The sequence below is a fragment of the Proteus sp. HMSC14B05 genome (assembly GCF_001808035.1).
In the GTDB taxonomy this organism is placed as follows: Bacteria; Pseudomonadota; Gammaproteobacteria; order Enterobacterales; family Enterobacteriaceae; genus Proteus; species Proteus mirabilis.
The window spans coordinates 79,758-137,428 of the sequence record NZ_KV791986.1 but is presented as its reverse complement, the minus strand read 5'-3'; the positions used below and the strand labels follow the sequence as shown (position 1 = coordinate 137,428).

The window sequence follows — 57,671 nt, the reverse complement described above, 5'->3', positions numbered from 1 at the left end:
CCTTTCAGGGATTTCGAAGTGCGATTACACGTAATACACAAATGGCTTATTGTGTGTTTCGACAAAAAATCCACCTTAAAGGCGGGCGCTATTGGTCTTTGCCGACAATATTATCGCATTTAGATAAGTGTGTTGTGTTTTATCATACCACCAACTCTCAAGCGGAAGTGAGCTATTTAGCGCATAAAAAGCAATTATACAGCTCAGCCCAAACAGACATTTATGTGTGTGTATTCGTTTCAGGAATGGTTTTGACCCCGAAGAAACGTTGGGGGGTTATCACTGTACAGTGAAGATGGAGCACGGGTCTTTAATACGGACTATTTGCCTTTTACCCGAGGAAAATCAATGGCATTGTTATTACGGGAGGGGAGTGTAGAGACTCCATATAGCTTGCCTTTAGTCTGTGCAACCAGTCAGTTTGTGAATGCGTCTTATCAGGATGACCCTATTGATTGGGCCAAGTGCAATACGGGGATACGTTTTCGGGGGAAAACAGATTTTTGTGAGCGAATGGATACGTGATGTTCATCGGCAACATCATGTAGAGCAACGTATTCCCTTTTATATCCTTAATGGTTCACATTATTTTTAATAAAATAAATACCTGTCTATATTTATGTGGGATACATGTCGCTTTTCTTTATTGGCATAATGCTTTCTGCTGATAATGATTGTTTTGCTTTAATCATTTCTTTTTCATTTGAAAATTTATAATTAGGCAATAGTTCTTTAGGTTTGACACCTAAAATAAACGCGATAGAGAATAAATGTTCTACTGTTATTTTGGTATGTCCATTCTCTATACGTGAATAGTGCTGTTGACTTATTTCCAATGAATGGGCTATTTCCCTCCCTGTCATCCCTAATTCTTTTCTTTTTTGCTTTATTCTATAAGCAATAATGGAATTAATTGTACTCATGAACTTCATTCTCCAACAATAAACAGGTTTTTAAGTTTAACAGAGTAAAAAGCATTTGTTATAAAAGCATTTTACTCTACTTATAAAACTCAATTAATTTTTATTGATATGAAAAAGTAATCGTTGCTACTGCTTTTACACTTCCTGGCGTAATAGTATTTTCTGTTTTTATATAATTAGCTTTTAATTTTATACGTGGATTTATCTCTCCTCTATAATTTGAAAAATGCCATTGATTTTGATTTCCTTTGTTAGGAGTGTCTGAACCATAACTAATCGCAGTTACTTCATTATTTTTATATAATCTTAGCCCAACGCCTTTTGCCGTAGAATCCGTTGCTAATGTTAATATATCAGAACGATTCCCATGTTGGGTCGCATCATTTAATGTAGCATAAACATCAATACCGTCTTGGCATTGAAGTTGTATATTAACTTCCCCTCCTTGCACTTCTTTATACAAAGACGTGAACTGGGATTGATAGACAGTATTTAATGGAACAACATAATTCTTTTGATTCATCGAGCATGTTTGGCTTTGCACTTGGATGCGCCCTCCATTTAACATAACAGGAGCTGTTAATCTTTTATTATTCAAACTTGCCCGATTAGATTCCAATAAAATATGGCCCAGTTGTTTGGTTGGTATCGTTACATACCCATTAGGTAATCGTCCTGTTGCGACAAAAGCAACATATAAACGAGCACCAAAACTTCCAGTTGCACCATTATAAGCATTTGGATTTGTATTGGCGGCAACAGGATCAATATATATACTTGAGCTGTTTATGGGAACCAATGGCCTTGCAGGCCAATAGCCCGCCATACCAATAATGATACCTAGCCCTGGAACTCCAGTATCAAATATATCGAAATCGGAAGATTGAGTGTTATTTCCTTGGCGAAAGTTATATGTGATTTTGCCTATTTTAGGTAATGTAGGAGTAAATTTTCCACGCATTAATGCTATTAAACTACCGCCGTTAAATATATATTGATTACTTGTTCCGGTGAGTTCCCCTATCACTCGTGGGTAAGTATGGGCATCAGCAGGACCAATAACAACAACAGGGAGGGTAGATGTGTTGATTGTTATTGGAGACGGTACGTAGTCATCTGCACCAGCAACAGCTAGACTAGGGAATAGAGTTAAAAGAAATAATATGACAAAGATTCTTTTCATGGTTTGTTCCTAATTAGAGTGCGGTATACACTGAACAGGAATGGTTTGAGGTCGCATGTCAGTTTCATTGCGTGTCGCATGATATGTAAATGAGCATTTATCATCATGATTTGGTCCCCATATCACATCAAGTTGACCTTGTTTAGGAAGACCGCGGGTAAATAAGCGTCCAGCTTGAGCCACATATCCGACTAACTGCTTATGCTCATCCAAAACCTCGGAAGCCATTGGAGGAGTACTACCATCTGGCATTCGAATATCAAATAGTAGGCTTCTCCCTGTTTGAGTATTAAATGTCACTAACGTGGCACTATTAGCGCGAGGAATGATTTCTTGTTCTGTTGCTGATAACTCAACATTCAAATCCAAATTAGTGGGGTCGATGCTAATTTGATTTTTTTCATAAGGCGTGACATAAGGCACAATACCATTTCCCCAAAAATCTAATCGGCTACCTGGTGCATTATTAATGACCGCACCTTGTGCTCCTTTTGCATGGATAATGGTAAAAGTATCACTTAAATCATTACTTAACGTCACTCCATAAGGATGTACGACAACGGCCCCCGACGCACCCAATGACATTTGACGATTATGTTGAGTATCTTGCCCGACGGTTGCGGTTACATTTACATAAGGTGAACGATAGCCTCCATTCATCGCATAGCCGGAAGGTCCACTTTCCTGACTATTACCTGAAATACCATAAGAGAATTGATTATCTTCCCCAGCGATACCGCTGATGGATGTTTGAATGCTGTTTTTCTCGCCTTTATTATAATTTAAGACAGTAGAAAAAATGGGGCTTTGAACACGCTCTCCCAAAGGAAGCGTAAAGTTCACATAAAATCTGTCATCTCGGCGTTGTTGCTCATTATCTCGTGATTGAGAAAAGCCAATCTGATAACCAAGTTTTTTCCAAAAATGGCTATATCCCATTTGATACTCATTACGACTTCCTTTATGTTCCCAGTAATTATAAGTGGTACCAGTTAAAAATATATTTCCCCATTTTTCACCTAATTCTTGATTAATTGAAACTTGGAATTGATTTTTAGGGCGATAAAATGCGGCACTTTTTATGGAAACATCATCAATAAATTCACTGTGATTAGCCAATAGCGCATCTTTCAAATGGTAAAAATCTTTAGATGAATAACGATAGGCTGCTAACGTGATATTTGTACTCGTGGTCGGAATATTGACGCTATAGCTAGTATGTAAACTGTAGCCTTTACGCGTTACGTTAGAGTGATTAAATGTTGTTCTGGACAATGTAATGTCAGATGCAATTGCCCCAATCGGCGTGTTAAAAGCAACACCAGCCAATCCTGCGGTATATTTTGAGCTTGTGGTCAGTCCACTATTTAAAGTGATATCATTTGTCAAACCATATTGATATGTGCCTTGTGCAATTAAATCATGATATGTCTCATTTGCATAACGATAGCGTCCCACTGACATTTGCCAACGGCTAAATCCGGGACGAATAAGTTGGGCAACAGAAGCAAAAGGAACCGTAAATGTTCTTGTTTGTCCATTAGATTCGGTTATTTGCACAAGAAGGTCGCCAGCATATCCACTGGGATACAAATCATTAATGACAAAGGGGCCAGCAGGCACAGTTGTTTCATAAAGGATGTGAGCATTTTGATAAATCGTAACTTTAGCATTACTATTAGCAATGCCTCGCACGATCGGAGCGTAGCCACGTAAAGAGTTGGGTAACATTCGTTCATCCGATGCTAATCGAATTCCCCGTAAGCTAAGGCTATCCATTAACTCGCCATTCGTATAAAAATCACCTAATGTGAATTGTGCCCGTAACTGAGCAATATCATGCGTCACATTTGTTTCGATATTCTGATACCCAGTAGAATGACCATTATTCCAGCTTTCACCACCACGGTGACGAAAAGCCCATCCCCATAAATTGAGTCCCGCTTTTAACCCAAGGTAAGTCTGCTCATTATTTATATCCGGAGTATTGTATTGATAATAGTTAACATCATAGTTGACAAATGCGGCAGGGACTCCACTTTGCCACTGTGCAGGGGCAATATATCCTCGAGGTCGAGTATTCACTTGTGCCTGAGGAATTTCTATATTCAGCTTTAAAGTGGATAAATCAAAATGAAATTTTGCTGAGGGGAGTCCTTCTGAGGCGGGATAACAAGTGGCTTTATAACTGTTTTCAGGAACAGTGCCTTTGACGACATCAATTAATGAAAGTAATTCCGGCGTTAGACATAACGTCGACGTATTCGCATTGTCAGTATATAAATACTGTACATTAGCTTTTCCTTTCCATTCATTATTGAGATAGATATCAGCGTAATACTTGCCCTCAGGAATAGGGTTGCCATAATTAAAGCGACGTATATCAATCGCATTCTTTCCTTGCACTGAATGCAAAAAGCTAGGATCAAATTCAGCTTCTTCAGCAGCGAATGAAGAAGTTGTTATCACCCCAATCCCTAAAGCGACACAAAACGGAAGAGAATAACGATAGGAAATGAGGTGTAATTGGTTATTAAAATTCATTATATTACCTTATTCCAAAGTAGATTCACCTTGTTGGTATCCACCATAATCATTAACAACAACCCAAGTGACTTTATTTGTTAATATTGGCTTCTCTTTAAGTGAAAATATTTTTGAAGAAAAAGGAGCTATCATCCCACTTTGTTCAACAGGCGTTAGCTGTTTATCCTGACCCACTGAGATTTTGTTGTAAGTGATGTAATAAGGTGTTGGGTTAATCGCTTTAATGCGTAGTGCTCCTTCCTGATGCCAAGTCACTTTTTGGTAAGCATCATCAGGCGTTACGTTGAGATTATCAGGGCGAAAGAAAAACTTAATGCGACTACGAACGGCTAATTGTAAGTAATTGTTATTTCCCTCTGAGTTTTCCGAATTTTCTTCCACTTTAGGTTTTGCTGGAATGTCTAAGACATTTAGATAGAAAAGAGACTCTCTATCTTGTGGTAATGATTCACCGGTATAGACAATCCGGATGGTTTGCCCTGATTTCGGCTCCATACGAAATATGGGAGGAGTAATGATAAAAGGAACGTGAATTGAATCTGGTGCTGCAGCTGCGTTTCCGGTATCTAACCAAGACTGAATTAATGCGGGGGATTCATCGTTATTATTTAATTGAACATTAATGCTTTTTTGCGTTGCGGGATAAACAACGCGGGTCCCCATAATAACCACACTGGCTTGAGCCACTGTGGATACAAACAGAGTCAAGAAAATAAGAATGAACTTTAACATAATACCTCTAGAAGGAAATGGGGCAGTTTTTTCTGCCCCGTAAAATAAAAGCAATCCAATAAACCTTACTCATAGGCAATGGTGTAATGAACGGTTGCTTTTACATCCCCAGCGGTAGATTGTCCGGTTGCATAATATTGAGCAAAATATGGGAGGTTTACATTAGCATTGTCGATTTGTACTGGATGGACATCTTGTGTTGCAGAATCAGTACCTAACTGGATTGTTGTTGCTGCATCTGAGTTAAGTAATTGAACTTGAACATTATCAGCTTTAGTTTGTGCAGTATTTTTTAAGTTGTGTGTGGTTACATCAATGTCACTTGAAGGTTCAAAATATGTTTTGACACTTTGTGCACCATCCATACCAACAGCGCAACCAGTTAAATGAATAGTAAATGGAGTAAGACCTGCAGTAGCCGCATTTTCATTTAATGTAGTGGTGGATACTGTAGGTAATGTTACCGCTAAATTCTTATCATTTGTATTGACAGAGCAGGTTTGCGCAACAACTTTACCTGTAAATGTAATTGTTCCGTCATACGCCATAGATGAGCCAGCAAATGCAGCAGAAAGAATAGTAGCTAGTGCTATAACTTTTCTTTTCATATATTTATGATTCCTATTTTAAATTAAAGTTAAGTTATTTTTTGTTTTTCAAAAAAATGAAAAGTATTATTGAATAATAAAATATATATAATCCTATTAAATAGAGTTTATAGTGAGGTTTATATTTGTAGATTATATAAATAATAAAGATATTAAGTTTTTTAATGGTGATGTAGCAAATATAAAAATAAATAATTGAAATTATTATTTCAAATATCACTTAAGTAAAGATGGTTTTTTCGATCGATGGCGTTGATTTTGATAGTTACGACCTATTAATGGTTGGTGAAATGATCGTTAAAATCGATCTTGTTATTGTTGTTCAATGTGTTATATCAATGATTGATGATATATATATGAGAAGGTTATTAGTCAAAACTTGAGTTTTAATATAAATCAAATTGCTTAGCTCTTTCAGATATGGTGCAGAATTCCCATGTAGCAACTTTTTATTTTTTTCACTATAAAACACTAACCCTTTATTAAAATACATTCATAAATGTGCTGGTTGTTGTCGTTCAACTTTGGACGCAACAATTGGCATGTTGAGCCGTTCTTTATATGCGACACCTGAAGTAGCCAAATCGACATTGATTTTGTCTTTTTCTTCTTGAGATAAGTTTGCGAGGTTCATAACGGATCCGGTTAGTTTTTGGAGAGTATAGCAGGGTGGGAGAATTTAACAGAAAACACACTCACTAAAACTTGTAATATATTGATTTATTTGTCTGGTATTGTCATGTTTTGTCGTGTTTTTTCTTATTAATTATATCATGGTTAAATTGTAAATAATTGATTTTAAAACAATAGCTTGATTTAAGTCTGCTTATTGGATTATAGTAGGTCAATATGCGTTTTGCTTTGAGGAAAAAATGACCATGAATGAGGCAGATGCCCGCCCAACGAACTTTATTCGTCAAATTATTGACGAAGATCTGGCTACCGGGAAACATAATAGTGTCCATACCCGTTTCCCTCCTGAGCCTAATGGCTATCTTCATATTGGCCATGCAAAATCAATTTGCTTAAATTTTGGTATTGCACAAGATTATCAAGGTAAATGTAATTTACGTTTTGATGATACGAATCCAGTAAAAGAAGATGTTGAATATATCAACTCGATTCAAAAAGACGTTCAGTGGTTAGGTTTCCAATGGGATGGTAACATTCATTACTCCTCTGACTATTTTGATCAACTGTATCAATATGCGATTGAGCTGATTAACAAAGGCTTGGCTTATGTTGATGAGTTGAGTGCTGAAGAAATTCGTGAATATCGTGGCACACTCAAAGAGCCAGGAAAAAATAGCCCTTATCGCTCTCGTAGTGTAGAAGAAAACTTAGCGCTATTTGAAAAAATGCGTGCGGGTGGCTTTGAAGAGGGGAAAGCGTGCCTACGTGCGAAAATTGACATGGCATCACCATTTATTGTCATGCGTGATCCTGTTCTTTACCGGATCAAATTCGCTGAACACCATCAAACAGGTAACAAATGGTGCATTTATCCAATGTATGATTTTACCCATTGTATTTCTGATGCATTGGAAAATATCACACATTCTTTATGTACTTTGGAATTCCAAGATAACCGTCGTTTATATGATTGGGTGTTGGATAATATCACTATTCCTTGCCACCCTCGTCAATATGAGTTCTCACGTCTTAATCTTGAATATACCGTCATGTCTAAGCGCAAGCTAAATCAGCTTGTGACAGAAAATATTGTTGATGGTTGGGATGATCCGCGTATGCCGACAATTTCTGGCTTACGTCGTCGTGGTTATACGGCTGAGTCAATCCGCGAATTCTGTCAACGTATTGGTGTGACCAAACAAGATAACAACGTGGAAATGGCATCATTAGAAGCTTGTATTCGTGATGATTTAAACGAAAACGCACCTCGTGCAATGGCTGTTATCGATCCGGTACGTTTAGTGATTGAAAATATGCCAGAAGGTGAAGAGATTTTAACTGCGCCAAATCACCCAAATAAACCAGAAATGGGAACTCGTGAAGTACCATTTAGCCGTGAAATTTATATTGATCGTGCAGATTTTAAAGAAGAAGCCAATCGTCAATATAAACGTCTGGTATTAGGTAAAGAAGTCCGTTTGCGTAATGCTTATGTCATTAAAGCAGAACGAGTTGAAAAAGATGAACAAGGTGAAATAACCACCATTTATTGTACTTACGATCCACAGACGTTAAATAAAGATCCGGCTGATGGTCGTAAAGTAAAAGGGGTGATCCACTGGGTCAGCATTCCACATGCTATTCCAGCAGAAATTCGTCTTTATGATCGTTTATTTAGCGTACCTAATCCTGGTGCTGAAGAGGATTTCTTATCAACCATTAACCCTGAGTCATTAGTGATCCGTCAAGGTTTTGTGGAAGCAAGCTTAAAAGATGCGGCTATTGAAAAAGCGTATCAATTTGAGCGTGAAGGTTACTTCTGTGCTGATAAGCTTTCGACTGCGGATAAACTGGTCTTTAACCGTACTGTTGGTTTACGTGATACTTGGGCGAAGATTTCGAAACAAGGTTAATATGCTCTGTTTTAGTGGCGTGTAATATCACTAAACTCACATCTTAATAAAATGCTCGATAATAATTTATCGAGCATTTTTTATTTATCAAATAAGTTTGTTTTTATTGACCAATAATTATTATTTTTTATTTTGTAATGTGAGTTTCTATAGCTATTATTTGTATCAATTCTTATTTACGTTGTGTTAAATTATTAACTTTTGTCATCATCTTCTTCTTTTATTTCATATGATTATATTGAATTTGTCTATAATAATAAAAATGTGAACCATGACACATATTTTTCTTTTCTAAAAAAGTTTATTAATTAATACGACTAATAATTCTTTTCTATAAAAACGAAACATTATCATATTAGGTGTGATAATTTTCTTTTTTAATATCAATATATTAAAAAATATTTACGTTCTACTTGTCCCTCATTGACTAAAGAAAAAATATGAAACTGTAATTAAGTAATGTGCCCTTGGTCATATTTTGATAAAAATTCTTTTTTTTAGGTTGATAATTCGCGTCGCGAAAAATAAGCTGTTGTTAACCTAATTTTAGGTTTTTTCCCCATTTGGGGTTTTATATTTGGAAATAGGCGTTGGTGCTTATTTCTTTTTTAGTCAAAGTCAAAGAGGAAACAATGCTATGGTTATGCAACATGCTAAACCAGGCAGGGTGGCACTTGCCGTTATGGGCGCATTGCTTGTAACTGCACTACCTGCGAAAATGTCTTATGCTGAAGGATTTATTGATGACTCAACCCTGACAGGGGGGATCTATTACTGGCAACGTGACCGTGATAGAAAAGAGTTAACACCAAACAGTCCTGATTACGGCAAATATAAAGCAAATTTACACCACTCTACCTTTAACGCTAATCTTGATTTTTCTTCTGGTTATCTGGGTGATTTTTTTGGTATTGATTTAGCTGCTTTTGGTGCTGTTGAACTTAACAACAGTGGACCAGCTGCACCTAATGAAATAGGATTTAGTGATGCAAAAAGTCGCTGGGATGAAAAATGGACAGGTGATCGCAGTGGCGTGAGTATTTATAAAGCTGCTGCTAAATTTAAATTAGGCCATTTCTGGGCTCAAGGTGGATATATTCAACCTAAAGGGCAAACATTATTACGTCCTCATTGGAGTTTCTTACCTGGTACTTATCGCGGTGCAGAAGCGGGCGCTGTATTTGATTTCGATAAAAATGGTGAACTCTCTTTCTCATATATGTGGACTGATGAATATAAAGCGCCGTGGTATCGGAATATGTACAATTTCCGTAAGGCAGACTTAGAGACAAATATCAGTTATTTACACTCTTTTGGTGCCAAATATGATTTTAAAAATAGCTTAGTATTAGAAGCCGCATTTGGCCAAGCTGATGGTTATATTGATCAATATTTTGGCAAAGTTTCTTACGATTTCCCTATCGCAAATAATACATTAAAAACCTCTTATCAATTCTACGGTGCAAAAGATAAAGTCACCGGAGGGGGAATTAACGATGTTTATGATGGTTTGGCATGGTTACAAGCATTCACTTTAGGCTATACCTACAATGTATTTGATTTTAAAGTTGAAGGTACTTGGGTTAAAGCAGAAGGTAACCAAGGTTACTTTTTACAACGTATGACGCCGGGATGGGCAACCTCGAATGGTCGTTTAGATATCTGGTGGGATGGTCGTTCTGATTTTAACGCCAATGGTGAAAAAGCATTATACGCGGGAGTGATGTATGATCTAAAAAATTGGGATCTACCGGGCTGGGCGATTGGTACTTCCTATGTGTATGCTTGGAATGCAAAACCGAGTAGTAACCCTATTTATGACCAAAGTAAACGTATTAGAGAAAGCGCATGGAATGCCGACATCATGTATACCGTTCAAGAGGGGAGAGCGAAAGGTACGTTATTTAAACTCCACTACACTCGTTATGATAACCATTCCGATATACCAAGCTATGAAGGTGGTTTTGGTAATATCTTCCAAGATGAAAAAGACGTTAAATTCAATGTGATCATGCCATTTACGATTTTCTAAATAACAATAAGGATAAAGTGTATTTATTACGCTTTATCCTTAATAGTTTGAGAGTGTGATAGGAGTAAAACATGATTAAAAGCACAAATATCATGATAATAAATGGTCACCCTGCATCTGTTGTTTATGGATCAGAAATAAGTGCATTCCGAGGACAATTTTTAGATGTCAATGGGTATTGTGATTTTGTTGCTGATAGTATTGAAGGGTTGCAAAAAGAAGGCGCAATTTCCTTAGCTGAATTTATTGAGACTTGTGCTGAAGAGGAGATAGCACCTTTTAAAAGTAGAAGATAAGCTGAAAGTATTTACACTACGCTATCCTGCTTGGTTAGAGGCGAGATTGAATGCTACGGTTGCTGCCCATGATATTTCAAAATGTAGTAAATCTTTACCAATAAAAAAGGAACTGCAGGCAGTTCCTTTTTTTACTGAGATATTATCCAGAATGATTACTTCTCATCATGTGCGTGGCTATCTTCTTTACAATTACCTGCGGCGCAGTGACCATATAAATACAGGCTATGATTGGAAAGTTTGATGCCATGGCGTTCAGCGATATTTCTTTGACGAACTTCGATAGCATCGTCAGTAAACTCGATAACTTTACCACAATCAAGGCAAATTAAGTGATCATGGTGATGTTGTTGAGTTAATTCAAATACTGATTTACCACCTTCAAAATTATGTCGGGTAACAATACCAGCATCATCAAATTGGTTTAAGACGCGATAGACTGTTGCCAGACCAATCTCTTCGCCGATATCGATCAGTTTTTTATAGAGATCTTCAGCACTGACATGATGGCACTCAGGATCCTGGAGCACTTCCAAGATCTTTAAGCGAGGAAGTGTAACTTTTAACCCAGCATTTTTTAACGCTTTATTATTGTCGGTCATGCGGATTTAATCCTGTTGCTAATGGTGAATTTAATATGTGCTCACAAAATACTGTATATATTCATTAATACATAGGGTATTTAATAACCTTAATGATTATAGGCATGATATTAAAAAATAAACACCCCACCTATCACACTATCTTAGCACACCATTGAATAATTATCATTCTCAATATTAAGAATTTATATTATCCCAGAATTTCGTCAAGGCTCATCTCTTCTTTGATCTGAGCAACCCAAGCGTCAACACGCTCTTCAGTTAATTCTGGTTGGCGATCTTCATCAATCGCAAGGCCGATAAAGTGATTATCATCAGCAAGACCTTTAGATGCTTCAAAATGATAACCTTCAGTAGGCCAATGACCCACAATGACTGCGCCACGAGGTTCAATGATATCACGAATAGTTCCCATTGCGTCACAGAAGTATTCTGCATAGTCTTCTTGGTCACCACAACCAAATAGAGCAACAAGTTTACCGTTGAAATCAATATCTTCTAATGTTGGGAAAAAGTCATCCCAATCGCATTGTGCTTCACCATAATACCAGGTAGGAATACCTAGTAATAGAATATCAAATGCTTCGATGTCTTCTTGACTGGATTTTGCGATATCATGAACTTCGGCATTATCCGCGCCTAATCTTTCTTGAAGCATTTTGGCAATATTTTCAGTGTTGCCGGTATCACTGCCGAAGAATATTCCTATGATTGCCATAAAGTGAGATAACCTCTTTTATTCTCTTTGTCTGTATTTTTGAACAATTACCAGTAAAAGATAAACATCATGTTTTCATAATTGAAAACTAAAGCACTATTTTGACGAAAAGAGCAGGGTAATTCTGTCGAATTTGTGTGATTTTCCTGCTGATTTTTTTAGCTTTGATGTTTTTTTAACGCATAAGTTTGTGCGAGTTGTTCTAGTAATATTTCTTCAATAAGCTCACTACGACTGACATTTTTTGCGCTCGCAAGCTCATTAAGCGCATTGACAGCATCCTCATTTAATTTCAACTCAACCCGACGTAATCCATTGACGCGATCGCGTCGTAATTGGTTTCGTTTATTAATTCTAAGCTGTTCATCCCGAGAAAGCGGGTTTGTTTTAGGTCGCCCAGGTCTGCGTTCATTTGCGAACAAATCCAGTGTGGTGCGATCAGTTTGTTCTTTTGCCATAAATTTTGCTGTGAAAGGGCGTATACCAATGACTCAATATGAAGCGCCCAATAATACCCCACATATCGGCGTATCGCTACTGCTTCCTGTGTTTAACCTATTGTCATTTGGTCTTTTTATCAACAATGACAGATTTAAGAGCAATAATTGTACGCTATAAAATAGTATTGCTGGTGATTTATAACCAACAAAGGAACGTTATACTGTTTTGGCTAAGAAGCGACGAATGGCCTTAATTACTGTTCCTGGCTTTTCAGAATGCACCCAATGTCCTGTATTGGCGACAACAAAGGCGGTTGCTTGTGGAAATTGGCGAGCAATATTATCGCGATATTCATCTAAAATATATGGGGATAGTCCACCACGTATAAATAAAACGGGATGATGCCAAGCAGGCACTTCTTGCCAACCAATAATATCGGGGTAAGCCTGTTTGATTGCGGGTAAATTAAATAACCATTCACCTTTTTTAAATGATTTAAGCAGAAATTGGATAACGCCGTCTTCCTCAATAAAAGGGCGCATAATAGCAATAGCTTCTGTACGTTGTGTGACGTGAGCTTTAGTGACAGCTTCAAGGGCTGCAAAAATTTTATCATGACGACGAACATTATAAGCAACAGGAGACATATCAATAACTACGATACGTTCAAGGCGAAGAGGTGCGAGAGCGGTCATTGCCATTGCAATTTTCCCTCCCATTGAGTGACCTATAACGATTGCTTTTGCGATATTTAAGCTATCAAGCAGGGCTAATACATCTTGTGCCATATCGTGATAGTGCATACTTTCACTATGAGGAGAATGCCCATGGTTGCGCACATCAATTTGTATCACGGTATGGTCTTGACGTAGATCGCGACCTAGTACGCCTAGATTATTGAGATCACCAAAAAGCCCATGGATCAACACAATAGGTAAATTGTTTATCGTTGCTGTTTCTGGTTGATGTATTTGATAGTTTAATAATGCATTGAGTTTCATATTGATGACCAAAATTAAGTCTATTTTTTCCTTATGATGACATGTGCAATCATATTAGCCAACTTGTTGTCTTTTTCGGAATATGAGATAAAGTTAATCTAACAAGAGATAGTGTAATTTATTATATTCTGAGAAAATAGAATAATATAGATTATTATTCCAAATGTAATGGTAAAAATAAAATTTTGATATAGCTCAATAAGGATAAGTCAGAGTTTTATATTATTTTAATTGCTGATGTGAAAGGGCATTGAAGAAGATGTCAACTCTATTCTATGGCAATAAATTCAAAGAATAGAAGATGATACAGATAGAAACAATAGGATAAATACCCAGCTTAAAGTTTAAAAAGATTAATTCTTTAATGAATACGCTTTAAGTTATTGAAATTTTACCTATTTTGTTTTTAAAGATTATATCTTATAATCCTAGTCACTTTTTTTTGAAAATAGTACTGGGTAGCAATGAAAAAGATAGAAATTGATGACGAACTTTACCGCTATATCGCTAGCGAAACTAGACATATCGGTGAAAGCGCTTCAGATATTTTAAGGCGTCTATTGAAGCTTGATGCCAAACAGCCCGTACAGCCAGTCGTTGTCACTGAGTCAGTACAAGCGCCTGTCGTTAAACAGGATGCTGATCTTAAGCCTGTCGCACCAGCAAAAAATCCGGTCCGTGAAATGCGTGAACTGCTGTTATCTGATAGTTATGCAGAGAAAACAAAATCAGTTGATCGTTTTTTACAGATCCTGTCTACATTATATAGCTTAGATAGTGCTACTTTTACTCAATCTGCTGAAACAGTACATGGACGCACGCGAATTTATTTTGCCGGTGATGAAAAAACATTGCTCGACAGTGGACGTCATACAAAACCTCGCCATATTCCCGGTACGCCATTTTGGGTTATTACCAACTCAAATACTGAGCGTAAAAGAACTATGGTACAAAGCATCATGCAGGATATGCAATTCCCTGCCAATGAGATTGATAAAGTGTGTGGAACTATCTAAACACTATTGTTAATTGATGCATTGCAAAGGCTTTCGTTTAAAGCATGATTGTGATGTAAAATAGGAGAAGATTTGTGGCAATCCATTCAAGAGCTGGGCAACATACTCGTCAAAGCGATCTGATTAATGTAGCGCAATTAACCGCACAATATTATTCACTAAAACCGCAAGCAAATCAGAATGCTCATCGTGTGAAATTTGGTACATCGGGTCACCGAGGCAGTGCCAAACGTCATAGCTTTAATGAAGCACATATTCTAGCAATTGCTCAAGCTATTGCTGAAGTCCGAGCTAATAATGGTGTAACGGGGCCTTGCTATGTAGGTAAAGATACCCATGCATTATCTGAGCCTGCTTTTATTTCGGTTTTAGAAGTGCTTGCTGCAAATAAAGTTAACGTGATTATTCAAGAGAATAATGGTTATACCCCAACGCCTAGCGTTTCCTTCTCTATTTTAACTTACAATCAAGGGCACCAAGACATTGCTGATGGTATCGTCATTACACCATCACATAATCCTCCTGAAGATGGGGGGATAAAATACAATCCATCAAATGGTGGGCCTGCTGATACTGATTTAACCTCTGTGATTGAAAAACGCGCCAATGAATTATTGGAAAATAATTTATTGGGGGTTAAACGTCTTTCTTATGATGATGCATTAGCGAGTGGTTATATTCACGAGCAAGATTTAATTATGCCTTATGTTAAAGCGTTAGGTGACGTTGTTGATATGAAGGCAATTAAAAAAGCGGGTTTAAAATTAGGTGTCGATCCACTGGGTGGTTCAGGAATTGAATACTGGAAACGCATAGGTGAATATTACGAACTTGATCTTGAGTTGGTAAACGATCAGGTGGATCAAACTTTCCGCTTTATGACATTAGATCATGATGGTGTGATCCGTATGGATTGCTCATCACCTTGGGCAATGGAAGGTTTATTGCAACTGCGTGATAAATTTGACTTAGCTTTCGCCAATGACCCTGATTACGATCGCCATGGTATTGTCACTCCTTCGGGCTTGATGAATCCTAACCACTATTTAGCGGCAGCGATTAATTATCTTTTTCGCCATCGTCCTCAGTGGTCAAATGAGGTAAAAGTGGGTAAAACACTCGTCTCTAGCGCGATGATTGACCGAGTCGTGGCTGATTTAGGTCGTGAACTTGTTGAAGTACCTGTCGGCTTTAAATGGTTTGTGCAAGGTCTATTCAGTGGCGAGTTTGGTTTTGGTGGTGAAGAGAGTGCGGGGGCATCATTCTTACGTTTTAATGGTAAACCGTGGTCAACAGATAAAGATGGTATTATCTTATGTTTACTGGCTGCTGAAATAAAAGCGGTAACAGGTAAAGATCCACAACAACATTATAACGAGTTAGCGCAGCGTTTTGGCTCTCCAAGCTATAATCGTATACAAGCATCTGCAACTCATGAGCAAAAAGCGTTGTTGTCACGATTATCACCAGAAATGGTCACCGCAAATACCTTAGCAGGTGATCCTATTACTGCGCGTTTAACTCACGCATCTGGTAATGGTGCTGCTATTGGTGGTTTAAAAGTGATGACCGATTATGGTTGGTTTGCCGCTCGTCCTTCAGGGACAGAAGAAGCGTACAAAATTTATTGTGAAAGCTTCCGTGGCTCTGAGCATCGTGAATTAATTGAAAAAGAAGCCATTGAAATTGTTAATAATGTTTTTGCCAGTAAACAATAAACTAAATAACTTAGTCGTATAATTTATTTATCACCAAATAGAATACACTCTACCTATAGGTGGAGTGTATTTTTTAATCATAATAACTTTTAGATCACAACATTGATATCCATCATTGATGATTGATTTAGAATTGAATAAAGAGCGGATAATCAATGCAAAATAATTATGTGTTACGCAGTGTGCGTTATATGTTAGATCTTAGCGATGGTCATATTGTTGATATAATGAAACTGGCGGATTTCACAGCGACTAAACAGCAAGTCAATCAGTGGTTAAAAAAAGACGATGATCCTGCCTTTGTTGAGTGTGATGATATGGCCTTGGGACATTTTTTAAATGGGCTTATCTTTTATCGTCGTGGTAAAGATGAAAAATATCCTACTCCAGAAGTCGAAAAACGGATAACCAACAATATTATTTTAAAGAAATTACGTGTTGCCTTTGAATTAAAAGACATGGATATGATTAACATTTATGAACTAGCGGATTTTCGCGTTTCTAAGCCTGAACTTAGCGCGATATTTCGTAAGCCAGGACATAAAAACTACCGTAACTGTGGCGATCAACTGGTGAGATACTTTCTGAAAGGGTTAACTGAAACCTTACGTGGCAAAGGCAAAGCGGTGAAGAAATAAATATGTCTTAATTCAAATTATTCCTTCTAAATAGAAATAGAAGAATTTTTTCAAGAAAATTCTTTATAGTATGAGAACTCGTATTTAATCTTGAATTTTGATGGTGTACATTGTACACTTTTAAATGATGGATTAGAAAGGGAACTTAATGAGTCATGCTATAGAATTTATTGAAACCTCAATATTTACTCAGCAAATCAAACTATTGGCTACAGATAAAGAAATAAGAATACTTCAAAATGAACTTATCAGTAAACCTGATAAAGGCGACTTAATTAAAGGAACAGGTGGATTACGCAAAATAAGAATGGCTGTAGGTAACAAAGGTAAAAGTGGGGGGACTAGAGTTATTTATTTTTTAGCGACTAAAGAAGTTATCTATTTAGTTATGGCGTATCCAAAAACAATAAAAATTAGTTTAACTGATTCAGAAAAGATTGAGTTAAAAAAACTAACAAAAAGACTTAAAGGTGAACGGTGATATGAGTTTCTTCAATGATCTAAAAGCCTCTTTAGAAGAAGCCGTAGAAATTAAAAATGGCGATAAAAAAGCATCGAAAGTGACTCGGTTTGAAGTTGCTGATGTAAAAGCGATTAGGGAGCAACTTAACGTTTCACAAAGTGAATTTGCACATGCATTAGGGACAAGTATCGATACTGTAAAAAGTTGGGAATTAAAAAGACGTAATCCGACAGGGCTTACAGCGAAAGTACTTATTGCTATTTATAAAAACCCTAATTTATTTAAAGAGTTAGCCAATATCTAATTTCTTGTTTACTGCTAAACTTATTTTGTTTAGCAGTAAATCTCATTCTCTGATTTTCTCTTTTTTATCATTCACTCGCACTCGCGAAATTATTTACTATAACCGTAATTCAATAAAGTATTAGTTTGCTTTGTTAATAGGTTTTTTGTTTTTGTTTCAATTTTGTTTCATTTTTATTTCTATTGTGAAATTTAATTACACTACAAGCAAAATAAAGGTGATTTTTCGCACAAAATAAGTGGTCTGATCAGTAGTAAAATTTCATCAAATGAGGTAAAATTTCAGCATCAATTCATTTTATGCAGGAGAACACTATGCCAGCTTATAACGAATACACTAAAAAACATGTTTTAGCCCGTCGTACTGGTGCGGTAGCGCTAGGTATTGTGGCATTTCCTGTTATGGTTTTTCATCCTAAACGCGCTCAGTTTTATAGCTATTTACATCGTGTATGGTCTAAAACAAGCAATAAGCCAGTTTGGTTAGCTAAATCAGAAATGGCATTAACTAGCCATAAATAACAGAAAATTCCATTTAACGCCTGTTGAAACAGGCGTTATTTTTTCCCCTTCTTCAAACCCTTTTTAACGTGTTATCACGTGTATTTTTCACTGTTCTATTTATTCTCTTATTTTAAGTTACAATAAAGGTTATTCACTTTGAGAAGTGCTAATTAATCTATTGTTATTTATCACATATGTACACTACGCACTGTGGCGCCGTGATAACAAGGAGAAACAGGATATGAAAAATACTGATCTAGAATTAATTATTAATGAAAAGCTAAGTATTGAGAATTTTCACGACTACGCACCTAATGGTCTTCAAGTAGAAGGGCGCCCTCATATTCAAAAAATAGTGACAGGAGTAACGGCTTGCCAAGCTTTACTTGATGAAGCGGTACGTTTAAATGCAGATGCTGTATTAGTTCACCATGGTTATTTTTGGAAGAATGAGCCAGTTGTTATCCGTTCAATGAAACGCAATCGCTTAAAAACCCTACTATGTAATGATCTCAATCTATATGGTTATCACTTACCTTTAGATGCCCATCCTATTTTAGGTAACAACGCTCAATTAGCGTTAAAAATGGGCGTAAAAGTTGAGGGTGAGATCGAGCCTTTAGTGCCGAAAGGGATTTTTGATCTACCTGTCACAGCCAATGAATTAAAAACACGACTCGAAAAAGCCTTACAGCGTAATGTGCTTCACTGTGGTGACAATGCACCAGATGTTATTCGCCATATTGCTTGGTGTACTGGTGGAGGACAAGGATTTATTCAACAGGTGGCAGAGCAAGGTGTTGATGCATTTGTAACAGGAGAAGTCTCAGAGCAGACGATTCATATAGCAAGAGAAATGGGCGTGCATTTTTTCGCTGCTGGGCATCATGCTACCGAGCGTTATGGTATTAAAGCATTAGGTGAATGGTTAGCACAAACTCACCATTTAGATGTTACTTTTGTCGATATTGATAATCCTGCCTAAACCCAGTTATTGCTATTCTATAAGCTATCTCTCTTATTAACTAAGTGAGATAGCTTTTTATTTAACAACAACCTTGAAATTTATTCATTAAGTTGAATGGGTAACGGGCTTTGTAATTGTTGCAGATTATCACATAGCCAAATTAACTGTAATAAAGCTTGAGAGTCACGAGCAGTTAAAGCGAGATAACGAGTTAATTGGTTAGCTATTAATGTCATACCTAAATCGTCAGCAATTTGTTTGCTTCTCTCTAATTGCTCTTTTTGCATTGCAGAAAGTTGTTCTCGCCCTGTACATGCTTGGGCTTCCAATACGGATAAAATGGGGCGACAAAATTTTTGTGCAAGGGTAGGTTCACTGTGATGCATTGCCGTTTGTCGCTTACGTTTAGCCATATATTCTTGAATATGACTAATAAAACCAGACTGTTTTTTCTTACGTGGAAATTGGTCAAAATCGAGATAAAACATTTCAATGCCTTGCTCTGTTTTGATCCAAATGGTGGTGGGTAATAAATCGATATTGAAATCACGTCGAACAGGTTGCACGGTGATCGCAACGATTTCTAATTCTCGTTTAGTGAGAAAACGTAATTCTTCTAAATTATTTTGCGTTTCGCCTTCCCAATAAAGGCGCAAAAAGGCCGAATTTCCATTATTATCTACCACTTCCCAAATAACACACTGCTCTACTTCATGCCAAATTAAGGGATTATAGCTTTTGATATGTAAAACCAGAGGGGAAAGAAATCCTTCTGGTTGATCCGTAAAATAATTGGGTAAATCTTGCCAGTTATGAATACCTAATTCTGTTTGTAGTTGATGATAATCTGTGACATCAAGAAAATCGGTTTGATTTTGCGCAAAGCTATCGCCAATAGTAGCTAGTTTCCCTTCATCAGAAATACGAGGCGCTTGTAATAAGAAAGGTCGGCGCATGAGCTTATCTGCAGTTTGTTTCCATAACGATAAACTATGCCAAACACTATAGCGATTAAATAGGGTATCAAGTTGATTAGGGCGAGCTTGTGTCGCTTGTAAAAATTGTTTTGCTTCTTTATCCCAGAAAGTAAAAGTTGTGCCTAATGCGCCACTTTGTGCTGTCCACCAATGTGCATCAATAGGAATAAGCGCGAGACTGGTTTTTTTATCATCATATTGACGGCGAAGTTGTCCTCGTAATGTTTTTAATTGTTCAGGTGTCGCATAAGATAGCTGGAAAAGATAGGCTGAGATATGAGCTAATAGACGTAAGACATTGCTTTCATCCATAGTGAAATGTCTTTCTGCTAACCGCTTGACTTGAGTACTTAATGTTCGTAAATAAGAGGCTAAACGAGGTAAACCCTCGGCACGAGCAGACATATTAAGTAAATGTAATTGCGTTGCGCTACTTAAACTAATGTGTGATAGCCCTTGACGTAATAGATCATCAATAAATTGTTCAATAGTATTAATAAGGGCAATTTCTTCATCATTTAGTGGGCGTTTTGAAGATTTTAAGGGAATTAAATCTTCAGGCCACGTCCAAGGCTGTGTATTTTGCTCAAATATTTTCGCGACAATAGCAAGATGAAAAGCTTTTTTCTGAGAGCTAGAAAAAGGGGATAACATGCCATCGAAACCACTTGCTTGTAAGAAAATGACCGGTTCATCAACATCAGGGAGTTGAATTTTTAGCTGGGTTCCTGTGTCTTCTAGAACTAAAGTTTTATCTTCCCATTGTTCAATTAAGTTAATCGCAGTCCGACAGGCGGGTTTACCTGCTTTTTTGATGAGTAACTCGGGATCAAGCGTAAATAAAGAGGGTAATAAAGGCGGCGTTTCAACAGGTGCTATAATTTTTTCTGCTGATGTTTCAATGGGATTATCAGTATTAATATCATCAGTCGAATTGTTGTTGGCTTGTAACCATAAAATGGCGGATAAAATATGTTTGCAACAACCTGATGCGGAACAATCACAACTGGCTTGCTGAATGCCTGCTTCATGTAAAACGACTTTTTGCCCATCACTGCTAAATTGCCCTGTATTTGCATCAGTAACAGAGACTTTTTCGTTATCAACATCTTTTCTTGCGCGTCTTAATAATCCGGCATTAGCAAAGACGGTAAGCGCATCTTCATCATAATGAAAATAAACGGTCTGCCAACTCATTGCATTACCTCTGCTAGCCACTGTGCGAAATGTTCTGGGGTTAAAGCTGCAACTTGCATACCTCTATCGGCGAGTTTTTGTGCGATAGTTGAGTCATAAACCGGTTGAGCCTCATCATCTAGTGCTGCCAGTCCTAATAATTTAACTTGTTGGCTATTGAGACGTTGTGTGCAATCTAATAATCGGGTTAATGATCCCCCTTCTTCAAAGTCACTGATAAGCGAAATAACAGTACGCTTAGGGTTGTTAACTAAGCTTTCGCAATATTGCATGGCACTAGCAATATCCGTACCTCCTCCTAATTGGACTGTCATTAACACTTCAACGGGATCGTCGGCTAAGTGTGATAAATCGACAACTTGAGTATCAAACACGATTAAGGAGACATTAACAGCAGGTAATGAAGCTAAAATACTCGCACACACAGCTGCATACATAATGGAACTAGACATTGATGCACTTTGGTCAACACAGAGAATGACATCCCATGGAAAATGCTGTTGCATTCGTGAATTAAAGTAAGGGGTTTCAATCACTAAACGACGATTTTGGGTATCGTAATGTTTTAAATTGGCGGCAATAGTGGCACGCCAATCAAAGTTACGACTATTTGGTACTAACGAGCGTCTAAAGCGATTACGACGACCGGTTAATGATTGGCGAAAGTTATTACGAATTTGACGCAAAATATCTTCAACCACTTTATGAATAATGGTTTTTACTGCATCTCGCGTTTCTTCGCTCATTCGTCCGCGTAAGCTTAATAGTGTTTTAGCTAACGCTTTAGTCGGCTCCATAGCTTTTAGCGTATTGGGATCTTTAAGAAAGCTACTGATTTGATAACGTTCAATCGCTTGTGATTGCATACGTTCAAATGTGCTATTGGGAAAAAGTTTGCGAGCTTGATTTAGCCAGTTTACGGCAGTAAGTTGCGATGCATCGAGAGAGCCATGGCGACCGCGCTCTTGACGTAATCCTCGGCGCTGATATTCACGGCGATAAAGAAAATCGAGTGTACGTTCAATTTTAAGATCATCAGCATTAAACGTGGCTTGCCCTAAAGCATCATCAGCGTATTGGCCTAAAATCAAGCGCCAACGTTTGGCTTGTTGTATTTTATCTTTAGGCATATCATCATCATGCTTCTCCATGAGTATGGTCTCCTTTCTCTGTTTTCTTCGCCTCAAACCAAGAAATCATGCCTTGTGTCTTAATGCGCTGTTGCAGTTTTTGATTGAGTTTAGTGGCTTCAAGCATTTGCTTGGCACTAAATTCTGATTGCCATAGTGATAAGGCTTGCGTATCTAAACCAATATCATTAGCAATATATTGTGCAAGCTCTGCATTTTGTTTGGGATTAAGTTGGCTAAAGGCAAAACGCAAATCAGGTAAAATCTGAATAAAACGTTCTTCATCCCATTGCTGTAATAAGCTATTTAAGTGATTGACTAACAACGGCAGGCGAATGACTAGCTCTGGTGCGGTGCGCATTATACCGACAAAATAACCAATGGCATGTTCGGGAGCGCTGCCTGTACTAAAGGTCGCATTTAACACGGCCGCTAAGGTCTTTTCGTCAATATACGAACCTAGATAACGTAATGCATCTACCGCACCTTTTAATAAAGGAACGGTATCTAACTGTCCATCAAGGCGATTAAGTTGCTGATAAAAATCACTTTTATAATCATATTGATGATCCAGTGATGGCATAAACTCAATAAGTTCACGTAAAGAAAGTAGGGCTTGCAGATTGCTTTCTTGTTGTTGCTCATCACCTTGAGCCAATTGCTCTAAGCAAAAGAAGGCTTGAGGGATCACTTGATGTAGCCTATTTTCCAATGTCAGCTCATCGGTAATATCAAGATATTGACGACCTCGCCATAAATGGATCAATTTATGTCCACATTGTGTTAATGACTCAAGGCGAAAATCTTGCTGAATATAGCTATCTAGCAGTTTAAATAGCGTAGGGATACGCTGGTGGAGCCCAATTAATGCCGCTTGAATTAACAAAGTGACCGCACTTTGGCTTGAACGGCTTTTTCCTTGTTCTGCAAGCTGTTTTTCCATTGCTAACAGTTTATTTAAGGCGATAGTTTCAAGTTGAGAGCCTTTTTCTGATAATGAGATCAGTTCACCTTCAACATTGGGGGTCCATGCATATTGCCATTCTTCAAATAATAGATCTAACTGGTGACCAGAAAGAAAATCAGGTCCATTGACACGGTGGGCAAAATGGATTTCTAAAAATGCCAATAAATGTAAAAAACGACTTCTTAAGCGATGTTGGGGGTTACGATAAACATCACATTTTGTAGTTTTTGCTAATGTATCATCAAGTTTAAAGCGAAACGCTTTGGCACGTTCATAGGTTTCATTGACTAAAGGGGGCGTTGCTGTACCTAATGGAATTTGTCCTAATAGATAACCTGAAAAACAGGTTTTGATTTCGTCCCATAATTCGTTTTGACTGTCATCTAAACTGCCTTTAATAAAGGCGCTTTGTAACCCATCAAGCAAATCATAACGCCCCATACCAGTGTGCTCTCTTAGTAAAGCGAGGCGTAAACTCTGCTCGGCTGCTAGTTTTACGGTTAAATAACTGGGTGGATTATCAAATTGTTGTTCTCTGATAGTCTGAGCCACTGAGCTTAAAAAGGCGATGCCCATTTTATTGCGATAAACTTGCGTTGGCTGTTTTGCCGCCTCATTGTTTTCTAATTTATCATGATGTTGTTGCATTAAGCTTTGCCAAGCTTGTTGGTAAAAAGCCGGAGATGGCATACCAGATGCATAGCCATTAAGTGCATCTAATCTGTCAAAGCTATAGCGAATAAGCCAAGCTTGCTCTTTTTCGCCCATTTTTTGCATTTTAGTAAAGTGCTTTTGTTCTGAGCTAGAAATAGCGAAAGAGTGGGGTTGTGAAGAAGCTAAGCCTTCGATTAGTGCAAGGGTGTGGGCTCCCCCTGTGACGATTAATATTTTGGCATTAGGCTCGTGCTGTTTGATGGTTTTTATATGAGTGAGCATATGTGCTTCACGTTGTGAAGAGCCTTCAGATGCAAGTACTTCAGGTTCATAGTCAAGGCGTGCAAGTGCACACCAAATAAAAATGTCATTAAACAGAGTTTGCCAATCTGCTAATGCCTCAATACTGCGTAACTCAAAAAGATGCTCCCAAACATCATCATGATCACGGCAATGACATTGTTTAGCTAATTGTGCAATAAATTGGCTATGGGCTAAATAACGTTCTTTTTGTAAGCTACGGCTTTGTAGATCGCTATACTCTTCGTTATTGACTTGAGCCGCCCAAGGTAAATCGATAAAACGTGTTGTTGCATTGATGCGTAAACCACCTCGCAAAGCTTGCCACTCAGGGGAATATTCACAAAATGGGAAATAGGCAGAGTGTAGCGATTTTTCACGCTCTTCTAGGCCACTATCATGATGACAATATTCGGCTTGCCCCATAATAGCAATAGGAGGGAGAGTATCTTTATCCGTTAGGCTAGGAATAAGCGAATTAAAGGTATCCGGACCTTCAATTAAGATATAATCAGGTTTTACAGAATCAATTAATGATAAAACTGCATAAGCACAAGCTGGGCTATGGTGGCGTACAGGGGCAAAATAGAGATGTTGTTGCTGTAACGACGTCCATTTCAGTCGGGCTTGGTCAATTCTTGTTGGTAAAGATATTGAAGGTAGCGTCACCGTGTTGATCCCTTTTTTGGGTGAAAAAGCAGAGTAAGTTAACTCTGCCTTTGATAGATAAATAAATAGACTTTAATGCCTCGCTATAGCTCTTTACGTTTTATTGCCAAAAGTCTTTTGATGCATCAAAGAACGCTTTCCACTCTTTACTATTTCTGGCCCTTTCTCTGGCGACGTTGTCCATGTAATAACGAATACGCTTAATATCATCAGGATTATCTTTTAATACAACGCCGATTAATTGACGTGCAATCGCACCGGCATTCATCACGCCATCACCTAAATAATGCGCTTCTAACGCACAAGCATAAGCGATATTTACGGCTTCTGCTGTTGACATAACCGCATCAGGTGTTTTGATATTGCCACCATCTTGCGTATTACCTGAACGTAATTCTTGGAATGTGGTAACCAGTAATTCCACCACATCCATAGGAACGGTGATTTCTGTCGCTAAAGTACCTAACTCATTTTCAAGCTGTGATTGGATCAAACTGATTTCAAAAGCTGGATCACGAATAGGTTTTACTGTTTCAAAATTAAAACGTCGCTTTAATGCGGCAGACATCTCATGTACACCTCGGTCACGCAAGTTTGCGGTACCAATCAAGTTAAATCCGGGTTTTGCACTAATACGCGCACCGTCGCCCATTTCAGGGATCATTAACTGCTTTTCGGACATTAAAGAAACCAGTACATCTTGAATTTCAGGAGGACAGCGAGTTATCTCTTCAAAACGAACAATTTTACCTTGTAACATGCCTTGATAAATCGGTGAGCCGACTAATGCTCGTTCTGTTGGGCCTTCTGCTAATAGTAACGCATAGTTCCATGAGTATTTGATATGATCTTCTGTCGTCCCTGCAGTACCTTGGATGGTTAATCCTGAATCACCACTGATAGCAGCCGCAAAAAGTTCTGAGAGCATTGATTTTGCTGTACCTGGCTCACCAACCAGCATTAAGCCCTGTTTGCCTAATAATGTAACAATTGCACGATCAACTAAGGCATCATCACCGAAAAACTTAGGTGTGATACCTAAAGTATCATCACCTAAAATAAATTGGCGCACAGCTCGAGGAGAGCGAAGCCATCCTTGGGGCTTCGGATTATTAGCATCCGCTTTTGTTAAGCGTTCTAATTCTTCAGCAAATCGAACCTCGGCACTTTCCCTAATTGCTTGTTGTTCTTTGGGTGCTTTTTTAGCCATATTCTTTCCTAATTATCCCTAAATTTTACCAAGGTGTTTTCTTTTCCCATTCAGGATCAAATCCTGCACAAGCTTCAGCGACTTTTAGATAATCCGCGTAGCTTTCTGCTAATAAAATCGGTGGTACTTGCTTTAACTCAATATTATTGCGATCCCAGTAATTTTGCTGATCCTTCTCAAAACTTAAATCGAATAAAACCGCTGGAATATTTTCTTCTGGTACATAGCTACCACTAAAACCGATATTGACGTAGTAGTTTAAGCTAGAGAAGAATTTGTAATAGTGAGAGAACGAGCCTCCATCTTCAGCAGGGCCTCGCTGATAGCCCATTTTGGTTAAAATACCCCGTAAGGTGAAGGTGTCTGTGATCCAACCTTTTCGGTCTTCAACTTCTGTTTGTGTCAGATCTAAATCAGGGATCTTATGTTCCATTTGTGAAAATAAGAATTTCACTTTGTAATCTTTGAAGTGTGCAATCCATGCTTTACGCTCATCTTCATTAACTAGGGCGGCGTGAGCTAATTGAATCAAAGAATCATTTTGTAAGGTGACTTCGTCATCTTCAAGGTTAAGTAAAGCACCATCATCAGAAGGGCGGAAGGTATTGATAACTTCACCCTCTTTTACTTCTTGCCAAACTAATTGTTCAATCAATTTATGCATAATAGGGTGAGCTAAAATATACTCTTGCCAATCAGCGCTTAGCCATTGGCGTTGCGCGCACATCGCTTCATATAAACGCACACTTTGTAATTCAATAACTTGTTTAAGTTCTTTTTTACTTGAAGTGAAAAGTTTTTTCGCTTCTTTAATCAGCTCTGGATCGTCATTTTTGCGTGCTGCAGGTAATGACTTAACTTCCTTACCTTCAGGATTAAACAGAACAATTTTTTGTTTTGCATCCATTTTGGCGGTGAAAGTACGCTCACCATATTCCAGTACTAATGTTCCTGAATCATCAAAGCCGGCGGTTGGAATGGTTCTATCGGCTAATTCATCAGCACTCCAACCATTGCGTTCAGCTATTTGCGTAACTAAATTACGCGCTTTTTCCTGCACAGATGCTGTGCGATAACGACGTGATAATGAAAGCAGAAGTTGAATGATAATAGGATCATTACTTGAAGCTACCGCATCAATCATCGCTTCGATTTGCGCACGACGCTGATAGTGATCACGCATATAGTTACGTAATACTGATACTGCAATATGCCCCTCAATTCCACAAATAAGCGCGAGCATTCCTTTATCGCTGATTGCCGAACCTAAATAACGACGTAGTACCTCGTTTTTAATTTCTTCGACGACTTGCTCTAAAGTATAGGTTTCATATTTAGCATAATATTCAGGATAACGTTTGGCCCAATCTTTGTATTGTGTTAATCGAGAAGGGGCATTTTGTTGCGCTTCAGCCATCGCTTCTTCAAGTGTTGGTCCTTTAATATCTTGAGCGACAAAAGTGTGCAGGATAAAGCTTGAAAGTTTATGTTGGCTATCAACGCAAAGTAGGCTGATATAACGTTGTAATAACGCATTACCCCCTGGCATTTTTAATTTGACGGCGAGAATAATCCACCAACGAATAATCGCGGGATCAACCGCTTTTTTGTTTTCCCATGTTAATGCAGGGATCGCCTCGAAGTTAAACCAAGCAAGGCTTGCGGGTGGTTTGGCTTTGAGACCTTTTTCAGCTTCTGCTAATAATGTCTTTGGCGATAAATAGCTTGAAATATCCTCACCTAATTGTTCTAACGCAGTGAGCAGAGCGGCTCGTACTACTTCGCGTTTCTCTTTTTTCAGTAAGGCATTAAGGGCAGGTAATGAGTCAGGGTTATTTAAACGTGCTAACCATTCAATCGCGGTGACTCGAATTTCTTGTTTACTTGAAGTTAAGCCTTCTTGTGCACTTAAGTGAATATTCGGTAAGGTTTCTAATAATTTCTGAGCTGAAACTCGGTGTGTTTTATTTTCACCTAGAGCCAATTCCATGATACGCGGAACGAATTGTGCAGGAATGGTTGGAAAACGGCTTAATACTTCAATACCTTGTGAAGTTTCAAATTGGCGATAGCGGTGTTCACTTTGATTTGGCATTAAGTTTAGCGCTTCTGCAATATAATCAGTATGTTGAGAGAAGAAAGGCCAAACTTGTTCTGGTTTACGGAAACGACGTAAGCCATCTTGATAAGATTCTAAGCACAGCGCCGCTGTGATACGCGTTGCACGTTTGAAATGACATCGTTCTAATACATTTTCAACGTGTCGTAATTCAATATCACTCAATAAACGTTCAGGAATATCACTATTAAAATAGTGAGAGGAAAAGTGATCCGCATGTTGGCGGTTATTGGTGATCACGCGCACGGCATGGAAAAAGGTGTATTCAGGTAAATTAGGAATACGGTTTTTGTGTTTAATTATTTGGATCTCATTGACTTGAATAGTGCCTTGTCCGCTATTGAGTTTATCCACTAATGCGCGACACTGTTTTTCATCAATTTTAGAGAGATCTTTATAATGGCGTTGTGCCCAATTATAAGAGTGTTTAGACGTTTTATTTTCTTCAATTTCACGTTCAGCATTTTCTTTTGCTTTTACTAACATTTCATTGAAGTTATTCACCAGAATATCGCGGGCACTATCGGGTAATGGTGTGTCTTCTAAGGGAGTAAAATCAGGCGCTTTAATGGCTTCAACGGTATTTGCATTATCAGCAACACAAAAACGTTGTAGCGCACTTTCAATGCTCTTGATAACTGCTTTTGAGGTTTCATGTTTTAATGCTTCTGCCAGCACATCACGGTTTTCACCTTGGCGCGCGAATAAATCAGCGGCTTGTGTACGTTGTTTGGGAGTACCATTCATTAAAACATGGGTTAAATTTTCTTTTACGATTTCAGCAGGTAAGGTATTTAAAATAGGTTCAGCCGTTTTTTTGACGGTTCTTAAACTGCTAGTGGCAAGTAAAACAATAATATCTGCAAAAGTATCGCGTAATATCGTATTTTTATTTAGATAATTTATTAGCTCGACTAAGCCATTCGCTGAAAGTTTTTCAACTAATTCTTTTCTAACAAATTCTTGATGTGAAAGTAGATAGTCTTTTAAATCACACAGTTCATAAATACGCTTAAGATTAGCGGCATAATATTCAGAGACATCTTTTCTATCAAAAATTGCAAATAACGCATTTTCACCGGCAATATTGGCCTCTGCTTCGACCATATTGGCGATAAACTCCATACTCCAATGTTTACGATGTTCTAAATTAAGGTTACGTGCATTATCGTAAGTGGTATAAAACGCATCAACTAACAGGTAGATAACCCAAGTGGGGACTTGCGTTGTTGTTACTTTAATATTGATATCTTGACATGCGGCAGCGATGACTTTGGCAAAACGGGCCACTTGCTCTAAGGAAAAACTTTCACCAATCTTTGAGTAGAGTTTATGGCGGGCATTAAGGCCTTGGGTGATAACCTTACCGTACTTTCCTGTATCAACATTACTGGCATACCACCACTCTAATGTTCCCGCACGATGAAAATAAACGGCGGCTTTCGCTGCATCTAGTTTATTTAATTCAAATAGAATTTCAGGGTTTGTACCTGTAAGTACATAATCTAATGCACGCTTAGGTAAACTTTCATCAAATATAGCCAGTAGGACAAGAGAGCCTTGAAGATATTGTTCAGTAATATCGACGTCTTTTTTCCCAAAAATAGGGAGAATATCTAATATTTTTTTTATCACGCCAGTTCCTTAAGCCATGTATGGATAAACAGTTTTTTTTACCATGAAACAGTAAAACGAACAATTTATTATTACTGGCGAAAATAAAGTCAAGGCATAACATTTGTTAAATATATGGATATAAACACTGAAAAAGCCAATCTAACTTTATTAATATTCAATTCATCATTATATAAAATGCAATCTCAGGAAAAAGTACTAAAAGTTAAGAAGTGATAATAAAGGCGTTTTTTGTGGATTTTAAAAAGATTAAGAATTGTCTGTTTAATTTGCTAAGTATTAACACTTAGTCCTGTAGACAAGTTAATCTTTCTATTCTTGATTTTTTCGAAATGTTACAAAATAAAAAGAGCTTCTTATAAATATAACAAGCTCTTTTAAATATATTATTTTGCTGTTTGGCGAGAGAAAGAGAGTAACAAAGCACCTATACTACAAATCAGCAAGGTAATCGCTAAACTTTGTCCCCATCCAGCCAGTGCTAAACCACCACCAATAAGTAAATAGTAGAATAAACCTAATAGTGCACCCGCTGTGCCTAAGCGATCTTTATATTGCGCTAAAGCTGTCGCTAAGATATTTGGAATAGCAATGCCATAGGCAACGACACTTGTCATCATTGGAATAATAAAACTAATGTGATTGCGTAATAAATAAACACCTACAGCACTAATTACTGCAATAATACTTGCAAGTAATACTAATTTCTCACATTGCCAATGATGGCTTAATAATGCTTTATTAATGTAAGAACCAATACCGACACCTATTGCTAATACAATACCACTATAGCCAAAAGTACTTGCACTATAACCTTGATTATCAAACATAAAAGGTGCTAGTTGGTAATAAGCAAATAGACTGATATTAAAAAAAGCAATTAAAAGTATAGTCTTGGCAATTTGCTTATCTTTCAGCATTTTTATCGCTGTTTCCGCTAGTGGTGCGGTTTTTATTGTTGCAGGGCGACTTTCTGGTAATGCAATAGTACTCCACAGCAATAAAACGACGGCGAGAAGAGCAAGGCCACTAAATACCCCTTGATAACCTGCATAGCTCACCAGTAAAGAACCACTTAACATACCAATAGCCGGACTTAATGCGATTGCCGCTCCCATAACGGAAAATACTTTGGCTAATTCTTCACCACTATAAACATCACGCATAATAGTTTGTGTTCCTACAGAGCCAACTGCAGCACCAAAAGCAGAAAGCATACGTAATATCAGTAATACAGAAAAATTATCGGTCATAAAGACACCAATACAAGCAATGGCATAAATAAATAACCCTGCTAACATTGTTGGGCGCCGGCCAATGACATCACATAAACGACCCCATATAATGACACCGAGTGCAAAAGCAAAAAAGTAGAGCGAAAGTGTTTGCCCTGCTTCATTGGCACTGACTCTAAAACCATTTGAAATATCAGTAAGTGCTGGGCTATAAATGGTTTCTGCAATTTGTGGAAACATCATTAACGCAATTGCTAACCATAGAGAGAGTTTTCTGTTCATTCTTTGTTTTCCTAAAGCTTGATACTTTGATGACAGAATACAGTGATAATAATTGTCTTGTTATATATATAAAGACATAATATTTACCAAATAGGACAAGTGATGGCTTGGCTTAATCAATACGACCACTTTGTGCCAGAAGAACACCTTGCATCAGTTGTGGGTATTGCCGCAGAGATGGGAAAACATGATTCAGGTTTTCACTCACATGATAGGGGGCAGTTACTGTTTACTCAATCGGGTTGTATGAGAATTACTTTAGCCTCTCGTGTATCTGTTTTGCCACCCATGAGAATTGCCTGGATCCCGCCAAAACTGGAACATCGAGTCGAGATGTATGCGGCTGTAGGTTATCGTTCAGTTTATATTGCCGATAAATTTCATCATCGTTTCCCAACTGAAAGCGAAATACTGACTATTTCACCTTTACTTAGAGAGATATTAGAGCGTATTGCCATTGCTGATTTTGACACCCAGTGGGAAGTAGGGCGGTATGCAAATTTATTAGCTGTTTTTTTAGATGAAATTCAGCAAGCTAAACGTCAACCTAATCATTTATCAATGCCCAATGATAGACGGTTAAGAAAATTATCTTTCGATGAATTACCTCCGCCACTACAAGAATTAGCGCAATATATTGGCGCTAGTGAAAAAACCATTACTCGATTATTTTATAAAGAAACAGGATTAAGCTATCAACAATGGCGTCAGCAATGGCGATTAATGAAAGCGATAGAGCTATTAGCCACACATCATCGTTATTTAGAAATTAGTCAATTATTAGGGTTTGCCAGCGATAGTGCCTTTATCACTTTTTTTAAGAAAATGACCGGGCAAACACCACAAGAGTATTTAAGAAATTGATCCATGCTAATAGCATAAAGCCCCGCAAAAACGGGGCTTAGCCAGTCAATAAATCGTGTTTAAATCGATTTATTTATTTTTAAGTTCACTATGGAATTTACGCTCGTTATAGCCAGTATATAACTGACGAGGACGTGCAATTTTCAGTCCATCTTCATGCATTTCATTCCAGTGAGCAATCCAACCGATAGTACGTGCAATAGCGAAAATGACCGTAAACATATTTGATGGAATACCTAGCGCTTTTAGAATAATACCTGAGTAGAAATCGACGTTAGGATAGAGTTTTTTCTCAATAAAATACGGGTCATTTAAGGCGATGCGTTCTAATTCCATTGCCACTTCAAGTAAACTGTCATTGAGATTCAGTTCTTTTAATACTTCGTGACAAGTTTCGCGCATGACTGTTGCACGCGGATCGTAGTTTTTATATACACGGTGACCAAAGCCCATTAAACGGAAAGAATCATTCTTGTCTTTTGCGCGTTTAATAAATTCAGGAATATGTTCAACGGTTTTGATCTCTTCCAACATACGTAAACAAGCTTCGTTAGCACCACCATGAGCAGGTCCCCATAGTGAAGCAATACCCGCAGCAATACAGGCAAATGGATTTGCACCTGAAGAGCCTGCAGTACGTACAGTAGATGTTGAAGCATTTTGTTCATGGTCGGCATGAAGAATAAAGATCCTATCCATCGCACGTTCAAGAACTGGGTTAACCACATACTCTTCACAAGGTGTGGCAAACATCATATGTAGGAAGTTACCTGCATAAGACAGATCGTTTCTTGGATAAACAAAAGGTTGTCCTATGGAGTACTTGTAACACATTGCGGCTACAGTAGGCATCTTAGACAGTAAACGATATGCTGTGATATCACGGTGAACTGGATTAGAGACATCAAGCGCATCATGGTAAAAGGCAGCTAAAGCTCCTGTCACACCACAAAGTACAGCCATCGGGTGTGAGTCACGACGGAAACCATGGAACAGGCGGGTGATTTGCTCATGGATCATGGTATGGCGAGTGACGGTTGTTTTAAATTTATCGTATTGCTCTTGGGTCGGTGCTTCGCCATAAAGCAGGATATAACATACTTCTAAGTAGGTTGACTCAGTAGCCAATTGCCCAATTGGGAAACCGCGGTGCAGTAAAATCCCGTTATTACCGTCGATATAGGTAATTTTCGATTCACAAGATGCCGTTGAGGTAAAGCCTGGATCATAGGTGTAATAACCTTTGGAGCCGAGAGTACGAATATCAATGACTTTGGAACCGAGTGTAGGGGAGAGAACGTCCAAGTCCACAGAAGTTTCACCAATCGTTAACTTAGCTTTGTTATCAGCCATTTATAATCTCCTTAGCGCTTATTATGTCTCCTAACAAAGTCGAGGGTATCTTCATAAAGATGCACTTCGATAGTGAAACTATAGTTGATAAAAAGTACCTAGCGAGTTTTATTTTATGGCTTAACACGAGTAAAACCGTAGGTCTATAGTGTGTCACTTTTGTTAAGGAGCTTTTGATGTTATGTTTTTTAGGTGCTTTTTTATGCAAGGCACTTAGAATGTGTTCTGCTTACACTTTTACATAAGTTTTCGATTTCTGGAAGCGTGTTTGCGCACAAAAAAAACATAAACATTAAAAATATGCACCAAATGTAAGAAAAATGTTGTACATGTGTCAAAAATGATAACGATTATTACATTGGATGTTTGAAAAAGTGATCCCTCTCACTGTTCGAACCAAATGTCTAGCACACAAGTTGTGTGGTAATTGTAATAAGTTTGTGAAGCACTTATACTGCGCCCAGGTCTCCGGAACCTTTGTTGTATGGAGAACCAGCGTAACGAATCCACAATTTTTGTAAAATAGACGGATTTAACATTTTACTTAAAGTGTGCCTTTGTACCCCATTCGCTGCTTAATTTCCATCCAGGTCCGGAGGAAGGAAAAATTATAAAAGCTGTGTGGGCATAAATTGTGAAAAAACAAAGACCTGTCAATCTGGATTTACAGACGATACAGTTTCCACTCCCTGCTATCGCATCGATCTTGCATCGTGTCTCAGGGGTTATCATGTTAGTCGCAGTTGGTATTTTACTGTGGTTACTTGGCACCTCTCTCTCATCTCCCGAAGGTTTTCAGCAAGCCGCTGATATCATGACTGGCTTCTTCGCGAAGTTTATTTTATGGGGCATCCTAACAGCATTGGCATACCACATTTGTGGTGGTATTCGTCATATGTTAATGGACTTCGGCTTTATTGATGAAACATTGGTTGTTGGTCGTCGTTCTGCGGCAATTTCAATGATTATTACCGTTATTTTATCAATATTGGCGGGGGTATTAGTATGGTAAGTAATTCTTCTACTTTAGGCCGTACAGGCATACAGGATTGGTTATTCCTACGTGCAACTGCCATCATTATTTTCTTATATGTTTTATATTTTGTCGGTTTTGTTGCAACAACTGATATTACCTATGAAGTTTGGCGTGGATTCTTTAGCTCCTCTCTAACCAAAGTTTTTACCCTATTAACGCTACTTTCTATTCTAATTCATGCATGGATTGGAATGTGGCAAGTGTTAACGGACTATATTAAGCCAATAGCATTACGCTTGACGTTACAACTTATTATTGTCGTTGCGCTGTTGGTTTATCTTATTTATGGAACAATTGTGGTGTGGGGTGTGTAATGAATCTGCCAGTTAGAGAATTTGACGCAGTTGTAATTGGTGCTGGTGGTGCAGGTATGCGCGCCGCTTTACAGATTTCTCAAATGGGTCTGTCATGTGCACTAATCTCAAAAGTTTTTCCTACTCGTTCTCATACTGTTTCCGCTCAAGGTGGTATTACAGTTGCTTTAGGCAATACCCATGAGGATAACTGGGAATGGCATATGTACGATACTGTTAAAGGTTCCGACTATATCGGTGACCAAGATGCTATCGAATATATGTGTAAAACCGGTCCAGAAGCTATTTTAGAGCTGGAACATATGGGACTTCCTTTCTCTCGTCTTGATGATGGACGGATATACCAACGCCCATTTGGTGGTCAGTCGAAAAATTTTGGTGGTGAACAAGCTGCCCGTACTGCTGCCGCTGCTGACCGTACAGGCCATGCACTATTACATACTTTGTATCAACAAAATTTAAAAAATCATACCACTATCTTTTCTGAATGGTATTCGCTGGATTTAGTTAAAAACCAAGACGGTGATGTTGTTGGTTGTACCGCTATTTGCATTGAAACAGGTGAAGTTGTTTATTTTAAAGCTAATGCCACCATTTTAGCGACAGGTGGTGCGGGGCGTATTTACCAATCAACAACCAATGCGCATATCAATACGGGTGATGGTGTTGGTATGGCAGTTCGTGCGGGTGTGCCTTTACAAGATATGGAAATGTGGCAATTCCACCCAACAGGTATCGCAGGGGCTGGGGTGTTAGTGACGGAAGGTTGCCGTGGTGAAGGTGGCTATTTACTGAATAAAGACGGTGAACGCTTTATGGAACGTTATGCACCAAATGCTAAAGACTTAGCAGGTCGTGACGTAGTTGCACGTTCTATTATGATTGAAATCCGTGAAGGCCGTGGTTGCGATGGACCATGGGGACCTCATGCCAAACTGAAACTCGACCACTTAGGTAAAGAAGTTCTGGAATCTCGTCTACCGGGTATCCTTGATCTCTCTCGTACCTTTGCTCATGTTGACCCAGTTAAAGAACCTATTCCGGTTATTCCTACTTGTCACTATATGATGGGGGGGATCCCAACTAAAGTTACCGGACAAGCTATTCGCATGAATGAGAAAGGCGAAGATGAAGTGATCCCAGGATTATTTGCTGTGGGTGAAATTGCTTGTGTATCTGTCCATGGTGCTAACCGATTAGGTGGTAACTCACTGCTTGACCTTGTGGTATTTGGTCGTTCTGCGGGTGTTCACTTAAAAGAGTCTTTGATGGAGCAGGGCACGATGCGTGATGCCAGCGATTCTGATGTTGAAGCTGCATTAACACGCTTACATCGTTGGGAAAATAATCGTTCAGGCGAAGATCCGGTTGAGATCCGTAAAGCATTACAATCTTGTATGCAACATAACTTCTCGGTCTTCCGTGAAGGGGATGCAATGGCGAAGGGCTTAGAAGAGCTGAAAGTGATCCGTGAACGCCTGCAAAATGCCCGACTCGATGATAATTCAAGTGAATTTAATACACAGCGTATTGAGTGCTTAGAGTTAGATAACTTGATGGAAACAGCTTATGCCACAGCGGTATCTGCTAATTTCCGTACGGAAAGTCGTGGTGCACATAGCCGTTTCGATTTCCCTGATCGTGATGATGAAAACTGGTTATGCCATACATTATATCAACCGCAAACCGAAACAATGACACGACGTAAAGTCAATATGCAGCCGAAACTGCGTGAGGCTTTCCCTCCAAAAGTGCGTACATATTAATTAGCGGTGTTATTGAAGTTGCGGAGACTGAATTATGAAACTTGAATTTTCAATTTATCGTTATAATCCCGACGTTGATAATGCGCCGCGTATGCAAGATTACACGCTTGAAGTACCCGAAGGGCGTGACATGATGTTGCTAGATGCATTAATTCAATTAAAGGAAAAAGATCCTACATTATCATTCCGTCGTTCTTGCCGTGAAGGTGTATGTGGCTCCGATGGAGTGAACATGAATGGTAAAAATGGTTTGGCATGTATCACACCTATTTCATCTTTACAGAAAGGAAGTAAGAAAATTGTGATCAGACCGTTACCAGGTCTACCGGTTATTCGTGATTTAATAGTGGATATGACTCAATTCTATACGCAGTACGAGAAGATCCGTCCATATGTGATTAACGACGACAAAAATCCTCCGGCTCGTGAGAATCTACAGTCACCAGAACAACGTGAAAAACTTGACGGACTTTATGAGTGTATTCTTTGTGCTTGTTGTTCAACATCTTGCCCGTCATTCTGGTGGAATCCAGATAAGTTTATCGGACCTGCTGGACTGTTAGCAGCGTATCGTTTCTTGATTGATAGTCGTGATACTGAAACAGAATCTCGTCTTGATGATTTAAGTGATGCGTTTAGTGTATTCCGTTGTCACGGTATTATGAACTGTGTCAGCGTATGTCCAAAAGGGTTAAATCCGACTAAAGCAATTGGTCATATTAAATCAATGTTGCTAAAACATAGTGCATAAATTAATAACCGCCCTAAAATAGTTAGGGCGGTTAATGAAAAAATTAAGTTAGACGTTTGCAATAAGTAGTCTGTGTATTTGTATAAGTTTGTCTTGATAGCGGTTTTTGGAGGCACCTTTAAACACTGTTAGACAGTTTTTAAAGGTTCCTTGAGAGTGAAAAACTCCAATATTTTAAGAACCTGCGAGATAGCGGGTCATAAGAGAACCTTGCAATCGACACCGTTTAATAACGGTACTAGTTATCCACGGCGAACTAAAGCTGTATAGCTTAAGGGATCATAATGCAGAACGGCGCAATGAAGGACTGGCTAGATTCCACATTTCTAGCAGGAGAGAATCAGTCTTACATAGAAGAAATCTATGAAGATTACCTAACTGACCCAAACTCTGTTGACGAAAGTTGGAGAGAAATCTTTCAACAACTACCCGTAAGTCAAGGCGCAGAACAGTCGCATTCTCAAACCCGCGACTACTTCAGACGCCTCGCAAAAGAATCCACTCGATATCATACCTCGGTAAGCGATCCTGCAATGGACTCAAAACAAGTTAAAGTTTTGCAGCTCATTAATGCGTTTCGTTTTCGTGGTCACCAAAATGCTAATCTCGATCCGCTTGGTTTATGGAAAAGAGAATCTGTTCCAGATTTAGATCCTGCTTTCCATAATCTCACCAAAGAAGATTTTGAAGAAACCTTTAATGTTGGTTCTTTTGCTATCGGCAAAGAAACCATGAAACTCGGTGATATCTATGAAGCACTGAAACGTATTTACTGCGGTTCTATCGGTGCTGAATATATGCATATTACCAATACAGAAGAAAAACGTTGGATCCAACAACGTTTAGAATCTGTCAATGTTGCAGACCAATTTACTAAAGAAGAAAAAATTCGCTTTTTAGCAGAACTGACTGCAGCTGAAGGGTTAGAACGTTACTTAGGGGCTAAATTCCCAGGAGCAAAACGTTTCTCTTTAGAAGGTGGGGATGCTCTGATCCCAATGTTAAAAGACTTAATTCGTCATGCAGGGAAACAAGATACCCGTGAAGTGGTACTTGGCATGGCTCACCGCGGACGTTTAAACGTTCTGGTTAATATTTTAGGGAAAAAACCGGCAGATTTATTTGATGAATTTGCGGGTATACACAAAGAGCATTTGGGAACTGGTGACGTTAAATATCACCAAGGCTTTTCATCTGATTTTGCAACAGAAGGTGCTCAAGTTCACCTTGCTTTAGCCTTTAACCCATCTCACTTAGAAATTGTGAGTCCGGTTGTTATCGGTTCTGTCCGTGCTCGTCGTGACCGCTTAGATGAAGCGCGCAGTAATATGGTTCTTCCGATCACCATTCATGGTGACGCAGCAGTGACAGGGCAAGGTGTTGTTCAAGAAACACTGAACATGTCACAAGCTCGCGGTTATGAAGTTGGTGGTACGGTTCGTATTGTTATTAATAACCAAGTTGGTTTTACCACATCAAATCCTAAAGATGCCCGTTCAACAGAATACTGCACTGATATTGTGAAAATGGTTCAAGCACCTATTTTCCATGTAAATGCAGATGATCCTGAAGCGGTAGCTTTCGTCACCCGTTTAGCGTTGGATTTCCGTAATACCTTTAAGCGTGATGTGATGATTGACCTTGTTTGTTATCGTCGTCATGGACATAACGAGGCGGATGAGCCAAATGCAACTCAGCCATTGATGTATCAAAAAATCAAAAAACATCCAACACCTCGTAAGATCTATGCTGATAAGTTAGTAGAGCAAGGTTTAATCGAAGCTAATGATGTTACTGAGTTAGTTAATCTCTATCGTGATGCTCTCGATCGTGGTGATTGTGTCGTTGAAGAGTATCGTCCTATGGGGCTACATTCTTATACATGGGAACCTTACTTAAACCATGAATGGAATGAAGAGTATCCGCATAAAGTCGAAAAATCACGCTTACAAGATTTAGCGCGTCGTGTCAGCACAGTACCTTCTGAAATCGCAATGCAATCTCGCGTCGAGAAAATTTATGCCGATCGTGCTGTTATGGCTGAAGGCGAAAAATTACTCGATTGGGGGGCGGCTGAAACCTTAGCGTATGCCACTTTAGTGGATCAAGGTATTACTATTCGCCTCTCTGGTGAAGATGCAGGCCGTGGCACATTCTTCCATCGTCACGCGGTTATTCACAATCAAACCAATGGTTCAGTTTATGTACCATTAGCCAATATTCATAACGCCCAAGGTCAATTTAATGTTTGGGATTCTGTCTTAACAGAAGAAGCGGTATTAGCATTTGAATATGGTTATGCCACTACTGAGCCTCGCGGGCTGACTATTTGGGAAGCGCAATTTGGTGACTTTGCTAACGTAGCACAAGTGGTTATCGACCAATTTATTAGCTCTGGTGAGCAAAAATGGGGTCGTATGTGTGGCTTAGTCATGCTGTTACCTCATGGTTATGAAGGCCAAGGTCCAGAGCACTCATCTGCACGTTTGGAACGCTATCTGCAATTATGTGCAGAGCAAAACATGCAAGTTTGTGTGCCTTCCACACCGGCGCAGGTTTACCATATGTTACGTCGCCAAGCGTTACGTGGTATGCGTCGCCCATTAATCGTTATGTCACCTAAATCACTGTTACGTCATCCATTAGCGGTATCGAGCTTAGATGAATTAGCGGATGGTAAATTCTTACCTGTAATTGGTGAGTTAGATGAATTAAATCCAGCGGATGTGAAACGTGTCGTGATGTGTTCAGGGAAAGTTTACTACGATTTATTAGAACAACGTCGTGCTAATGGGCAAACAGATGTTGCGATTATTCGTATTGAACAGCTATATCCATTCCCTCATGATGATATGGCACAGATTTTGGCACCTTATGCTCATGTGAAAGATTTTATTTGGTGTCAAGAAGAACCGCTAAATCAGGGCGCTTGGTATTGTAGTCAGCATAACTTCCGTGATGCTATTCCTACTGGCGCAACATTACGTTATGCAGGTCGTCCTGCATCAGCTTCTCCAGCTGTTGGTTATACCTCTGTTCATCAGGAGCAACAAAAAGCTCTGGTTGAAGATGCACTGAAAGTTGAATAAATAAGGATAGAAAATGAGTAGTGTAGATATTCTAGTACCGGATCTCCCTGAATCAGTTGCTGACGCGACAGTCGCAACTTGGCATAAAAAACCTGGTGATAGCATTCAACGCGATGAAGTGCTGGTTGAAATTGAAACAGATAAAGTAGTGTTAGAAGTACCGGCGAGTGAAGCTGGGGTGCTGGATAGCATTCTTGAAGAAGAAGGCGCTACGGTAGGTTCACGTCAATTATTAGGACGTATTCGTCTTGGTGATAGCACTGGTATTCCTGCGGATGTGAAACCTGCACAAGATACGACGCCTGCGCAACGTCAAAGTGCAGATATTGTTGCGAAAGAAAGCAATGATGCTCTTAGCCCGACAGCACGTCGTTTAGTCGCTGAACATGATATTAATCCAGCAGATGTAAAAGGCAGTGGTGTTGGTGGACGTTTAACTCGTCAAGATATTGAAAGCCATGTTGCTAATAATAAATCAGCAACAGCAGCCACCGCTGAAGTTTCTCAAGCTCCATTATCGCATCGTAGTGAGAAACGTGTACCAATGACACGTTTACGCAAACGTGTTGCAGAGCGTTTATTAGAAGCGAAAAATACTACCGCTATGTTGACAACGTTTAACGAAATCAACATGCAGCCTATTAAAAATTTACGTGCGCAATATGGTGAAGCATTCGAAAAACGCCACGGTGTACGTTTAGGCTTTATGTCTTTCTACATTAAAGCGGTAGTTGAAGCGTTAAAACGTTATCCAGAAGTTAATGCGTCTATTGATGGTACTGATGTGGTTTACCACAACTATTTTGATATCAGTATTGCCGTATCAACACCTCGTGGTCTAGTAACACCGGTATTACGTGATGTAGATGCGATGAGCATGGCGGATATTGAGAAAAATATCAAAGCATTAGCAGTGAAAGGTCGTGATGGTAAATTAACCGTTGAAGATTTAACGGGCGGTAATTTTACTATTACTAACGGTGGTGTTTTTGGCTCATTAATGTCAACACCGATTATCAACCCACCACAAAGTGCTATTTTGGGTATGCATGCGATTAAAGATCGCCCAATGGCAGTTGATGGTCAGGTTGTTATTCTACCTATGATGTATCTAGCACTTTCTTATGACCATCGTTTAATTGATGGCCGTGAGTCTGTCGGTTTCTTAGTGACCGTTAAAGAAATGCTAGAAGATCCTGCCCGTTTATTACTGGATGTGTACGTAATAAATATCGCTTTTAGGCAGGAGATGCTCCTCCTGCCTCTACAGCAACATACACAAGCATCAAAGAAGTACAGTGTGTTCGTGAAGCCAGATTTTTCTGGCTTATAGTCAAAAAAATAAGAAAGTCCGACTTTCAACAAGATTATGGATAGAACATCATGAATTTACACGAGTATCAGGCAAAACAGCTTTTCTCACGGTATGGATTACCAGCACCTGCTGGTTTCGCCTGCTCCACGCCGCGCGAGGCAGAAGAAGCTGCATCAAAAATTGGCCAAGGCCCTTGGGTTGTTAAATGTCAAGTTCACGCGGGTGGACGTGGTAAAGCGGGTGGCGTAAAAGTCGTCAACTCAAAAGAAGAGATCCGCGCATTTGCTGAACAATGGTTAGGCAAACGTTTAGTAACTTATCAAACAGATGCTAATGGCCAACCAGTAACACAAATCTTGGTTGAAGCGGCAACAGATATTGCTAAAGAACTTTATCTTGGTGCTGTTGTTGACCGTGGTACCCGTCGTGTTGTCTTTATGGCTTCCACTGAAGGTGGCGTTGAAATTGAAAAAGTGGCGGAAGAAACGCCAGAGCTTATTCATCGTGCCATTATTGATCCGCTGACAGGACCTATGCCTTATCAGGGACGAGAATTAGCCTTCAAACTCGGTTTAAAAGGCAAACAAGTTAGTCAATTTGCTAAAATATTTATGGGATTAGCGACGATCTTCTTAGAGCGTGATTTAGCGCTTATTGAGATCAACCCATTGGTGATCACCAAAGATGATGATTTGATTTGTCTTGATGGTAAATTAGGTGTGGACAGTAATGCGTTATTCCGTCAACCGGAAATGCGTGAAATGCATGATCCATCACAAGAAGATCCACGTGAAGCGCAAGCGGCACAATGGGAATTAAATTATGTAGCACTCGATGGCAATATCGGTTGTATGGTTAATGGCGCTGGTTTAGCTATGGGAACCATGGATATCGTTAAACTGCATGGAGGTGAACCTGCTAACTTCCTTGATGTTGGGGGAGGGGCAACCAAAGAGCGTGTTACAGAAGCATTTAAGATTATTTTGTCAGATGAAAATGTCAGTGCTGTATTAGTCAACATTTTCGGTGGCATTGTACGTTGTGACCTTATTGCAGACGGTATTATTGGTGCAGTTGAAGAAGTCGGTGTTAACGTACCAGTTGTTGTTCGTCTTGAAGGAAACAATGCAGAGTTAGGCACTAAAAAATTAGCAGATAGCGGTTTAAATATTATTGCTGCTAAGAGCTTAACGGATGCCGCTAAACAAGTTGTTGCAGCAGCGGAGGCAAAATAATGTCTATTTTAATCGATAAAAACACTAAAGTTATTTGCCAAGGTTTCACTGGAAGCCAAGGAACTTTCCACTCCGAACAAGCTATTGCTTACGGTACTCAAATGGTGGGTGGTGTTACACCGGGTAAAGGTGGTACAACACATTTAGGCTTACCAGTATTTAATACTGTACGTGAAGCAGTGGAAGCAACAGGGGCGACGGCGACGGTTATTTATGTACCAGCACCATTTTGCAAAGACTCTATTTTAGAAGCTATTGATGCAGGTATTAAACTAATTATTACAATTACAGAAGGTATTCCTACGCTGGATATGCTGACTGTAAAAGTAAAATTAGATGAAGCTGGTGTTCGCATGATTGGCCCTAACTGTCCGGGTGTTATTACTCCAGGTGAGTGCAAAATTGGTATTATGCCTGGTCACATTCACTTACCTGGCAAAGTAGGTATTGTCTCTCGTTCAGGTACTTTAACTTATGAAGCAGTAAAACAAACTACTGACGTTGGTTTAGGTCAATCAACCTGTGTTGGTATCGGTGGTGACCCAATTCCGGGATCGAACTTTATTGATATTCTGAAGCTATTCCAAGAAGATCCGCAAACAGAAGCAATTGTTATGATTGGTGAAATTGGTGGTACAGCAGAAGAAGAAGCAGCTGCTTATATCAAAGATCACGTTACCAAACCTGTTGTAGGCTATATTGCTGGTGTTACAGCACCTAAAGGTAAGCGTATGGGGCATGCTGGCGCCATTATTGCGGGTGGTAAAGGTACTGCTGACGAGAAATTTGCCGCATTAGAAGCCGCTGGCGTTAAAACAGTACGTAGTTTAGCTGATATCGGTGATGCTGTTAAATTGCTATTAAATAAGTAACATTTTTGTTAATTACCTCTAGTTAAAACTACATATCATGCCAATCTCTGATCAAACTGGAGATTGGCATTTTTTATTGTTCTATTTTATGGCGCCTTTAGGTGCTGTCAGCAAGTAGTCACGTGTATTTTTGTTCGATTTTATCTCATCTTATTGTTTTTAAATATATTTTTATTTCATTTTTTGTGTGTTAAATAGTGGTTTAAACACAGCAATAACGAAAATATGGCGCTAAACAAGAATACCTGAGCCCTGGTTTGCTAAAAAATGCGGAATTTGTTTTACTCAGCCTAACTGATATGAAGAGTAGGGGAAGGCAAAAAAAGGGATACTTTTAGTATAATTTTTATTCATTAATACTATGTGTATAAGATTTACTATAGTTAATTTATATTGTTTAACGATACCTTATTAGCAGATACCCCCCCTCAATTATTATCATTTGTTAGTATTATTGGAAGGGCACAATCTTGCCCTATTGCAGTATGGTGAAGGTTTCATAGTGAAAAATGTATTATAGATACAATAATGCTCGAAAGAGAAGTTTAATGAGTAGCAGAGTAACCATGCTAAAAAAACGACCTTCTAAAATAACATTAAACTATCAACTATCAGCTAAACTTTAGAGATAAAGCTTACAAATAATCATTCTTCAATACAGTTATGCCATTTTGCTATCCATATTTTAAAAATAAAATGATTGTATATTGTTGTTTTAAAAAGGAATATTATTTATTTTTATGGCTTAAGGTATGATTGCTATAGAGTGTATGAGTTATTTCTATTCAACGGATAGATACATTATTTATCCTAAATTAAACTTTGTATTAAAAAAAGATTATCATTATAAGAGTTTATTTATATTTTAGGTTCGCTCGATAAAACTAAATTTAAAAAGATAAAAAATTAAAAATTTATTTTCAACTTATTAATTAATAGATTATTTTTTTTAAATATCCCTTTTTTACCTGAAAAAAAATGTTTTTAATATTAGAATTAATGAAATACAGCTAAATATGACTATTTAAATGTATTTATGAAAATAAAAAGTTAATTTTATTATGGAAATTAATGGGAGGTAAATTATACTTAAAAATAAAACCAACAGTAAATTAACATTACGGTAACTATTGGGTAATTTATTCGCAACTAGTTAACATTAAAGTGTTTTTTTGATGTGGGTCAAGTTATTAATTGTGGAAAAATTTTCTAAATATGCTTAAATTGGCACACGATCAAATATGCTGTTACTAACCTAAAAGTCGTATTGTTGACCTAAGCTCAGAATTCAAATCTGGGTCACGCAAAATATATTTATTATATGTAAATATAGGCGTACTATTTGTAAGGTATTGTGTTTTTGGTCTTTAATATTCGTTGTTGTTTTTAGAGGCATTTATTGCTGGTAGTTATGAGGCTTTATTTATTAATTAAAGTCGGGTTGCCGCAAGTCGGTGTCTTCCTGCTAGGAGCAAGGAGTCAAGATGTTTGATATTGTCGAACTGTCACGGTTACAGTTTGCCTTAACAGCGATGTATCACTTCCTGTTTGTCCCATTAACGCTCGGTATGGCGTTTATGTTGGCAATCATGGAAACGATATATGTCCTGTCAGGTAAACAAGTTTACAAAGATATGACAAAGTTCTGGGGTAAGTTATTCGGTATTAACTTTGCTCTGGGTGTCGCAACTGGTTTGACCATGGAGTTCCAATTTGGTACTAACTGGTCATATTTCTCTCATTACGTTGGTGATATCTTCGGTGCGCCTTTAGCAATCGAAGGTCTGATGGCATTCTTCTTAGAATCAACTTTCGTCGGATTATTCTTCTTCGGTTGGGATCGTTTAGGCAAGAAGCAACACTTAATGGTAACTTGGTTAGTTGCCTTTGGTTCTAACTTCTCTGCGCTGTGGATCTTAGTCGCAAATGGTTGGATGCAAAACCCTGTTGCTGCAGACTTCAACTTTGAAACCATGCGAATGGAAATGTTGAGTTTTGCTGATCTGGTCTTAAACCCAGTCGCTCAGGTGAAATTTGTTCACACCGTTGCTGCAGGTTACTGTACTGGTGCATTCTTTGTTTTAGGTATCAGCTCTTACTACCTACTCAAAGGTCGTGATATCGGTTTTGCAAAACGTTCTTTCGCTGTTGCGGCAACCTTTGGTATCGCTGCGGTATTATCTGTTATCGTACTGGGTGATGAATCTGGTTATGAAATGGGTGACGTACAAAAAACCAAATTGGCTGCTATTGAAGGTGAGTGGCATACAGAGCCAGCACCAGCTTCCTTTAACTTGATTGCATTCCCTAATCAAGAAAAAATGGAAAACACGTTTGCTCTACAAATTCCATATGTCATGGGTATTATAGCAACACGTTCTTTTGATACGCCGGTATTAGGTCTGCATGATCTGATGAGCCAGCATGAAGTGCGTATTCGTAATGGTATGAAAGCGTATGACCTGTTAACTGAACTACGTTCAGGTAACACTGATCCTGCCGTACGAGCTGCATTTAATGAGTCTAAAAAAGACTTAGGCTACGGTCTATTATTGAAGCGTTATACTGAAAATGTTTCTGATGCAACTGAAGAGCAAATTAAGTCAGCTGTAAAAGATTCTATTCCTAACGTCGCACCACTTTTCTGGTCATTCCGTATCATGGTCGCTGCCGGCTTCCTGATGTTATTGGTTGTTGCGATCTCCTTCTGGACTGTTCTGTCTAACCGTATCGGTAACTACAAATGGTTACTGCGTGCTGCGCTATTTAGTATTCCATTACCATGGATTGCTGTTGAAGCGGGCTGGTTTGTTGCAGAATATGGACGTCAACCATGGGCGATTGGTGAAATCTTGCCTACGGCTGTAGCAACTTCTTCACTGACACAGGCTGATATTCTCGTTTCTATGGGACTTATCTGCGGTCTGTATACTCTGTTCCTCGTTGCCGAAATGTTCCTGATGTTCAAATTTGGTCGCCTTGGCCCAAGTAGTCTGAAAACGGGTCGCTATCACTTTGAACAGAAGACAGCTTCTTCTGCACAAAGTAAGTAACACAGGAGTCCACTATGTTTGATTATGAAGTATTGCGGTTTGTTTGGTGGCTACTGATTGGTATCTTACTGATCGGCTTTGCGGTCACCGATGGTTTTGATATGGGTGTTGGTGTGTTATTGCGCGTCATTGCAAAAGATGACACAGAACGCCGTATTTTAATTAACTCCGTTGCACCTCACTGGGATGGTAACCAAGTTTGGTTAATCACTGCCGGTGGTGCATTATTCGCTGCATGGCCAATGGTATATGCTGCGGCATTTTCTGGTTTCTATTTTGGTATGATCTTCGTACTGGCGGCATTATTCTTCCGTCCAGTAGGTTTTGACTACCGTTCTAAATTAGAATCACCAAAATGGCGTGGTATGTGGGATTGGGGTATCTTTATTGGTAGCTTTGTTCCACCATTAGTTATCGGTGTTGCTTTTGGTAACCTGTTACAAGGTGTTCCATTAGAAGTCGATAGCATGCAACGTGTATCTTATAATGGTACAACTAACGCACTAATTAACCTGTTAAGCCTATTGAACCCATATGGTCTATTAGCAGGTGTTATTAGCTTAATGATGATTGTGGCACAGGGTGCTAGCTATCTTCAAATGCGTACTACCGGTGAGCTGCATGAGCGCACTCGTAAAGCAACTTACATTACCTCTTTAATCACTTTTATTGCTTTTGCATTAGCAGGCGTGTGGTTAATCTACGGTATTGATGGCTTTATTATCACTAGTGCGGTTGATACTGCGGGTCCTTCTTCTCCGTTGTTGAAAACAGTTTCTCACGAAGCTGGCGCTTGGATGACGAACTACAACAACTATCCTATTTTATGGATCTTACCGGCATTAGGTCTGTTAAGTCCTTTATTAGCGGTTGTTGCAACTAAAGCAAACAAAGGAGCTTGGGCATTCCTGTTCACTTCACTGACTATTGCTTGTGTTATCCTAACGTTTGGTGTAACCCTGTTCCCATTCATTATGCCATCAAGCACATTCCCTGATGTAAGCTTGACAATTTGGGATGCAACTTCAAGCCTGTTCACTTTACAAGTGATGACAGTAGTCGCGATTATCTTTGTACCTATCGTTCTCCTCTACACTATCTGGTGTTACTGGAAAATGCATGGTCGCCTCGATAAGAAATTTATCGAAGGCAATAATCATACTCTTTACTAAGGAGCATAGAGAATGTGGTATTTTGCATGGCTTCTCGGCACACTCTTCGCTTGTAGTATTGCGGTGATCGCAGGACTGGCTTATGAGCACGCTGAAGCGAAAAAAACTTCAGAAAGTGAAGAATAATGTTGGATAAAAGTTACCAACTACTTAACAAGGGCCCAATTAGGGCTCTTGTTTTAATCATGGCTCTAGCAATGGCATTTTGTGTTATGTGGGATCCGAGTCGATTCGCGGCTAATACAAGCTCATTAGCGATTTGGCAAGGAATATTACTGATTTGGGCTGTATGTGCAGGGGCAGTTTTTGGCTTAGCCTATCGTCCTAAACATGTCGTAGCGCAATATCTATTACATCCCATTCCCGCCATTATTATTTTAGTTGTAGGGCTATATTATTTCTTCTTCTAATCAAAATGCCTTATTTTAACCTCTAGTAAGTGGCGTAAAATAAGGCATTCACTTCTTGTATATGGGTTATGCAATATTCCCCCTCACCTTTTAGGGCATAGAATTAATTCTCTCTTTTAAAAAATCAATAAATAGACGGGTTTTTCTTGGCATATGTTCACCATGTGGAAAAATGACATTAATAGATTGATTTAATAAGGTAAGTTCAGGAATAGGGCTAACAAGTTCACCCTGTGTTATTTCTTGTTGAATGTACCACTCTGGTAATATGGTCATTCCCATTTGTTTGAGTGCCATCTGTTTTAATGCACTAATAGTATTCGTTTCGAAAAGTGCCATTGAGTGCAATTGTGAAAATAGTTGATTGATTTTTTCTTGTTGGCTGAGTTTGCTATGGCGTAAATTGCTGTTTGCAAGATAGGGAACTGCCGCTAAATCTGCAATTTCTTGGATAGGATATTTTTTCAATAAATGTGGTGATACCACTAATTTGATTGTGTAATCTGCTAATTTGCGATAGCGATAATTACTGTCTTTTAATGCGCCAAGGCGTATCGCCAAATCTAACTTATGATTGATAAGATCATCAATAGAAGAATTGAATATATATTGCACTTTTAGTTGAGGGTGTAAACACATAAATTGATGTAAAAGTGGCAATATATAATGTTCACCAAATTCAGCCGTTGAAGTTAATCGTAAAGTTCCCTGTAAGTTTTGTTGTCCTAACCGTGCCTTATCTAATGTTTGTTCGAGTTGAACTAAAACTTGACGAAAATCTTGATAAAGGATTTCTCCCGTTTCAGTTAATGTGAAGCGCCGAGTATTCCGATTAAGAAGAGATACATTTAATTCCGTTTCTAATGCTTTAATATGAATACTCACCATTGATTTACTTAAGCGTAAATACTTTGCTGCTTGTGTAAAAGAGCCTGTATCTACTACGGCGATAAAAGAACGAATTCGGTCTATTTGATTTTGCATGATTGTTTACTCTGATTAAACAATAAGTTCTATTTTGTCAGATAGACTATATTCGTCAATCTTTCGTACCCTATAAGGCGGAGGATTGCTATGTCTTATCGTTATCAAATAGCCATTATTTTTTTACTGGGTTTTTTTATTGATTGTATAAATATTTTTATGTCGGCAATTGCATTACCAGCAATTGCAGCGGATATGAAGGTATCTATCGTCTCCATTACATGGGTATCAAATAGTTATATTTTAGGTTTAACACTGATTATTCCATTGAGTCACTGGTTATCTCAACGTTTTGGCGTGAGAGTATTAATGGTCAGCTCGATGTTGATATTTAGTGCTTCTGTGGCGTTAGTAGGCTATTCACACTCATTTTTTGAGCTGATTTTATGGCGTTTTATTCAAGGTCTTAGTGGTGGATTATTAATTCCCATCGGCCAAGCTTTAACATTTCAGTATTTTCAAGGGCATGAAAGAAGCAAAGTCTCAACTTTAATTATGGCTGTTGCTCTTATTGCACCTGCAATTTCTCCCACAATAGGTGGGTTTATCGTTGATGCTGTATCTTGGCGTTGGGTTTTTTATAGTAATGTGCCTTTTTCATTACTTACTGCGTTTTTGGCTTTTATTTGGGTAAAAGAGTCTAAATCACAAGAAAATATAATACCAGATCTTAAAGGGATCTTATTAATCAGTATTATTATCGTATCAGGGTTATGTGCATTATCTGCTTACGGTGAGTATCACTCTACACAATTAGCATTAGTCATCAGTTTTTTTGCTGTATTATTTTCTCTTCTTTATTATCGTCATTATAAACAGAGTTTATCACCGGTAATTAATCTAAATTTATTAAAAAATAGAAACTTATCACTTTCCATTTTTCTCTATTACTGTATTCCAGGTGTTTTTACTGGTGTAAATATTCTGGCGATTTTTTATTTACAACAATATCTCCATTTTTCGGGGCAGGGTACAGGCAGTTTTATGCTGCTATATGCTATAGGTGCATTTATTTCCATTATTGTTGGTGGTGCACTTTATAATAAATTGGGTATGAAGCGCTTAGCTATATTCGCTTTAATTCTGCACAGTATTGGTATTGCATTATTAGCATTAGTAGATAAAGAAAGCGACCTGCCTTTATTAATACTCGCTTATTTAATGATGGGAATTGGCGGAGGGATCGGTGCAAATACAGCACAAACAACGGCCCTTTATGACTTTGATAAACAAAGGCTTATTCAAGCTAGTGTTATTTGGAATATAAATCGTCAAGTTGTATTTAGTGTTGGCGCGACACTTGTTGCAATGATCTTCAACACATTATCTCTTTTTGTATCGTCACAAATGGCTTATAGCACGACATTTTTTATCTGTGCAACCATAGGATTATTTCCGCTATTTCTTTTCATATTGTTAAAGCAAAAAACAAACTTACAGGAAACAAATCATGAGCATTAAAATAGACCCATTAATAGAAAGTGTGCAAGTGTTGCATAATGAGATTGAAACTGTTTTTACTCAAACCCCTATTTCTACACAGGCATTAAAAAATATAGAAATGTTACTTGCCAACACGTTTTCTATGATTGGTATAACAGGAAAGAAAATAAATTATGATGATGTAATGGCAATGTTTTCTCGTAATGCAGGGAAAAGGCCAGAATTGAGGATTGAAACAGATAGCTATAACATTATTTACCAATCTGAACATTGGGCAACGGTGAGCTATCGTGAAACGCATTATGAAAATAAGAAGATTCTCACCCGTCAATCTGTGGTGGTTTTGAGACGCACGTCTCTAAATTATCAATGGCAGTGGTATTACTTGCATGAAACACCTGTATTAGATAATTGATTGATTTTAATAAAAAACCAGTAATAAGACTGGTTTTTTTATTGGTTGGGAAAAAGTTTGAATCAGAGTGCTAAACTATTAATTGTTAATTAGCAAGCATTTTAATGCTGAACTAATAAAAATATTTTTTCTATTCAGGCGCTAAAGCATATTGCGTGTTGCAAAGAAGAGTTTATGATTGGCGTCTGAAAACGGTGTTTTCTATTCTTTACGTTACTATGATTCCCTTAGAGGCACCTCTTAAGTATAGTTAACAAATCTATAGCTTAATTATTTATGGGATTACTCAAGGAATGTAAGGACGGAATTATGCGGTTTCTTTGGCCAGTTCGTGTCTATTACGAAGATACTGATGCCGGTGGTGTGGTCTATCATGCCAGTTATTTAAAATATTTTGAACGTGCAAGAACAGAATTACTCAGAGAAAAAGGTTTTTATCAGCATGATTTACGGGAGTATGATCATGTTGCGTTTGTTGTGCGTAAATTAACCATTGACTATATTGCGCCAGCACGGCTTGATGAGCTTCTGAAAGTAGAAAGTGAAATTACTACATTACGTGGTGCATCAATGACATTTTCTCAAAAGCTTATCAATCAAGATGGTGTGGTACTGTGTAGGGCAGATGTATTAGTTGTCTGCGTTGATTCATTAAAAATGAAGCCTGTAGGGCTTCCTAAGTCCATTATCGCGGAGTTTAAGTAGTGGCTGACATGAATGTTATCGATCTCTTTCTAAAAGCGGGGCTTTTAGTTAAGTTGATCATGTTGTTATTAATCGGATTTTCTATTGCCTCATGGGCGATCATTATTCAACGTACGAAAGTATTGAATGCAGCAGATCGTGAAGCGGCAGATTTTGAAGATAAATTCTGGTCAGGCACTGATTTGGCTCGTCTATATAAAGAAAGCCAAGCTCGTCGTGACGAGTTATCAGGGGCAGAACAAATTTTTCATTCTGGTTTTAAAGAGTTTGCACGACTACATCAAGCGAATGTTCATGCACCCGATGCCGTTGTTAATGGGGCTTCCCGTGCAATGCGTGTTTCATTTAATCGTGAATTAGAGTCCTTAGAAACGCATATTCCTTTTTTAGGTACGGTGGGGTCAATTAGTCCTTATATTGGCTTATTCGGTACGGTATGGGGGATTATGCATGCATTTATCGCTTTAGGTAGCGTTAAACAGGCAACTTTACAGATGGTGGCACCCGGTATTGCTGAAGCGTTGATTGCAACAGCCATTGGTTTATTTGCGGCCATCCCCGCAGTTATGGCTTATAACCGCTTTACGCAACGTGTAAATAAGTTGGAACAAAGTTACGATAACTTTATGGAAGAGTTCCTGACGATTTTACATCGCCAAGCTTTTGTCTCCGCAGAAAAGAAATAGTTAACGCAAAAGGAGAGAGCTGATGGCACGAGGTCGCAGTAGCCGCCGAGGCGTAAAATCAGAAATTAATATAGTACCTTTGCTTGATGTGTTATTGGTGCTTTTGCTGATTTTTATGGCAACAGCGCCAATTATTTCACAAAGTGTTGAGGTTGATCTTCCACAAGCAACAGAAACACAGACTGTTTCAACCAGTGATAACCCGCCTGTAATTGTCGAAGTTGCTGGAGTGGGGCAATATAATATCCGTGTTGAACAAGAGGTTTTAGAGCTTTTACCTCAAGAACAGATTATGGCTGAAGCAAAACGACAATTAGAAAAAAACCCGAAAGCGGTCTTTCTTATTGGTGGCGCTAAAGATGTTCCTTATGATGAGATAATTAAAGCACTCAACATGTTACGTCAAGCGGGTGTTAAGTCTGTCGGTTTAATGACTCAGCCTCTTTAGTAGGCTGAAATAAGTTTGGATAATAGCGTGGGAAAGAAGACGAAACCAATCCGAAGTAAATTGAGCGGTTCAGTTATCTTGTCTACTGTCTTGCATTTACTGATCATCGCTTTGCTTATCTGGGGATCGTTAACTCAGAAATGGAATTTAGGCGGTGGCGGTGGATCTGATGGGCAAGTTATTGATGCTATTATGGTTGACCCTAATGCGGTAGTACAAGAGTATAATCAGCAAAAGGCGCAACAAGCTAATGTCCAAAAAGCAGAACAAGAACGTAAAGCGCGGGCGCAGCAACAAGAAGAAGAGCTACGCCAACAACAAATTAAAGAACAAGAACGTTTAAAAGCGTTAGAAGTGGAACGTTTGCAAGCAAAAGAGGCTGCAGAAGCTCAACGTCGTGAAGCGGCCACCGCCGCTGCTAAAGCGAAAGAAGAGCAAAAGCAGGCTGAAGAAGCTGCCGCACAAGCTAAAGCTGAACGCGATCGTATTTTAAAAGAGCAAGCTGATGCGAAAGCCAAAGCAGAGGCAGAAGCGAAGAAACAAGCAGAATTAGCAGCGAAACAGAAAGCAGAAGAAGCGAAGGCAAAAGCAGAAGCTGAGGCAAAAGCGAAGGCTGAAGCCGATGCGAAAGCGAAAGCAGAGGCTGATGCAAAAGCGAAAGCAGCCGCAGAAGCTAAAGCCAAAGCAGCAGCGGAAGCTAAAGCGAAAGCCGCTGCACAGCAACAAAGTAAAGCGGTTGATAGTCTACTCGATGGATTAGTTGCTCAAGGCGATAAACAATCGGGGGCTTCTGCAGCAGGTCAAGGTGGTGGTAATCGCTCTGGGGCAAATGCTGCGGGCATTGATCGCTATACTGGGCAAGTAAAAGTTGCCATCGAACAGAAGTTTTTTGATTCTGATTTATATAAAGGTCGTAAATGTGACCTTAAAATAAGTATTGCACCAGACGGTATGTTAGTAAGTGCAAAAGCGGTAGGTGGTGATCCGGCTTTATGCCAAGTTGCATTACAAGCGGCTAAAATGGCAACATTGCCTAAGCCACCGAAAGATATTTACGAACAAGTAAAATCACCAACAATTGAGTTTAAGCCATAAAACTGTCTGATAGTAGGAAAACATACATTAATTTATCTCTATTTTAGAATGTTATTGATGTGTTGTATGGTGTTGTTTAAAAGCGTTTGTTACTATTCTGTGCGTTATTGCGCAATAACCGCAATAATAAAAGGGAGACATGATGAAGCAGGCATTAAATGTTATTTTCGGACTTTTGATATTATGCGTTACAACGCTCGCTAATGCAGAAGTTCGCATTGAAATTACACAAGGGGTGAATACTGCACGCCCTATTGGTGTTGTTCCTTTTAAATGGGAAGGCACAGGTCAAATGCCAGAAGATATTGCTGGAGTGATTGCGGCTGACTTACGAAATAGTGGTAAATTTAACCCTATTGATATGAATCGTTTGCCTCAACAACCCGTTACCGCTTCTGAGGTTCAACCTGCACTCTGGACAGCATTAGGTATTGATTCAGTGGTTGTAGGGCGTGTTCAGCCCTCGGCAGATGGTCAATATGTTGTTAGCTATCAACTAGTTGATGTTGCTGGCTCTCCGGGAGCGGTTTTAGCGCAAAGTGAGTATAAAATCAGCAATAAATGGTTACGATATGCTGCTCATACCGCCAGTGATGAAATCTTTGAAAAATTAACTGGCATTCGTGGTGCGTTCCGTACCCGTATTGCTTATGTCGTTGTGACTAATGGTGGCGCTTATCCATATGAATTACGTGTATCTGACTATGATGGATTTAATCAAGATCGCGTTTATCGTTCATCACAGCCATTAATGTCACCCGCTTGGTCTCCTGATGGTGCTAAACTAGCATATGTCACATTTGAAAGTGGTCAATCTGCTTTAGTTGTACAGACATTAGCAACGGGGGAAGTGCGTCAAATCGCTTCTTTCCCTCGACATAATGGGGCACCTGCTTTTTCTCCAGATGGCTCTAAATTAGCCTTTGCACTGTCAAAAAGCGGTAGTCTAAATCTTTATGTAATGGATTTAGCCAGTGGCAATATGACACAGGTAACCAATGGTAGAAGTAATAATACAGAACCGACTTGGATGCCTGATGGACAGACTTTGGTCTATACTTCGGATCAAGGCGGACGTCCTCAAATTTATAAAATTAATATTAACGGAGGAACGCCAGAACGTATTACTTGGGAAGGAAAACAAAACCAAAATCCTGCAGTAAGTCCTGATGGTAGTTTCTTAGTTATGGTGAGTTCTGAAAGCGGTAGGCAACATATCGCTAAGCAGGATCTAGAAACGAATGCTGTTCAATATTTAACAGATACGTTTCTGGATGAAACGCCAAGCATCGCGCCTAACGGCACTATGGTTATTTATAGCTCCACTCAAGGCTTAGGAACCATTTTGCGACTAGTATCGACTGATGGACGTTTCAAAGCGCGTCTTCCGGCGACTGATGGTCAGGTTAAATCACCTGCCTGGTCTCCGTTTATGTGATGCATAAGAATTATGTATGGCAAACAAATAAAGGAACAATTAGAGATGCAATTAAACAAAGTGTTTAAAGGGTTGATGTTAGCATTACCACTCGTTGCTGTTGCAGCATGTAGCTCAAACAAAAACGACGATCAAACAGATACAAGCAACAATGTACCTGTTACTGAGCAAGGCCCTACTGCTGAAGAATTAGCACGTCAGCAATTAGAACAACTGAAACAAACTAACATTGTTTACTTCGGTTTTGATAAATATGACGTTACTTCAGAATATGCTCAACTGTTAGATGCTCACGCTGCATTCCTGCGTGCTAACCCTTCAGTACGCATTACTATCGAAGGTCATGCTGACGAACGTGGTACTCCAGAATACAACATCGCGTTAGGCGAACGTCGTGCAAACGCAGTTAAAATGTATCTGCAAGGTAAAGGCGTATCAGCTGATCAATTATCAATCGTATCTTACGGTAAAGAAAAACCTGCTGTACTGGGTCATGACGAAGCCGCTTATGCGAAAAACCGTCGTGCAGTACTGGTTTACTAAGAGAACGGCATGAACAACAGTAACTTCAGACCTTTATTGATGAGTCTGTTGTTACTGGTTGGCGTAGCGGCTCCTGTAGCCGCTATTGCCCAAGCGCCAATCAGTAATATCGGTTCAGGCTCTACTGATGAACGACTCGCCCAACTTGAGCGTATCTCTAATGCTCATAGTCAGCTTTTGACCCAATTACAGCAACAACTCGCAGATTCTCAACGCGATATTGATATGTTGCGTGGTCAAATTCAGGAAAATCAATACCAGTTAAACCAAGTTGTAGAGCGTCAACGTAATATCTATCAACAATTAGATAGCCTAAATGGTGGCAACTCAGCACCAACAACGGATGAGGCTTCAACGGGTGGCAATGTACCTTCAACATCTGATACAAGTACGAGTTCGTCGTCAACAGGTGATGAAAAAGCCGATTATAACGCGGCAATTGATATTGTATTGAATTCAAAAGATTACGATAAGGCAATTGTTGCATTAAACAACTTTATTAAAAGTTATCCGAAGTCTAGCTATCAATCAAATGCTCAATTTTGGTTGGGGCAAATGTATTATCTAAAAGGTAATAAAGATCAGGCTGCGAGTACTTTTGCTATTGTTGTGAAAAATTATCCAAAATCTCAAAAAGCAAGTGAGGCCTTTTATAAGATAGGGCTTATTATGCAAGAGAAAGGGCAAAAGGATAATGCGAAAGCTATTTATCAACAAGTGGTTAAGCAATATCCAAACAGTGCTGGTGCAAAATTAGCACAAAAGCAGTTAGCAGCACTATAATTATTGGCCCCGTAATGTGAATGTTACATTTTCGGGGTTAACTGATTGTTTTTTCAGCGTTTGAATGTTTTTTTGAAAAAAAACGTTGCACAATAACATTAAATCAGTATTATTACCCGCCGTTGCCACAGAGAATGTGGCGAGTTCGAAACGGGTCGTTAGCTCAGTCGGTAGAGCAGTTGACTTTTAATCAATTGGTCGGGCGTTCGAGTCGCCCACGACCCACCATTTTCGAATTTACATACCATTTTATGAAATGGGTCGTTAGCTCAGTCGGTAGAGCAGTTG

At 38.8% G+C, this 57,671-nt stretch carries 50 protein-coding genes, 2 tRNA genes and 2 pseudogenes (1 of these 54 only partly in view); 36 read left to right on the top strand and 18 right to left on the bottom strand.

Annotated elements, in window-relative coordinates:
* Positions 1–53: 53 nt before the first annotated feature.
* Positions 54–293 carry a hypothetical protein gene (locus tag HMPREF3129_RS18925; protein WP_166470157.1) on the top strand — a complete coding sequence of 80 codons (240 nt, stop codon included), beginning with the start codon at positions 54–56 and terminating at the stop codon, positions 291–293.
* Between the two features lie 55 nt (positions 294–348).
* Positions 349–525 (top strand): hypothetical protein, encoded by a 177-nt coding sequence (locus HMPREF3129_RS18920; protein WP_017827824.1) that lies wholly within the window; start codon positions 349–351, stop codon positions 523–525.
* 92 nt (positions 526–617) lie between these two features.
* On the opposite strand, the gene HMPREF3129_RS09275 is transcribed toward HMPREF3129_RS18920, so the two are convergent.
* The 6 genes and pseudogenes from HMPREF3129_RS09275 to HMPREF3129_RS09250 form a co-directional block, all read right to left on the bottom strand.
* Positions 618–923 carry a helix-turn-helix domain-containing protein gene (locus HMPREF3129_RS09275; RefSeq protein ID WP_036919964.1) on the bottom strand — a complete coding sequence of 102 codons (306 nt, stop codon included), beginning with the start codon at positions 921–923 and terminating at the stop codon, positions 618–620.
* Positions 924–1,023: 100 nt separating this feature from the next.
* On the bottom strand, positions 1,024–2,106 hold the full coding sequence (locus HMPREF3129_RS09270; RefSeq protein WP_062814378.1) for a fimbrial protein: 1,083 nt from the start codon (positions 2,104–2,106) through the stop codon (positions 1,024–1,026).
* Between the two features lie 9 nt (positions 2,107–2,115).
* Positions 2,116–4,650, bottom strand: coding sequence for a fimbria/pilus outer membrane usher protein (locus HMPREF3129_RS09265; RefSeq protein ID WP_004247001.1), 2,535 nt, complete (start codon positions 4,648–4,650; stop codon positions 2,116–2,118).
* Positions 4,651–4,659: 9 nt separating this feature from the next.
* On the bottom strand, positions 4,660–5,385 hold the full coding sequence (locus tag HMPREF3129_RS09260) for a fimbrial biogenesis chaperone (protein WP_026090491.1): 726 nt from the start codon (positions 5,383–5,385) through the stop codon (positions 4,660–4,662).
* A 65-nt stretch (positions 5,386–5,450) separates the two neighbouring features.
* Complete coding sequence (gene ucaA, locus HMPREF3129_RS09255) at positions 5,451–5,993, bottom strand: uroepithelial cell adherence major pilin UcaA (RefSeq protein WP_004247004.1); 543 nt, start codon at positions 5,991–5,993, stop codon at positions 5,451–5,453.
* 496 nt (positions 5,994–6,489) lie between these two features.
* Positions 6,490–6,627 (bottom strand): annotated as a pseudogene (locus HMPREF3129_RS09250) (DNA polymerase III subunit theta); the annotation flags it as partial.
* Between the two features lie 244 nt (positions 6,628–6,871).
* Here HMPREF3129_RS09250 and glnS point away from each other — a divergent pair.
* The 3 genes from glnS (at position 6,872) to HMPREF3129_RS09235 (ending at position 10,867) form a co-directional block, all read left to right on the top strand.
* Complete coding sequence (gene glnS / locus HMPREF3129_RS09245; protein ID WP_036919966.1) at positions 6,872–8,539, top strand: glutamine--tRNA ligase; 1,668 nt, start codon at positions 6,872–6,874, stop codon at positions 8,537–8,539.
* A 637-nt stretch (positions 8,540–9,176) separates the two neighbouring features.
* Positions 9,177–10,571, top strand: a complete 1,395-nt coding sequence (gene chiP / locus HMPREF3129_RS09240; RefSeq protein WP_036919967.1) for a chitoporin ChiP — start codon at positions 9,177–9,179, stop codon at positions 10,569–10,571.
* A 71-nt stretch (positions 10,572–10,642) separates the two neighbouring features.
* The gene (locus HMPREF3129_RS09235; protein WP_004247532.1) at positions 10,643–10,867 is read left to right on the top strand and encodes a type II toxin-antitoxin system HicB family antitoxin; all 225 of its coding nucleotides are present in this window, start codon (positions 10,643–10,645) and stop codon (positions 10,865–10,867) included.
* A 155-nt stretch (positions 10,868–11,022) separates the two neighbouring features.
* Here the strand turns inward: HMPREF3129_RS09235 and fur are convergent, their stop codons facing one another.
* From fur to ybfF, 4 genes are all read right to left on the bottom strand, one after another.
* The gene (gene fur, locus HMPREF3129_RS09230) at positions 11,023–11,469 is read right to left on the bottom strand and encodes a ferric iron uptake transcriptional regulator (protein ID WP_004244382.1); all 447 of its coding nucleotides are present in this window, start codon (positions 11,467–11,469) and stop codon (positions 11,023–11,025) included.
* 190 nt (positions 11,470–11,659) lie between these two features.
* Positions 11,660–12,187, bottom strand: coding sequence for a flavodoxin FldA (gene fldA, locus HMPREF3129_RS09225; protein WP_004244384.1), 528 nt, complete (start codon positions 12,185–12,187; stop codon positions 11,660–11,662).
* A 158-nt stretch (positions 12,188–12,345) separates the two neighbouring features.
* Positions 12,346–12,645: a LexA regulated protein gene (gene ybfE / locus HMPREF3129_RS09220; protein ID WP_004244385.1), complete on the bottom strand. Its 300-nt coding sequence runs from the start codon at positions 12,643–12,645 to the stop codon at positions 12,346–12,348.
* A gap of 198 nt (positions 12,646–12,843) precedes the next feature.
* Positions 12,844–13,629, bottom strand: coding sequence for an esterase (ybfF, locus tag HMPREF3129_RS09215; protein ID WP_036919969.1), 786 nt, complete (start codon positions 13,627–13,629; stop codon positions 12,844–12,846).
* A gap of 464 nt (positions 13,630–14,093) precedes the next feature.
* Here ybfF and seqA point away from each other — a divergent pair, with 464 nt between their 5' ends.
* From seqA to HMPREF3129_RS09180, 7 genes are all read left to right on the top strand, one after another.
* Positions 14,094–14,645, top strand: coding sequence for a replication initiation negative regulator SeqA (gene seqA, locus HMPREF3129_RS09210; protein ID WP_004244392.1), 552 nt, complete (start codon positions 14,094–14,096; stop codon positions 14,643–14,645).
* 74 nt (positions 14,646–14,719) lie between these two features.
* On the top strand, positions 14,720–16,363 hold the full coding sequence (gene pgm / locus HMPREF3129_RS09205) for a phosphoglucomutase (alpha-D-glucose-1,6-bisphosphate-dependent) (RefSeq protein WP_036919970.1): 1,644 nt from the start codon (positions 14,720–14,722) through the stop codon (positions 16,361–16,363).
* A 155-nt stretch (positions 16,364–16,518) separates the two neighbouring features.
* Positions 16,519–17,001, top strand: a complete 483-nt coding sequence (locus HMPREF3129_RS09200; RefSeq protein ID WP_004247536.1) for a YehS family protein — start codon at positions 16,519–16,521, stop codon at positions 16,999–17,001.
* A 148-nt stretch (positions 17,002–17,149) separates the two neighbouring features.
* Positions 17,150–17,482: a type II toxin-antitoxin system RelE/ParE family toxin gene (locus tag HMPREF3129_RS09195; RefSeq protein WP_036919972.1), complete on the top strand. Its 333-nt coding sequence runs from the start codon at positions 17,150–17,152 to the stop codon at positions 17,480–17,482.
* Position 17,483: 1 nt separating this feature from the next.
* On the top strand, positions 17,484–17,768 hold the full coding sequence (gene nadS, locus HMPREF3129_RS09190; protein ID WP_004247538.1) for a NadS family protein: 285 nt from the start codon (positions 17,484–17,486) through the stop codon (positions 17,766–17,768).
* Between the two features lie 314 nt (positions 17,769–18,082).
* Positions 18,083–18,289, top strand: coding sequence for a YbfA family protein (locus tag HMPREF3129_RS09185; protein WP_004247539.1), 207 nt, complete (start codon positions 18,083–18,085; stop codon positions 18,287–18,289).
* Between the two features lie 223 nt (positions 18,290–18,512).
* On the top strand, positions 18,513–19,256 hold the full coding sequence (locus tag HMPREF3129_RS09180; protein WP_020945351.1) for a type 2 GTP cyclohydrolase I: 744 nt from the start codon (positions 18,513–18,515) through the stop codon (positions 19,254–19,256).
* An 80-nt stretch (positions 19,257–19,336) separates the two neighbouring features.
* On the opposite strand, the gene HMPREF3129_RS09175 is transcribed toward HMPREF3129_RS09180, so the two are convergent.
* The 6 genes from HMPREF3129_RS09175 to HMPREF3129_RS09150 all read right to left on the bottom strand — a co-directional run bounded on the left by HMPREF3129_RS09175 (position 19,337) and on the right by HMPREF3129_RS09150 (position 31,613).
* Positions 19,337–21,412, bottom strand: a complete 2,076-nt coding sequence (locus HMPREF3129_RS09175; RefSeq protein ID WP_036919974.1) for a hypothetical protein — start codon at positions 21,410–21,412, stop codon at positions 19,337–19,339.
* Positions 21,409–22,563, bottom strand: a complete 1,155-nt coding sequence (locus tag HMPREF3129_RS09170) for a VWA domain-containing protein (RefSeq protein WP_004244403.1) — start codon at positions 22,561–22,563, stop codon at positions 21,409–21,411. Before HMPREF3129_RS09170 ends, HMPREF3129_RS09175 begins: the two co-directional genes overlap by 4 nt.
* Complete coding sequence (locus tag HMPREF3129_RS09165) at positions 22,550–25,132, bottom strand: DUF5682 family protein (protein ID WP_036919976.1); 2,583 nt, start codon at positions 25,130–25,132, stop codon at positions 22,550–22,552. Before HMPREF3129_RS09165 ends, HMPREF3129_RS09170 begins: the two co-directional genes overlap by 14 nt.
* Positions 25,133–25,232: 100 nt before the next feature.
* The gene (locus tag HMPREF3129_RS09160; RefSeq protein WP_004252202.1) at positions 25,233–26,342 is read right to left on the bottom strand and encodes an ATP-binding protein; all 1,110 of its coding nucleotides are present in this window, start codon (positions 26,340–26,342) and stop codon (positions 25,233–25,235) included.
* 25 nt (positions 26,343–26,367) lie between these two features.
* Positions 26,368–30,096 (bottom strand): DUF4132 domain-containing protein, encoded by a 3,729-nt coding sequence (locus HMPREF3129_RS09155; protein ID WP_036919978.1) that lies wholly within the window; start codon positions 30,094–30,096, stop codon positions 26,368–26,370.
* Positions 30,097–30,482: 386 nt separating this feature from the next.
* Entirely contained in the window at positions 30,483–31,613 is a 1,131-nt protein-coding gene (locus HMPREF3129_RS09150) for a multidrug effflux MFS transporter (protein WP_004244407.1), read from the bottom strand.
* A gap of 102 nt (positions 31,614–31,715) precedes the next feature.
* On the opposite strand from HMPREF3129_RS09150, the gene HMPREF3129_RS09145 reads away from it, so the two are divergent.
* Positions 31,716–32,477 (top strand): AraC family transcriptional regulator, encoded by a 762-nt coding sequence (locus tag HMPREF3129_RS09145; protein WP_004247546.1) that lies wholly within the window; start codon positions 31,716–31,718, stop codon positions 32,475–32,477.
* Between the two features lie 69 nt (positions 32,478–32,546).
* On the opposite strand, the gene HMPREF3129_RS09140 is transcribed toward HMPREF3129_RS09145, so the two are convergent.
* Positions 32,547–33,830, bottom strand: coding sequence for a citrate synthase (locus tag HMPREF3129_RS09140; protein WP_004244410.1), 1,284 nt, complete (start codon positions 33,828–33,830; stop codon positions 32,547–32,549).
* A 631-nt stretch (positions 33,831–34,461) separates the two neighbouring features.
* Here HMPREF3129_RS09140 and sdhC point away from each other — a divergent pair.
* From sdhC to ybgE, 12 genes and pseudogenes are all read left to right on the top strand, one after another.
* Positions 34,462–34,842, top strand: a complete 381-nt coding sequence (sdhC, locus tag HMPREF3129_RS09135; RefSeq protein ID WP_123059542.1) for a succinate dehydrogenase cytochrome b556 subunit — start codon at positions 34,462–34,464, stop codon at positions 34,840–34,842.
* Positions 34,836–35,180: a succinate dehydrogenase membrane anchor subunit gene (gene sdhD / locus HMPREF3129_RS09130; RefSeq protein ID WP_004244415.1), complete on the top strand. Its 345-nt coding sequence runs from the start codon at positions 34,836–34,838 to the stop codon at positions 35,178–35,180. The genes sdhC and sdhD overlap by 7 nt, the downstream gene beginning before the upstream one ends.
* Complete coding sequence (gene sdhA / locus HMPREF3129_RS09125; protein WP_004244416.1) at positions 35,180–36,946, top strand: succinate dehydrogenase flavoprotein subunit; 1,767 nt, start codon at positions 35,180–35,182, stop codon at positions 36,944–36,946. The genes sdhD and sdhA overlap by 1 nt, the downstream gene beginning before the upstream one ends.
* Positions 36,947–36,980: 34 nt before the next feature.
* Complete coding sequence (locus tag HMPREF3129_RS09120) at positions 36,981–37,697, top strand: succinate dehydrogenase iron-sulfur subunit (RefSeq protein ID WP_004244417.1); 717 nt, start codon at positions 36,981–36,983, stop codon at positions 37,695–37,697.
* A gap of 284 nt (positions 37,698–37,981) precedes the next feature.
* Positions 37,982–40,786, top strand: coding sequence for a 2-oxoglutarate dehydrogenase E1 component (gene sucA, locus HMPREF3129_RS09115; protein ID WP_004244418.1), 2,805 nt, complete (start codon positions 37,982–37,984; stop codon positions 40,784–40,786).
* A gap of 13 nt (positions 40,787–40,799) precedes the next feature.
* Positions 40,800–42,005 (top strand): annotated as a pseudogene (odhB, locus tag HMPREF3129_RS09110) (2-oxoglutarate dehydrogenase complex dihydrolipoyllysine-residue succinyltransferase); the annotation flags it as partial.
* A gap of 164 nt (positions 42,006–42,169) precedes the next feature.
* The gene (gene sucC / locus HMPREF3129_RS09105) at positions 42,170–43,336 is read left to right on the top strand and encodes an ADP-forming succinate--CoA ligase subunit beta (protein WP_004244420.1); all 1,167 of its coding nucleotides are present in this window, start codon (positions 42,170–42,172) and stop codon (positions 43,334–43,336) included.
* Positions 43,336–44,208 (top strand): succinate--CoA ligase subunit alpha, encoded by an 873-nt coding sequence (gene sucD, locus HMPREF3129_RS09100; protein ID WP_036919982.1) that lies wholly within the window; start codon positions 43,336–43,338, stop codon positions 44,206–44,208. The genes sucC and sucD overlap by 1 nt, the downstream gene beginning before the upstream one ends.
* 1,484 nt (positions 44,209–45,692) lie before the next feature.
* Positions 45,693–47,261 (top strand): cytochrome ubiquinol oxidase subunit I, encoded by a 1,569-nt coding sequence (cydA, locus tag HMPREF3129_RS09095; RefSeq protein ID WP_004244422.1) that lies wholly within the window; start codon positions 45,693–45,695, stop codon positions 47,259–47,261.
* 14 nt (positions 47,262–47,275) lie between these two features.
* On the top strand, positions 47,276–48,433 hold the full coding sequence (cydB, locus tag HMPREF3129_RS09090) for a cytochrome d ubiquinol oxidase subunit II (protein ID WP_004244423.1): 1,158 nt from the start codon (positions 47,276–47,278) through the stop codon (positions 48,431–48,433).
* Positions 48,434–48,445: 12 nt separating this feature from the next.
* A complete protein-coding gene (gene cydX, locus HMPREF3129_RS09085) occupies positions 48,446–48,559 on the top strand; it encodes a cytochrome bd-I oxidase subunit CydX (RefSeq protein ID WP_004244425.1) in 114 nt (37 codons plus the stop codon).
* Positions 48,559–48,843 carry a cyd operon protein YbgE gene (gene ybgE, locus HMPREF3129_RS09080; protein WP_004244426.1) on the top strand — a complete coding sequence of 95 codons (285 nt, stop codon included), beginning with the start codon at positions 48,559–48,561 and terminating at the stop codon, positions 48,841–48,843. The genes cydX and ybgE overlap by 1 nt, the downstream gene beginning before the upstream one ends.
* 90 nt (positions 48,844–48,933) lie before the next feature.
* Here the strand turns inward: ybgE and HMPREF3129_RS09075 are convergent, their stop codons facing one another.
* Positions 48,934–49,827, bottom strand: coding sequence for a LysR family transcriptional regulator (locus tag HMPREF3129_RS09075; RefSeq protein WP_004247548.1), 894 nt, complete (start codon positions 49,825–49,827; stop codon positions 48,934–48,936).
* 90 nt (positions 49,828–49,917) lie between these two features.
* Here HMPREF3129_RS09075 and HMPREF3129_RS09070 point away from each other — a divergent pair, with 90 nt between their 5' ends.
* The 11 genes from HMPREF3129_RS09070 to HMPREF3129_RS09020 all read left to right on the top strand — a co-directional run.
* Complete coding sequence (locus tag HMPREF3129_RS09070) at positions 49,918–51,288, top strand: MFS transporter (protein ID WP_036919985.1); 1,371 nt, start codon at positions 49,918–49,920, stop codon at positions 51,286–51,288.
* Positions 51,278–51,685, top strand: coding sequence for a hypothetical protein (locus HMPREF3129_RS09065; protein WP_036919986.1), 408 nt, complete (start codon positions 51,278–51,280; stop codon positions 51,683–51,685). The genes HMPREF3129_RS09070 and HMPREF3129_RS09065 overlap by 11 nt, the downstream gene beginning before the upstream one ends.
* A gap of 309 nt (positions 51,686–51,994) precedes the next feature.
* A complete protein-coding gene (ybgC, locus tag HMPREF3129_RS09060) occupies positions 51,995–52,390 on the top strand; it encodes a tol-pal system-associated acyl-CoA thioesterase (RefSeq protein ID WP_004247549.1) in 396 nt (131 codons plus the stop codon).
* Positions 52,390–53,076, top strand: a complete 687-nt coding sequence (tolQ, locus tag HMPREF3129_RS09055) for a Tol-Pal system protein TolQ (protein WP_004244434.1) — start codon at positions 52,390–52,392, stop codon at positions 53,074–53,076. Before ybgC ends, tolQ begins: the two co-directional genes overlap by 1 nt.
* 22 nt (positions 53,077–53,098) lie before the next feature.
* Positions 53,099–53,524 carry a colicin uptake protein TolR gene (gene tolR / locus HMPREF3129_RS09050; protein WP_004244435.1) on the top strand — a complete coding sequence of 142 codons (426 nt, stop codon included), beginning with the start codon at positions 53,099–53,101 and terminating at the stop codon, positions 53,522–53,524.
* 27 nt (positions 53,525–53,551) lie between these two features.
* Positions 53,552–54,619 carry a cell envelope integrity protein TolA gene (gene tolA, locus HMPREF3129_RS09045; RefSeq protein ID WP_004244436.1) on the top strand — a complete coding sequence of 356 codons (1,068 nt, stop codon included), beginning with the start codon at positions 53,552–53,554 and terminating at the stop codon, positions 54,617–54,619.
* A 142-nt stretch (positions 54,620–54,761) separates the two neighbouring features.
* A complete protein-coding gene (gene tolB / locus HMPREF3129_RS09040; protein ID WP_004244437.1) occupies positions 54,762–56,057 on the top strand; it encodes a Tol-Pal system beta propeller repeat protein TolB in 1,296 nt (431 codons plus the stop codon).
* A 45-nt stretch (positions 56,058–56,102) separates the two neighbouring features.
* Complete coding sequence (pal, locus tag HMPREF3129_RS09035; RefSeq protein WP_004247551.1) at positions 56,103–56,600, top strand: peptidoglycan-associated lipoprotein Pal; 498 nt, start codon at positions 56,103–56,105, stop codon at positions 56,598–56,600.
* Between the two features lie 9 nt (positions 56,601–56,609).
* Positions 56,610–57,383, top strand: coding sequence for a cell division protein CpoB (gene cpoB, locus HMPREF3129_RS09030; protein ID WP_004247552.1), 774 nt, complete (start codon positions 56,610–56,612; stop codon positions 57,381–57,383).
* 152 nt (positions 57,384–57,535) lie between these two features.
* Positions 57,536–57,611: transfer RNA gene (locus tag HMPREF3129_RS09025), tRNA-Lys, on the top strand.
* 30 nt (positions 57,612–57,641) lie between these two features.
* Positions 57,642–57,671 (top strand) — tRNA-OTHER (locus HMPREF3129_RS09020) (it continues 51 nt past the right edge of the window).

What these genes read in the sequence shown, in the direction of transcription:
- ybgC (WP_004247549.1), top strand. Translation starts at nt 51,995, where the DNA reads ATGCGGTTTCTTTGGCCAGTTCGTGTCTATTACGAAGATACTGATGCC.
- HMPREF3129_RS09065 (WP_036919986.1), top strand. Translation starts at nt 51,278, where the DNA reads ATGAGCATTAAAATAGACCCATTAATAGAAAGTGTGCAAGTGTTGCAT.
- sucC (WP_004244420.1), top strand. Translation starts at nt 42,170, where the DNA reads ATGAATTTACACGAGTATCAGGCAAAACAGCTTTTCTCACGGTATGGA.
- HMPREF3129_RS09120 (WP_004244417.1), top strand. Translation starts at nt 36,981, where the DNA reads ATGAAACTTGAATTTTCAATTTATCGTTATAATCCCGACGTTGATAAT.
- ybfE (WP_004244385.1), bottom strand. Translation starts at nt 12,645, where the DNA reads ATGGCAAAAGAACAAACTGATCGCACCACACTGGATTTGTTCGCAAAT.
- cpoB (WP_004247552.1), top strand. Translation starts at nt 56,610, where the DNA reads ATGAACAACAGTAACTTCAGACCTTTATTGATGAGTCTGTTGTTACTG.
- HMPREF3129_RS09150 (WP_004244407.1), bottom strand. Translation starts at nt 31,613, where the DNA reads ATGAACAGAAAACTCTCTCTATGGTTAGCAATTGCGTTAATGATGTTT.
- HMPREF3129_RS09275 (WP_036919964.1), bottom strand. Translation starts at nt 923, where the DNA reads ATGAGTACAATTAATTCCATTATTGCTTATAGAATAAAGCAAAAAAGA.
- HMPREF3129_RS18920 (WP_017827824.1), top strand. Translation starts at nt 349, where the DNA reads ATGGCATTGTTATTACGGGAGGGGAGTGTAGAGACTCCATATAGCTTG.
- glnS (WP_036919966.1), top strand. Translation starts at nt 6,872, where the DNA reads ATGAATGAGGCAGATGCCCGCCCAACGAACTTTATTCGTCAAATTATT.
- HMPREF3129_RS09075 (WP_004247548.1), bottom strand. Translation starts at nt 49,827, where the DNA reads ATGCAAAATCAAATAGACCGAATTCGTTCTTTTATCGCCGTAGTAGAT.
- ybgE (WP_004244426.1), top strand. Translation starts at nt 48,559, where the DNA reads ATGTTGGATAAAAGTTACCAACTACTTAACAAGGGCCCAATTAGGGCT.
- HMPREF3129_RS09070 (WP_036919985.1), top strand. Translation starts at nt 49,918, where the DNA reads ATGTCTTATCGTTATCAAATAGCCATTATTTTTTTACTGGGTTTTTTT.
- fur (WP_004244382.1), bottom strand. Translation starts at nt 11,469, where the DNA reads ATGACCGACAATAATAAAGCGTTAAAAAATGCTGGGTTAAAAGTTACA.
- chiP (WP_036919967.1), top strand. Translation starts at nt 9,177, where the DNA reads ATGGTTATGCAACATGCTAAACCAGGCAGGGTGGCACTTGCCGTTATG.
- HMPREF3129_RS09195 (WP_036919972.1), top strand. Translation starts at nt 17,150, where the DNA reads ATGAGTCATGCTATAGAATTTATTGAAACCTCAATATTTACTCAGCAA.
- pal (WP_004247551.1), top strand. Translation starts at nt 56,103, where the DNA reads ATGCAATTAAACAAAGTGTTTAAAGGGTTGATGTTAGCATTACCACTC.
- HMPREF3129_RS09170 (WP_004244403.1), bottom strand. Translation starts at nt 22,563, where the DNA reads ATGGAGAAGCATGATGATGATATGCCTAAAGATAAAATACAACAAGCC.
- HMPREF3129_RS09265 (WP_004247001.1), bottom strand. Translation starts at nt 4,650, where the DNA reads ATGAATTTTAATAACCAATTACACCTCATTTCCTATCGTTATTCTCTT.
- sdhA (WP_004244416.1), top strand. Translation starts at nt 35,180, where the DNA reads ATGAATCTGCCAGTTAGAGAATTTGACGCAGTTGTAATTGGTGCTGGT.
- cydB (WP_004244423.1), top strand. Translation starts at nt 47,276, where the DNA reads ATGTTTGATTATGAAGTATTGCGGTTTGTTTGGTGGCTACTGATTGGT.
- nadS (WP_004247538.1), top strand. Translation starts at nt 17,484, where the DNA reads ATGAGTTTCTTCAATGATCTAAAAGCCTCTTTAGAAGAAGCCGTAGAA.
- HMPREF3129_RS09180 (WP_020945351.1), top strand. Translation starts at nt 18,513, where the DNA reads ATGAAAAATACTGATCTAGAATTAATTATTAATGAAAAGCTAAGTATT.
- ucaA (WP_004247004.1), bottom strand. Translation starts at nt 5,993, where the DNA reads ATGAAAAGAAAAGTTATAGCACTAGCTACTATTCTTTCTGCTGCATTT.
- tolR (WP_004244435.1), top strand. Translation starts at nt 53,099, where the DNA reads ATGGCACGAGGTCGCAGTAGCCGCCGAGGCGTAAAATCAGAAATTAAT.
- sucA (WP_004244418.1), top strand. Translation starts at nt 37,982, where the DNA reads ATGCAGAACGGCGCAATGAAGGACTGGCTAGATTCCACATTTCTAGCA.
- HMPREF3129_RS09260 (WP_026090491.1), bottom strand. Translation starts at nt 5,385, where the DNA reads ATGTTAAAGTTCATTCTTATTTTCTTGACTCTGTTTGTATCCACAGTG.
- HMPREF3129_RS09185 (WP_004247539.1), top strand. Translation starts at nt 18,083, where the DNA reads ATGCCAGCTTATAACGAATACACTAAAAAACATGTTTTAGCCCGTCGT.
- HMPREF3129_RS09270 (WP_062814378.1), bottom strand. Translation starts at nt 2,106, where the DNA reads ATGAAAAGAATCTTTGTCATATTATTTCTTTTAACTCTATTCCCTAGT.
- HMPREF3129_RS09160 (WP_004252202.1), bottom strand. Translation starts at nt 26,342, where the DNA reads ATGGCTAAAAAAGCACCCAAAGAACAACAAGCAATTAGGGAAAGTGCC.
- HMPREF3129_RS09145 (WP_004247546.1), top strand. Translation starts at nt 31,716, where the DNA reads ATGGCTTGGCTTAATCAATACGACCACTTTGTGCCAGAAGAACACCTT.
- cydX (WP_004244425.1), top strand. Translation starts at nt 48,446, where the DNA reads ATGTGGTATTTTGCATGGCTTCTCGGCACACTCTTCGCTTGTAGTATT.
- HMPREF3129_RS09235 (WP_004247532.1), top strand. Translation starts at nt 10,643, where the DNA reads ATGATTAAAAGCACAAATATCATGATAATAAATGGTCACCCTGCATCT.
- seqA (WP_004244392.1), top strand. Translation starts at nt 14,094, where the DNA reads ATGAAAAAGATAGAAATTGATGACGAACTTTACCGCTATATCGCTAGC.
- cydA (WP_004244422.1), top strand. Translation starts at nt 45,693, where the DNA reads ATGTTTGATATTGTCGAACTGTCACGGTTACAGTTTGCCTTAACAGCG.
- HMPREF3129_RS09200 (WP_004247536.1), top strand. Translation starts at nt 16,519, where the DNA reads ATGCAAAATAATTATGTGTTACGCAGTGTGCGTTATATGTTAGATCTT.
- HMPREF3129_RS09175 (WP_036919974.1), bottom strand. Translation starts at nt 21,412, where the DNA reads ATGAGTTGGCAGACCGTTTATTTTCATTATGATGAAGATGCGCTTACC.
- HMPREF3129_RS09140 (WP_004244410.1), bottom strand. Translation starts at nt 33,830, where the DNA reads ATGGCTGATAACAAAGCTAAGTTAACGATTGGTGAAACTTCTGTGGAC.
- sdhD (WP_004244415.1), top strand. Translation starts at nt 34,836, where the DNA reads ATGGTAAGTAATTCTTCTACTTTAGGCCGTACAGGCATACAGGATTGG.
- fldA (WP_004244384.1), bottom strand. Translation starts at nt 12,187, where the DNA reads ATGGCAATCATAGGAATATTCTTCGGCAGTGATACCGGCAACACTGAA.
- tolB (WP_004244437.1), top strand. Translation starts at nt 54,762, where the DNA reads ATGAAGCAGGCATTAAATGTTATTTTCGGACTTTTGATATTATGCGTT.
- sucD (WP_036919982.1), top strand. Translation starts at nt 43,336, where the DNA reads ATGTCTATTTTAATCGATAAAAACACTAAAGTTATTTGCCAAGGTTTC.
- ybfF (WP_036919969.1), bottom strand. Translation starts at nt 13,629, where the DNA reads ATGAAACTCAATGCATTATTAAACTATCAAATACATCAACCAGAAACA.